Source organism: Thalassotalea sp. PP2-459 (assembly GCF_001913705.1).
Lineage (GTDB): Bacteria > Pseudomonadota > Gammaproteobacteria > Enterobacterales > Alteromonadaceae > Thalassotalea_C > Thalassotalea_C hakodatensis.
In genome coordinates, this window is record NZ_MKQD01000015.1 from 1 (window position 1) to 57671 (window position 57671).

49 protein-coding genes, 1 tRNA gene and 1 other RNA gene (1 of these 51 running past the window's edge) are annotated in these 57671 nt (G+C 37.8%); 20 read left to right on the forward strand and 31 right to left on the reverse strand.

Features of this window, described 5'->3' with window-relative positions:
- The first annotated feature begins 395 nt into the window (after positions 1–395).
- Positions 396–587 carry a hypothetical protein gene (locus BI291_RS01875; RefSeq protein ID WP_074495920.1) on the forward strand — a complete coding sequence of 64 codons (192 nt, stop codon included), beginning with the start codon at positions 396–398 and terminating at the stop codon, positions 585–587.
- A gap of 60 nt (positions 588–647) precedes the next feature.
- Here BI291_RS01875 and BI291_RS01880 read toward each other — a convergent pair whose 3' ends face one another.
- The 12 genes from BI291_RS01880 to smpB all read right to left on the reverse strand — a co-directional run bounded on the left by BI291_RS01880 (position 648) and on the right by smpB (position 10743).
- A complete protein-coding gene (locus tag BI291_RS01880; protein ID WP_074495922.1) occupies positions 648–2210 on the reverse strand; it encodes a site-specific integrase in 1563 nt (520 codons plus the stop codon).
- A 222-nt stretch (positions 2211–2432) separates the two neighbouring features.
- A complete protein-coding gene (locus BI291_RS01885; protein ID WP_074495924.1) occupies positions 2433–3062 on the reverse strand; it encodes a hypothetical protein in 630 nt (209 codons plus the stop codon).
- 494 nt (positions 3063–3556) lie between these two features.
- A complete protein-coding gene (locus tag BI291_RS01890; protein ID WP_074496085.1) occupies positions 3557–4045 on the reverse strand; it encodes a hypothetical protein in 489 nt (162 codons plus the stop codon).
- Between the two features lie 16 nt (positions 4046–4061).
- Complete coding sequence (locus BI291_RS01895) at positions 4062–4466, reverse strand: hypothetical protein (protein ID WP_074495926.1); 405 nt, start codon at positions 4464–4466, stop codon at positions 4062–4064.
- Positions 4467–4607: 141 nt separating this feature from the next.
- A complete protein-coding gene (locus BI291_RS01900) occupies positions 4608–5903 on the reverse strand; it encodes a VapE domain-containing protein (protein ID WP_083601835.1) in 1296 nt (431 codons plus the stop codon).
- Positions 5900–6931 carry a hypothetical protein gene (locus tag BI291_RS01905; protein ID WP_074495929.1) on the reverse strand — a complete coding sequence of 344 codons (1032 nt, stop codon included), beginning with the start codon at positions 6929–6931 and terminating at the stop codon, positions 5900–5902. Before BI291_RS01905 ends, BI291_RS01900 begins: the two co-directional genes overlap by 4 nt.
- 80 nt (positions 6932–7011) lie before the next feature.
- The gene (locus BI291_RS01910; protein ID WP_074495931.1) at positions 7012–7464 is read right to left on the reverse strand and encodes a hypothetical protein; all 453 of its coding nucleotides are present in this window, start codon (positions 7462–7464) and stop codon (positions 7012–7014) included.
- 10 nt (positions 7465–7474) lie between these two features.
- The gene (locus BI291_RS01915; RefSeq protein WP_074495933.1) at positions 7475–7729 is read right to left on the reverse strand and encodes an AlpA family transcriptional regulator; all 255 of its coding nucleotides are present in this window, start codon (positions 7727–7729) and stop codon (positions 7475–7477) included.
- A gap of 132 nt (positions 7730–7861) precedes the next feature.
- Positions 7862–8404 (reverse strand): hypothetical protein, encoded by a 543-nt coding sequence (locus BI291_RS01920; RefSeq protein ID WP_074495935.1) that lies wholly within the window; start codon positions 8402–8404, stop codon positions 7862–7864.
- Entirely contained in the window at positions 8401–9639 is a 1239-nt protein-coding gene (locus BI291_RS01925) for an integrase domain-containing protein (protein ID WP_074495938.1), read from the reverse strand. The genes BI291_RS01920 and BI291_RS01925 overlap by 4 nt, the downstream gene beginning before the upstream one ends.
- 176 nt (positions 9640–9815) lie before the next feature.
- Positions 9816–10167: a transfer-messenger RNA gene (gene ssrA, locus BI291_RS01930) on the reverse strand.
- Positions 10168–10254: 87 nt separating this feature from the next.
- Positions 10255–10743, reverse strand: coding sequence for an SsrA-binding protein SmpB (gene smpB, locus BI291_RS01935; RefSeq protein ID WP_074495940.1), 489 nt, complete (start codon positions 10741–10743; stop codon positions 10255–10257).
- Between the two features lie 99 nt (positions 10744–10842).
- Between smpB and BI291_RS01940 the strand changes: the two genes are divergently transcribed.
- Positions 10843–11286, forward strand: a complete 444-nt coding sequence (locus BI291_RS01940) for a type II toxin-antitoxin system RatA family toxin (RefSeq protein ID WP_074495942.1) — start codon at positions 10843–10845, stop codon at positions 11284–11286.
- Positions 11267–11641 (forward strand): RnfH family protein, encoded by a 375-nt coding sequence (locus tag BI291_RS01945; protein WP_074495944.1) that lies wholly within the window; start codon positions 11267–11269, stop codon positions 11639–11641. The genes BI291_RS01940 and BI291_RS01945 overlap by 20 nt, the downstream gene beginning before the upstream one ends.
- Before the next feature lie 82 nt (positions 11642–11723).
- Here the strand turns inward: BI291_RS01945 and BI291_RS01950 are convergent, their stop codons facing one another.
- The 6 genes from BI291_RS01950 to BI291_RS01975 are packed head-to-tail and all read right to left on the reverse strand — an operon-like array spanning position 11724 to position 16782.
- Positions 11724–13001, reverse strand: a complete 1278-nt coding sequence (locus BI291_RS01950; protein WP_139302532.1) for a tetratricopeptide repeat protein — start codon at positions 12999–13001, stop codon at positions 11724–11726.
- 22 nt (positions 13002–13023) lie between these two features.
- A complete protein-coding gene (locus BI291_RS01955; protein ID WP_074495947.1) occupies positions 13024–13644 on the reverse strand; it encodes an energy transducer TonB in 621 nt (206 codons plus the stop codon).
- Positions 13645–13646: 2 nt separating this feature from the next.
- A complete protein-coding gene (locus tag BI291_RS01960; RefSeq protein ID WP_074495949.1) occupies positions 13647–14060 on the reverse strand; it encodes a biopolymer transporter ExbD in 414 nt (137 codons plus the stop codon).
- A 23-nt stretch (positions 14061–14083) separates the two neighbouring features.
- On the reverse strand, positions 14084–14611 hold the full coding sequence (locus BI291_RS01965; protein WP_074495951.1) for a MotA/TolQ/ExbB proton channel family protein: 528 nt from the start codon (positions 14609–14611) through the stop codon (positions 14084–14086).
- Between the two features lie 3 nt (positions 14612–14614).
- Positions 14615–15994, reverse strand: coding sequence for a MotA/TolQ/ExbB proton channel family protein (locus BI291_RS01970; RefSeq protein ID WP_074495954.1), 1380 nt, complete (start codon positions 15992–15994; stop codon positions 14615–14617).
- A gap of 11 nt (positions 15995–16005) precedes the next feature.
- Entirely contained in the window at positions 16006–16782 is a 777-nt protein-coding gene (locus BI291_RS01975; RefSeq protein ID WP_074495956.1) for a DUF3450 domain-containing protein, read from the reverse strand.
- A 410-nt stretch (positions 16783–17192) separates the two neighbouring features.
- Here BI291_RS01975 and BI291_RS01980 point away from each other — a divergent pair, with 410 nt between their 5' ends.
- From BI291_RS01980 to BI291_RS01990, 3 genes are all read left to right on the forward strand, one after another.
- Positions 17193–18521, forward strand: coding sequence for a sodium:glutamate symporter (locus BI291_RS01980; protein WP_074495958.1), 1329 nt, complete (start codon positions 17193–17195; stop codon positions 18519–18521).
- A gap of 157 nt (positions 18522–18678) precedes the next feature.
- Positions 18679–19305: a sulfotransferase gene (locus BI291_RS01985; RefSeq protein ID WP_074496089.1), complete on the forward strand. Its 627-nt coding sequence runs from the start codon at positions 18679–18681 to the stop codon at positions 19303–19305.
- A gap of 22 nt (positions 19306–19327) precedes the next feature.
- Positions 19328–19690: a hypothetical protein gene (locus BI291_RS01990; RefSeq protein WP_074495960.1), complete on the forward strand. Its 363-nt coding sequence runs from the start codon at positions 19328–19330 to the stop codon at positions 19688–19690.
- 75 nt (positions 19691–19765) lie between these two features.
- Here the strand turns inward: BI291_RS01990 and BI291_RS01995 are convergent, their stop codons facing one another.
- Entirely contained in the window at positions 19766–22447 is a 2682-nt protein-coding gene (locus BI291_RS01995; protein ID WP_074495962.1) for an outer membrane beta-barrel protein, read from the reverse strand.
- A gap of 75 nt (positions 22448–22522) precedes the next feature.
- Positions 22523–24124, reverse strand: coding sequence for a hypothetical protein (locus BI291_RS02000; RefSeq protein ID WP_074495964.1), 1602 nt, complete (start codon positions 24122–24124; stop codon positions 22523–22525).
- 325 nt (positions 24125–24449) lie between these two features.
- Between BI291_RS02000 and BI291_RS02005 the strand changes: the two genes are divergently transcribed.
- The gene (locus BI291_RS02005) at positions 24450–25604 is read left to right on the forward strand and encodes an HD domain-containing phosphohydrolase (protein ID WP_074495966.1); all 1155 of its coding nucleotides are present in this window, start codon (positions 24450–24452) and stop codon (positions 25602–25604) included.
- A 78-nt stretch (positions 25605–25682) separates the two neighbouring features.
- Here the strand turns inward: BI291_RS02005 and BI291_RS02010 are convergent, their stop codons facing one another.
- The 9 genes from BI291_RS02010 to queA all read right to left on the reverse strand — a co-directional run bounded on the left by BI291_RS02010 (position 25683) and on the right by queA (position 39126).
- Complete coding sequence (locus BI291_RS02010) at positions 25683–26105, reverse strand: hypothetical protein (RefSeq protein WP_074495968.1); 423 nt, start codon at positions 26103–26105, stop codon at positions 25683–25685.
- A gap of 587 nt (positions 26106–26692) precedes the next feature.
- Entirely contained in the window at positions 26693–29425 is a 2733-nt protein-coding gene (locus BI291_RS02015) for a TonB-dependent receptor (protein WP_074495970.1), read from the reverse strand.
- Positions 29426–29897: 472 nt separating this feature from the next.
- Positions 29898–30752: a MurR/RpiR family transcriptional regulator gene (locus BI291_RS02020; protein ID WP_254849503.1), complete on the reverse strand. Its 855-nt coding sequence runs from the start codon at positions 30750–30752 to the stop codon at positions 29898–29900.
- 200 nt (positions 30753–30952) lie between these two features.
- Positions 30953–32914 carry a CHASE3 domain-containing protein gene (locus tag BI291_RS02025; protein WP_074495973.1) on the reverse strand — a complete coding sequence of 654 codons (1962 nt, stop codon included), beginning with the start codon at positions 32912–32914 and terminating at the stop codon, positions 30953–30955.
- Between the two features lie 734 nt (positions 32915–33648).
- A complete protein-coding gene (secF, locus tag BI291_RS02030) occupies positions 33649–34596 on the reverse strand; it encodes a protein translocase subunit SecF (RefSeq protein WP_074495975.1) in 948 nt (315 codons plus the stop codon).
- Between the two features lie 9 nt (positions 34597–34605).
- Positions 34606–36453 carry a protein translocase subunit SecD gene (gene secD / locus BI291_RS02035; protein WP_074495977.1) on the reverse strand — a complete coding sequence of 616 codons (1848 nt, stop codon included), beginning with the start codon at positions 36451–36453 and terminating at the stop codon, positions 34606–34608.
- 50 nt (positions 36454–36503) lie between these two features.
- A complete protein-coding gene (gene yajC / locus BI291_RS02040) occupies positions 36504–36839 on the reverse strand; it encodes a preprotein translocase subunit YajC (RefSeq protein WP_074495979.1) in 336 nt (111 codons plus the stop codon).
- Between the two features lie 33 nt (positions 36840–36872).
- Positions 36873–38006, reverse strand: coding sequence for a tRNA guanosine(34) transglycosylase Tgt (gene tgt / locus BI291_RS02045; protein WP_074496093.1), 1134 nt, complete (start codon positions 38004–38006; stop codon positions 36873–36875).
- A gap of 73 nt (positions 38007–38079) precedes the next feature.
- Positions 38080–39126, reverse strand: coding sequence for a tRNA preQ1(34) S-adenosylmethionine ribosyltransferase-isomerase QueA (queA, locus tag BI291_RS02050; RefSeq protein WP_074495981.1), 1047 nt, complete (start codon positions 39124–39126; stop codon positions 38080–38082).
- 200 nt (positions 39127–39326) lie between these two features.
- Here queA and aceK point away from each other — a divergent pair, with 200 nt between their 5' ends.
- The 9 genes from aceK to BI291_RS02095 all read left to right on the forward strand — a co-directional run bounded on the left by aceK (position 39327) and on the right by BI291_RS02095 (position 51066).
- Complete coding sequence (aceK, locus tag BI291_RS02055; RefSeq protein ID WP_074495984.1) at positions 39327–41036, forward strand: bifunctional isocitrate dehydrogenase kinase/phosphatase; 1710 nt, start codon at positions 39327–39329, stop codon at positions 41034–41036.
- Positions 41037–41137: 101 nt separating this feature from the next.
- Positions 41138–41214: transfer RNA gene (locus BI291_RS02060), tRNA-Trp, on the forward strand.
- 196 nt (positions 41215–41410) lie between these two features.
- Positions 41411–44566: an EAL domain-containing protein gene (locus tag BI291_RS02065; protein ID WP_074495986.1), complete on the forward strand. Its 3156-nt coding sequence runs from the start codon at positions 41411–41413 to the stop codon at positions 44564–44566.
- A gap of 72 nt (positions 44567–44638) precedes the next feature.
- Entirely contained in the window at positions 44639–45034 is a 396-nt protein-coding gene (locus BI291_RS02070; protein WP_074495988.1) for a DNA polymerase III subunit psi, read from the forward strand.
- A 55-nt stretch (positions 45035–45089) separates the two neighbouring features.
- Complete coding sequence (gene rimI / locus BI291_RS02075; RefSeq protein ID WP_074495990.1) at positions 45090–45551, forward strand: ribosomal protein S18-alanine N-acetyltransferase; 462 nt, start codon at positions 45090–45092, stop codon at positions 45549–45551.
- A gap of 156 nt (positions 45552–45707) precedes the next feature.
- Entirely contained in the window at positions 45708–47288 is a 1581-nt protein-coding gene (prfC, locus tag BI291_RS02080; RefSeq protein ID WP_074495992.1) for a peptide chain release factor 3, read from the forward strand.
- 94 nt (positions 47289–47382) lie between these two features.
- Complete coding sequence (argS, locus tag BI291_RS02085; RefSeq protein WP_074495994.1) at positions 47383–49122, forward strand: arginine--tRNA ligase; 1740 nt, start codon at positions 47383–47385, stop codon at positions 49120–49122.
- A 10-nt stretch (positions 49123–49132) separates the two neighbouring features.
- The gene (locus BI291_RS02090; protein ID WP_074495996.1) at positions 49133–50251 is read left to right on the forward strand and encodes an HDOD domain-containing protein; all 1119 of its coding nucleotides are present in this window, start codon (positions 49133–49135) and stop codon (positions 50249–50251) included.
- 29 nt (positions 50252–50280) lie between these two features.
- Positions 50281–51066 (forward strand): TatD family hydrolase, encoded by a 786-nt coding sequence (locus BI291_RS02095; protein WP_074495998.1) that lies wholly within the window; start codon positions 50281–50283, stop codon positions 51064–51066.
- A gap of 6 nt (positions 51067–51072) precedes the next feature.
- Here the strand turns inward: BI291_RS02095 and BI291_RS02100 are convergent, their stop codons facing one another.
- The gene (locus BI291_RS02100) at positions 51073–51672 is read right to left on the reverse strand and encodes an AhpA/YtjB family protein (RefSeq protein WP_074496000.1); all 600 of its coding nucleotides are present in this window, start codon (positions 51670–51672) and stop codon (positions 51073–51075) included.
- 111 nt (positions 51673–51783) lie between these two features.
- Between BI291_RS02100 and serB the strand changes: the two genes are divergently transcribed.
- A complete protein-coding gene (gene serB / locus BI291_RS02105; protein WP_254849504.1) occupies positions 51784–52812 on the forward strand; it encodes a phosphoserine phosphatase SerB in 1029 nt (342 codons plus the stop codon).
- A gap of 77 nt (positions 52813–52889) precedes the next feature.
- On the opposite strand, the gene BI291_RS02110 is transcribed toward serB, so the two are convergent.
- On the reverse strand, positions 52890–55355 hold the full coding sequence (locus BI291_RS02110) for a PilZ domain-containing protein (RefSeq protein ID WP_074496001.1): 2466 nt from the start codon (positions 55353–55355) through the stop codon (positions 52890–52892).
- Between the two features lie 146 nt (positions 55356–55501).
- On the opposite strand from BI291_RS02110, the gene radA reads away from it, so the two are divergent.
- From radA to BI291_RS02125, 3 genes are all read left to right on the forward strand, one after another.
- Positions 55502–56863, forward strand: a complete 1362-nt coding sequence (gene radA, locus BI291_RS02115; protein ID WP_074496003.1) for a DNA repair protein RadA — start codon at positions 55502–55504, stop codon at positions 56861–56863.
- A 37-nt stretch (positions 56864–56900) separates the two neighbouring features.
- The gene (locus BI291_RS02120) at positions 56901–57311 is read left to right on the forward strand and encodes a hypothetical protein (RefSeq protein ID WP_074496006.1); all 411 of its coding nucleotides are present in this window, start codon (positions 56901–56903) and stop codon (positions 57309–57311) included.
- Positions 57312–57521: 210 nt separating this feature from the next.
- Positions 57522–57671 carry the 5' end (the start) of a M13 family metallopeptidase gene (locus BI291_RS02125; protein WP_074496008.1) on the forward strand. 1938 nt of this gene lie beyond the right edge of the window, so the window shows 150 of its 2088 coding nt (coding positions 1–150); the start codon lies at positions 57522–57524; the stop codon falls past the right edge of the window.

Consider the following 57671-nt stretch of genomic DNA (forward strand, 5'->3'; position numbering starts at 1 on the left):
CACATGAGAGTCTGGGTAAGCTGCCGCCGGCAGCTTACCGAGAAAAACTGGAAAATTCTAATTTAGAACTGTGTCATTAATGGGGAAGTGGACAGGACTTCGTGATGCTAACTCAACAGAATTAGCTTTAGGTAGACAAACTGTTGTTAGCCTTATTGAGAGTTATCTTAAATATCTCGAGAAGTAATACCACTAATAAGCTGTTTAATCGGGACTTTTTACAGCCTGCTGAATTCCACTTCGCTACACAATTTTAGCAAAAAAATATCAGCTCCTTAAATGGGCGCTAGCTTTCTTTCACTTTCAACTATCACATATTGCATTTTTATAGTTAATTGCTGAATTAATTGATTTTTTATTATCCTTTTATAAACTCAAATAAAAAGGAGGATAAAATGAACTGGATCTCTTTAAAAAACTTCAATGACCTTCCCAAAAAAGCTTCATTTCTAATTTGGGAAAAGAAACAAGAAGAATGGTTAGAAGTCTCTGTTATAGAAGGCTCTATAATATGTCATTTCTTTAACGATGATATCGAAATACCATTGGAGAATGTTAGCCATTATTGCGTCCCAAGGAAGCCTTAACAAAGTTCATGAGAGACTTTAAATTGAAAAATATACTTCTCTCTAACAATTAATATATTGTCATTTGACTCTATTTTTAAACTTTTCATAATTTATATCGCTAAGAGGTAATTGAAAATCAACTGCATCGATTGCTTCTTTCAGAACTTCTAAACCAACTCCATGACCATAAACGTCAAAAGTGATTTCTCCTGTCTCGTGTCCAACAATATTTTTAATAATACGGCTTGGAATTAAATCTCCATTTAATTTAGTAGAAGACAATTTATTGATAAATGTATGTCTAAATGAATGAAAAACTACTTTAGATTTATCTGGAGCTTCTAAATTACATTTTACTTTAAAGTTCTCATTGAACCATTTTGATACTGCTCTTGCTACGCCATCTCTATGATCAGGCAATTCAAACAGTGGGATATTTTTTTCATCCACGTTAGTGGATTGACTTCTTTCAGATAAATATTCATCAAAACCCGCATTTGTAATCACATCAGGAATGGGAATTGTTCGTTTACTTGATTTAGTCTTAAGGCTTTTTCCATTGCCATCTTCGTTAAAGTCGAATGATTTAATGCCATTTATTGTAATGATATCACCAAGTGTTAATGTCGCTATTTCACTAATTCTAGCGCCGGTACATAAACCAATTAATGGTAACCAAAAATGAAATGGTTTAGGTTTTTCTCTTGCGAGCAACTTGTCACTGTATAAATAACTTGTAAACATTTTATTAAGGTGCTCTTTTGAAAAAGGTAACACATCAGTTTTTCTTTTTGCTTTTTCTTGTTTACCAATTTCTAGAATATGCTTGTAATCTTTATCTAAATAAGTTGATTTAACGCACCAAGCTAAAAACGGCTTGATCGTATTAAAGTGTGATTCTAGTCCTCTTGCGGATAGAGTTTCTAAAGTATTTGTTCTTGCGATATTTTTAAAGTGTTCTGGCCTATCAGAAGCAGATAGTGGTTTTATAAAGAGCTTATTTACGTTCTTAGGCAACTTACGTAAGGTACGCTGATAATTAGTAATAAGAGCCCCATTGAGCTCACTGATATGACGGCTGTGTCCTACAATGTCGGCAAACGCTAGAATGTACCCTTTACGTTGGCGTTTAACCTTTTCACTCCATGTGCCTTTATCATTGTGTTGTTCAATATACTCTTTAATTGCTTCATAAAGTGTAATAGTTGAGGTAATGGCAATGTTTGGTGAAGACATTGTACTCAACCTATTAATTGTTAATTCTTTTGACTTGATCACGTCTTCTTGCTGTTTCAATTTGGCATGAGCAGATATAAGTTCATATTTTAATTCATCGTTAGAATCTTCTAATTCAATTAACTTACTTTTGTTTTTATGTTGAGCAATTAAATTTTGTAAACAATTTTCTTTATTTTTGATATCGGAGTTCATAACACTACGCTGTATATTTATTTTTAGTTCTATCAGACTAGGAATATATTGATAATACCTTAACAAGGCTGTATCACGGCACTTTGTTTCTAGTGATCGCTTATATTCACGCTGAATATTAAAGCTCTTACAAATAGGCAGTGGAAAGCTGAAGCGAATAAAGTAAACACTATGTTTAGATTTGAAAAAATATGGAGGGTTTTTACGCATTTTGTACCACCTTTTCGTGATACTCCATGCGCTAACCGTATTATTTGCTAATAACAGTCTGATATTACTACTATTATTATAAAGTTGGTGGGCGGGGGACATCTGAATTTGTCTTTTAAGTAATTGTTATTATTTACTTAATGTTTTCTATTTTCGAATTAGACCCCCTAATCACTCCCCTAAACAGTTAAGCTACCATCTTTATTTCAATTATTTTTTATACTAACTATGTAATATTCGATTTAATTCATCTGGATCATTTAAAATAACCCCTAATTGCTTACCAGCCAGATTCCAATATTCTGTTTCAAGATTAATAAGCTCAAACTGCTTTTTAATAAAAGTCTTAAAGTGAAGCCCTTTAGGTTTAGGAAAATATTTTGAGCGTTCAAACAAGTCATTTACAAAGATATGGTCATTACTCCATAGCTTTCTTCGTTGCTTTCTAATTCGTCTTGCTAGCCTATCCATCTTGCTTTCGCTTTGGCTGGCGTAATGTACGTTTAAACATTCTCTGCAACTGTATGTCTTTTTTGTAGCAAGTAAATATTGCCGTTGATTAGTGCAGTAAGGACAAATTAAATATAGCTTGTTGCTGGCGCTACTATTGTCTAGTTGAAGTGGTACGGGGATTTGTTGATCGTTAATTGTGAATAACATCACGCGAGGCCATTTCTCATCATGTTCAATCAATTGGAAAAGCTGGTGCTGTTCGTCTAGCTCTGGTACTCGCAAGATATAATTTGCTGGTTCAGCATCAAGTAATTGTTTAAATGATCGAGCATAAATACGGTGATACTGTCCGATGTAACTTCGCTTTGTGATATGACCACAATGAAAACCTTTAGGCATAATTGACCTTTGTCATGCTGAGTAAGGTTTATTATACCAAGCTTTATTGTACGAAAAACAGGCGAAAATATCGGTTTTACAATTCAGATATGACAGCCGAAAATTATTTTAATGATTGTGAATATGACTTCCGAAAACTAACAAGCGGATTGCTTAACCACTCTCTTAACCATTTACTTAACCTCGCTGTGATGCTTATTTTATATGGGCTTAGCTGTTTTGGTTAAGTGGTTAAGTGATTTTCACTACTCTAGGCGATTTACTAGCCGTTTCTTTGTGTAGTCTATACCCTCAATACCACCACTAGTTATTCACGATTAAAATATCTTTATCCCTATTTTTACTTAACCACCTAACCAAAGTAGGGTAATACTATATAAATAAAGGGCTGTAGCATGGTTAAGTAATTTATGTTCACTTAACCATTGCTTAACCACTTAACCATCACTAAATAGAAACGGCTAGAGTATAAATGAATAGTAAATAGATTTTTTCTAGCTGCCTTTTCGAATAAAAATAGCGTCACCAATTTTGTTAAATGCGTTTTGATATACTTTAGGATCTTCAATTACTATATCGTGGGATGAATTTTGTCCGTAAGCAGAACTTGCGCTATTACTCACAACAAAATTTAATCTTATTTTTGTTGTTCCTTCCTTTAATAATTCAACAAAAGCTGTAGCATTTGTTTTAGTGTTCTGTGTTGCTCCACCCATTGCGGCTAAAAAGCTAGTGGTATTTTTTGTTGCGCTTTGAGCAGTTATAAAGCCAGTATCTTTGTCAGCACTTTTAACAATGTAACCAAGATCTTGAAATACTGAAAGAACTGATGCGAAAGCAATATTCTTATCACTTTCAAATTGCTGGGATTGAATTGCTTGAATTTCAAGGGCTGTTTTTTGCGGGGCTTTAGTACTAGCACACCCACCCAACAAAACAATAGATGATAAAAAAGTAGCAATAATTTTATTATTAATCTTCATAACTTTACCTTTCATATTAAAAACTCGTTGATCTACTTCTGAAATCAACAACTTTATCTGAGCTATCAAACTTTATTATTAGCGTAATTGTTTTGCTCGACTGCTCAAAACCCGATGTTTTACTCCCTCCGCCAAACAAAATCACTGTGCCATATGCTTCAGAAGAACTAGCATTTGCGACTGTGGCATGTTTTTGATAAGTCCATACTTCCCTCTCCGACGCGTCTATTGTCGTTATATTTGGCGCACCAAAAACTTCGAGCACTTCAGCTTTGGTGGTTTGGTTTTTTTTGAGGGTTAATTGGACTTGACCGTGTGTTAAATTTGAATTTTTAGTATTATTTATAGGCTGATTATTTGAAACGCAACCACAGAGCAGAGCGGCTAAGCCGACAATTGTAGCCAAGTATTTAGAAGTCATTTGAGTCCCTTTCATTATTTTTAATTGTACATTAATGTATAAAGCTTATTAATTCAATTGAATAGATATATAAAGGTTTATCACGTTAATAGCTTTTAGGTGCCAATTTTGCTTTTTAGACACCCAAAAAACAAGAAACGGCTATGTTTTAGACGGGAAACGATATTCTGTTTTATTACCGCGCGCTTTACGTTTTTTAATAAAGCTTTCTTCGGCTAGCTTCTTCAGTGCCTTACCAACTAAAGCGGTTTCTCTAGTAGTCAGGTTGTCATCATGATCTACCAACTCGCCAGCACTAAACCAACTTAACATATCATTACTAAAGTCATCATCTTTGACGTACTTGTCTTTGATATATTCGTACCAACTGCCTTTATCGTTGTATTGTTCATTTACTGACTGCGCTAGCTTGATTTCGTCGTCTGATAACATCCACCCATAGCCAGTTTCATACATGGTTTTAACTTCTAGCCAAAGCTGTTTTAAAAGCTCAGGGTTAGTCTGTTTTATTGAACCTGTACCGTCATAATACCAACCAAGTAGTTTATTCAATGTTGCCATATTAGCGGCCTTTGTCATTGCCAAAACAACAAAGCGACTTGATCCTGTTTCGTCTTTTAAGAAGTTGTCACCGTTCACCGTAGCAATAAAATGTGTTTGTCTTTGTTTTTTTATATCAGTTCTGGCGTATGGTGGGCGTATGGTATCAATAGATTTTGTAATAAACGCTTTTAGTGAACCTTGAGAATTTTTATTGGTACGCTCTAATTCACCTAGTTCGACAATTAAAGCTCTTATACACGCTAGTACACTGTCTTTATTGTCGGGGTTTAGTTCTGCTCCCTCTAAAAAAGCATTAGGTATAATGTTAGCTATTCGTTCAACAAAAGCGGTTTTTCTAAAAGATTGACTACCCTGTAATACTGGTACTAACTTACTTTTGAATATTGGCTCATATAATGATGCGACAACACCGACTAGCCAGCGTTTCATTGTTGCTTGTGCTAGTGCTTCATGTTCAGCATTTAAGCATGAAATAACTTTACTGACGCGCTCTATTCCATCCCATTCACCGTTATCAAGCCATTGTCTTACTGGGTGGTATTTGTTGTTTTCACATAATGCGACTAAATGATCTTCAATTGCTGCTTTTGGTAAACCCGAACGACTAGCAGCAGATATAAGTTCACTTTTTAATTGGTCATAAGACAAGGCTATTTTATCGCCTGTAATATCGTGCGTTTCTGGTTCAAACTCCATCATGTTAAAGCGAAAATCAACACCGCAATAATTAGCAAGCGCTTGTAAATTATCCGCTGTATTGGCAATTTTGGGCGAACCATTTGAACCAGTAACAATATCACTAAATTGTGGTCTATCTCTCTCGGTGTTTTCAGGTAATTCAATTTCAATAGGTTTTGTCGGTGCAGGGATCATGACAATACCCCCTGAAAAAACGCTGATTGAGCTTTTAAGTTTTGCTGGTTAATCGCATATTCTTTTTTATTGTGTTTATCTATAGCGCTAAAATGAGTCGCCGCAATATCTTTAATCGCTTGGCTGGTATTACCGCCATAACTGCGAATAGCGATAAAGTCGAACTGGTCGATACATTTACCAATAGCACAAGGATCGCTTTCATGGTGCGAGTAATAGCGCTCTCTGCCATCTGTATTACTTGTTAGTATATAAACGCCAGCTTTATTACTCGATGACTCAGGCGGTAAAAATGCTTTGCCTTGTCGCTTATAACCATACTGTAAAAGTAAGCTATCCCACTCATAATATGTGTTGATTGCGTCAATAATTGATACTTGATTGCCGACTAAGTTTTCTTTAAAGCAGGGTTTGATAATGGCTGATTTACTAGCCGTTTCTTGTTGTTGTTTTTGCTCGGCTATGAATGTTTTAGCATCACTTAATAACTTCGAACCTTGAGTATTAAAAGCGTCACCATAAACAATTTTATGTTGGTAATTATCACCTTTGAATCTAACGGGTAAGTACATAATTTGTTGCGGCCTGGTAGCGCAATCATCTGCCATGAATATATAGCTCAAATAGCTTTCTAAAGTCGCCCAATCGTTAAAACATAAAGCAGCGGCTAGTTGTATATAAACTCGGTATCTGTTGCCGTTATCGCCTTGCTGGTGGCTGGCTGTAGTATGAATGATAAAAGACGTAAAGCCCATATTAGCTAACGTGTCAGATATGCTTTCAATATCTAACTGGGTGTCGTCTAAGTCGAGTCTTAATAATGTAAAGTTATCATGTAATAAAACGGTTTCTTTTTGTTTGTTAGGCGCATCTGTAGCCGCTATTACTTCGGATTTATCCTTTGCTTGTTCTGGTGTAAAACTGCCAATATCAATAGGGTGTTTGATTCTATCGGTTAAGGTTTGCCAGTCAATATAGGTAAAGTTACTTGTAACCTTGTGACTTTTCGCTGTTAAAAATTTTGTCATGTTATATACTCTTAATGATAATTGACGGCTGTAGTTTGCCGACCGCACCGCCAGTTAGTTAATTGGAAAGTCTGCTTTGGTTAACCCTGAGTAGGCTTTTTTATTTCTGCATCGTTTGCAGCATCACCAAGCGATAACAGGTATTCCATTTGCGCCTCATTTAGCTCAACTAATGCTTTAGGAATACGCTTTTCTTCTTGCTGAGCTTTCCGTAGTGAAAATTTGGCTCTTTCTTTTCGCCTAATTTTTCTGGCTTCTGTATCAAGTGCCTGAGAACCTGCTAAATGCCGATAGTTTAATTTAAGACAACTATCACCATCATCGTCTTTGTAGCGGTCTATCAGCCAGTAACCAAACCTTTCTCCTTCTAGATCTTCAAGCGGAGCGCCATGATAACTTTCATTAATAGCTCTTATTGTTTTTCGTTTACTGCCATTGATTAACGAAATGAAAATAGGCCAAGATTTGCTGCATTGGGATGGTATGTTTTTTTGTTCTGCAGTTAATTGAATCGTTAAAAGTAAAGTTTCCATATCCCCCCCCTTATGCTACTTGCTTACGATGTTCGATAAGCTCTTGAACAAGAGCTTTGATTTGTTCGTTTGTCTTGCCCTCAATACGCGCTTGAATTACCGCTTCAATTTCATGTTGTAAATAAGCAACGGCACGATCACCGATCGATATGGCTGGCGGCATTAAACCTGATTGTTCATCAAGGAATAACGCTGACTTTGATCTGGCAGTTAATGCTAAAACGAGTGGACGACGGATGAGTTGGATCTGTGTATTAATTGTCATTTATGAATTCTCTCTAGTTGTGAATGATTCTAGAGAAACATAAATGTATTTAATTAATTAGCCAAAATGACATACACAATACAGGTAGTGGTTGTATTGTGTACGTGGCTTTATATCACTGATTTTAAATGATTATATTTCTGGATAATTATGTAATTTTGTTTTTAAATCTTTAACTAAATTTTTTAAGCTGGATACACTAATTCCAGCATTTTCAGCGGTATCTTTATCAAATTCTATTAAATTTTTTCTATAACTATTTAGTAACTCTATGGGCTCTTTTCTCATATTGTTAGCAATTTCAAAATAATCAGGAACGGTATTTTTTGACATTAGCTGTTCTATTATAGATCTTATATCTATTGTGTATAACGCTATATAGAGTCTTTCTTTAGGGTCTATTTTTAACTTACTTGCTGCTTTTTTATTTTGCTGCCTCCTTCCACTGATAATATCAGATACTATAGGTTTTAACTCTTCTGGGATGTTGTGTTCTGCGATCATTTCACTTAAGAGAGCTGGATCACAATAATCCCAAGCGTCAATAGCAGCAATCCAATTAAAGTTGTGAACAGCAATAGGATACCAATTTGTAACTTTGTTGGGGTCATAAATAAATTTATGCTCGGATTCGTGATGAACTTGTGTTCTTTTATGTCTTTGTATTTTCGTCACGCTACAACCTTGAAAATTTTCTTAGAATTACTTAATTCTCCAGTTTTAGCCTGTTCTATATGCTCAGACCACCAAGTCATCATTACCCGCCTACGTTCTAGGTACTCAGCGCGATTATAAGCTCGCCTTACTTCGTTTTTATCAACGTGTGCCAGTGCAGCTTCAATAACATCACCGTCAAAACCTTGTTCGTTTAAAGTAGTACTTGCTAACGCTCTCATACCATGAGCTACAAGTTTTTTATGAAAGCCCATACGTTTTAATGCTGCGTTGGCTGTTTGCTCGTTGGTATGTTTCCGAGGGTCTCTATCAGCAGGAAACAAATATTCTCTGTGTCCACTCATAGGTCTTAACCTTTCTAATATTTCTACCGCTTGGTCTGATAGCGGTATGGTGTGTTCGCGTTTTTTCTTCATGCGTTCGGCTGGAATAATCCATAACTTATTATCTAAGTCTATTTCTGACCATTTAGCGCCAGCTGCTTCACTTGGTCTAACCATCGTATGAAGTTGCCATTCAATTAAACAACGGGTCACAATTTTAATACTGGCGTAACTAATCGCCGTCATTAATTCAGGCAATTGATCAGGGGTAAGCGTTGGCATATTTTGTTTTTCAGGCTTTTTAAACGCTGCTTTGATCCCTGTTAACGGATTGGCATGAATAAGCCCTGTATTAACCGCATAGGTCATTATCTCGTTTAAACGCTGTGACAAGCGTTTAACGGTTTCAAGTGTGCCTTTTGCGGCAATTGGCTTTAGTTCTTCAATAACTAATGGCGCGGTAATATTACTAATAGGGTATGCGCCAAGCTTAGGTAACACATGAATTTCAAGTGAGCGCCAAATGTCATTGGCGTGATCTGCGCTGATTTCTATTTTTTTTACTTCGTACCAATTAGCCGCTACTTGTTGAAGTGTATTAATGAGCTTTCGCTTTTCTTCATTCACATTGGCTAGGCGATGATCTTTAGGGTCGATATCTTTGGCTAATAGTTCTATTGCGTTCTGTTTAAGTTTTCGCGCATCAGTCAAACTAAGATCAGGGTAATTACCTAAGCTTATTTCAGAACGTTTCTTAATAAATGGTTTGTTGTAAATGAATACCCAAGATTTTTTTCCATTTGGCTTAACTTTTAGCACTAACCCTGAACCGTCAAATAACTTATAAAGCTTATCTTTAGGCTTTGCTTGTTTAACTTCTGTAGGTGATAGTGGTTTAGTGATTCTAGCCATTTTAGGGGACTCAAAAGTTACTGATATTTACCTAGTCCCCTAAGATTACCCCTAAAATTATTAATTGTCACTGTTCGTTATTGAGTTTTATTGTCAGTACAATTTAGCTAAAGCCCAATTAAAACGTTTTTATAGACGAAAAAAAAGCCACTAAAAAGTGGCTTTAATATTGAAGGTGGTGGAGCGGGGGGGAGTTGAACCCCCGTCCGAAAAACCTACATCCTCGGTACTACATGCTTAGTCGATCATTTGTTTAACCAGTCAGACGCCGAACGACAGGCTTCTTTCTGGTGAGTCTGATACTGTTTCGCGGTTCACCCTCAGACAAGGTTCCCTCGCTAACCTAGTATTCTATGACCATCGCACCACTAGCCTACAGGTAAAGCTTTGTGGGGATGGCTAGCATTAAGCTGCTAGTGCGAACGTTTCGTCGTTTGCAACTATAGTTTTGCGGCTTTTTACCAGGCCAACCGCCCCTGGGCATGCACCTTGGGTTTCGCGAATCCCGTCGAATCCTAAATCCGCCCCAAAGTTTTGAGATTACTCTCAAGCGCTTATTGTACTGCGCTTTGATGAAATAAACAACGTGATAAATTTTAACCAATTGATTGTATGTTATTTATTCAAGTTTTTGTTTTTCATTAAGCGGCCTTTATCAATCTGCCACTCACGATCTTTAATATCAGCACGTTTATCGTGTGTTTTCTTACCTTTACCTAAGTAAAACTCTAATTTTACCCAGCATTGTTTCCAATACATCGCGGTCGCTATTAAAGAATAGCCATCTCGTTCTACAGCGCCTATCAGGCGATCTAGTTCGCGACGATTGAGTAATAGCTTTCGAGATCTTACCGGATCACATACCACATGGCTAGAGGCAGCATTTAACGGTAAAATTTCACCACCCACTAAAAATGCTTCGCCGTCTTTCACCATCACGTAACAGTCAGAAATATTGACCTTGCCGCTGCGGATACTTTTAATTTCCCAACCTTGAAGACTCATACCTGCTTCGAATTTGTCAGACAAATCGTAGTTGTGACGAGCTTTCTTATTGAGCGCAATTGTATTGCTATTTGATTGTTTTGATTTTTTCTTTCCCATAACGGCGCTCATTATACGCAGACTGCGGACGAATGAAATCATTTTCGACAATTATACCAAGCCTTTGCTATTATACTCGGCCAAATTCTAGGGGGAAAAATGCCAGTTATCAGTCGTAATGCGTTAGTGATGTTTAATTGTCAGCAAATGTATCAATTAATTAATGATATATCTGCATACCCCGAGTTTTTATCTGACTGCGGTGACAGTAAAATTATCGCGCAATCACCCGATAAAATGACCGCTTCTTTGCTAGTGTCAAAAGGTGGCTTAAAAAAATGGTTTACCACAGAAAATACGCTTGTTGAGAATGAACAGGTTCATATGTCGTTGCTTGATGGCCCCTTTAAATATCTTAATGGCAAGTGGCAGCTAACCCCTTTATCCGAAGAGGCTTGTAAAGTCAGTTTACATCTTGACTATGAGTTTTCGAGTAAAGTGCTTGATTTAGCCTTTGGCCGTGTGTTTAATAACATTGCAAACAACATGGTACAAGCGTTTACTGAGCGTGCTAAACACGTCTATGGAGCAAACATTGGATAATACCCCAAAGCCAAAAATTCAAATTGAAGTAGTTTATGGGACGCCTGAAAAGCAAGTGATCTTAACCATTACGGTACCGGATGATTACACCGTTGAACAAGCCATTGAGGCTTCAGATATAAAATCTACCTTTAAAGAAATTGATTTATCCGTCAATAAAGTGGGTATTTGGAACCGTACAGCGAAGTTAACAGATACTTTACAAGACTTTGATCGCATTGAAATATATCGCCCGCTTATTGCCGATCCTAAAGAAGTAAGAAAACGCCGAGCAGAAAAAGCAAAAAATGAAGGGCGCGCAGATAAAGTTACCGGCGGTAGAGTGAACCCTTTGCGAGGCAGTAACGAAAAATAGCCCAACAGGATTAACCTCCCGTTAGACTATTTCATTGCAAAGTACGTCTCGTACAAAACTTAATGTATATACCTGATAGTGATTAATTTAGCATAGCTAATTGGTCATGATGTAACTTTTCACGAGCAACATATTTAAGCCATTGACTTGCTGATTTTGCAGATGATTTAATTTGCTCTGCTTCTTCAAATGCTGACATTGATTCAGTGAAGTTTTTCAGATTAAAATGACTCATGCCTACGATTAAATGCATGTCACCAAGTCGTGTTACACCGCCCCGCTCAATGGCCTTTTCGGCAGATTCTATTGCTAATTGCCACTTTTCAGTATTCAAATAAGCTTGTGCTAATTGCGCATCAAACTTACCTGATTCTGCTATTTCAGCAGCTTTCACAAGCACTGGTATTGCTTTTTGATCTTCTTTTGCCGCCATTAACGATTGTGCTAGCATTTCTAAGTGCTTTTCATTAGCAATCACATTACCCTGTGCAATTTCTTTTTCTAACAACACAGCAGCTTTATAAGGCACATTATTGTAGCGATAAAGCTGTGCTAAGGTAATAATATCTTGCGCTTTGCTAATAAAGCCTGCTTGCCATGCCGATTCCATCGCTCCCATTTGTTTATCTTCGCGGCCAATTTCCCCGTACATCCCTGCAAGCTGCAACCAATATTCTGGTTTACTGTACAACTTAACCATGAGTTCCATCACTTCTGTGACCTTCTCTGGTTGTTTCAACTCATAATAGTTTGCACGTTGTAACACTAACCAATTTTCTTTGGGTATTTCACCATTGTGTTGCGCTAACGTAACTGCATTTTCAATAGCGACTAGTGATTTTTCATACTGCTTAGCTTGGTAATAGACCTGGGCAAATAATACATGCTGCTGCGACGTTAACGCTTTGGTATTGACATTTTTCCACTGAGTTAAATAAGAAAGCGTTTGCGTATAGTTTTGTTGTTGCATTGATAATTGCGCAAGCGAATAAAGCGTCGACATGCGTAAAGACTCTGGAATAGCTTGCTCAGCAATTACCTTGTTAAAACTCTCTATGGCTTTTGCAGTATTCTCATCAGCGTAATACATAAAACCGTAAAAATTCCACAACATCGCTTTTTCATAGCTGTTCATACTGTCGATACGCGTTTTTACTTCATCTAATACTGCTAATCCTGCGGGCCTATCACCATCGTCAGCAATTTGTTGAGCGCGGGCTAATTGTGTATAAACACGATTACGCATTGCGGGCACTCGCACTGACTCACGCTGTTCTTCTGCTTGAGCATCGCCAGTAATGAAAGTAGGTGCTGTATATAGAACAGATACACCGAGTAACATACCAATTATTGATTTCATTATCGTTCTCTCTTATTCGTGATTAACCGTCAATTTCGAAAGAAATTTTATTTTGAACACCTGCAACTTCCGTTGCTTCACCATCAACAACCCGTGGTTTGTACTTAAACTTTAAAGCCGCATCCTTTGCAGCAGCATCAAAAATACCTTCGGGTTTTGCTTCAAGTACGATTGGGTCTCGCACTGAGCCATTTTTCGTTACCGTAAACTCAACGATGACATAACCTTCTATCCCTCTTGACTGAGCTCGTCTTGGATAAATTGGCGCCACTTTAACGATCGGTAAATAGTCGCCATCTGCACTACTTAAATTTAAACCGCCAGATAAACCGGTATCTGCTTGAACATCAGCAGTAAAGTTGGTGCTTACGGCATTAGCATTAGGGTTTGCTTGCTGCATTTGCGGTTGCTGCATTTGTGGAGGTGGTGTTTTTGGCGTTGGCGGCTTTTGTGGCTTACGCTCTTTCTTTTGCACCGTTTCCTCTTGTTTTAATCGAATAAAATCAAGTACATTGCCTCGCGGTGGCTCAGACATAACATTGTTACCACCAGCAATAAGGCGTTGCATACTCCACAATAGTGCAATCGTCACCAATACCGCTAATGCGAAAGATATTGCATATCGAGTGACATTATCAAACATTACTAAGCCTCTTCCGCTGCAATTGATACATCGAATACACCTGCTGCTCTTGCTGAATCCATCACTTTGATCAATACGTCAGTCGTTGCTTTTTTATCCGCTTGAATAACAACTGTACCTTGTGGGTTTTCAGCCTTTAAACGTTCAATGTTCGCTTGTACTGCACGTACATCAACACGACGTTTATTGATCCAAATTTCACCTTTATCACTAATAGCCACAAGAATATTGGCACGCTCTTTTTTTACGGCAGTCGCTGCTTCAGGACGATTTACTTCAATGCCTGCCTCTTTAACAAAGGAAGCCGTAACAATAAAGAAAATAAGCAAGATGAACACAACATCAAGCATCGGTGTCATGTTAATTTCTTCAGCTTCTTCTTGTTCTTGTAAAACTTTTGATAATTGAGAACGCATGTTCTAACCTCTTAATCTCAAATTTAGTGCGCTAATGGCAGCGCATCTTCCATTTGCTCTGTACGACGCTTGGTTTTACGTTGTAACCAAGTGACAATAAATACGCCAGATAATGAACCAACCATACCAGCCATAGTAGGTATGGTTGCTTTTGATACCCCAGATGCCATTGAACGGGCATTACCACTGCCTGAAATAGCCATTACGTCGAATACTTCAATCATGCCGGTAACAGTTCCGAGTAAACCTAATAACGGACATAAAACAACTAAACTTTGAATTAATGCCACATTATGGTTTAGCGATTCTGTGACCCTAGATACATTGGCTATTCTAATTTGCTCAGCATTCCAAGAACTTCGTTCTCCCCTGCTTTGCCACGTTTGCATCATGTGTTTCTTCATTTTTTGATAACCTACAAAGAAAAAATACAAACGCTCGAATATGAGTAACCACATCAGGCATATAACACCGGCAATAACTGTAAGTACCTGACCACCGGTGTCCAAAAATTCGCGTATGCTATTCATCAACTCGATGAATATAACCATGAGCTAAGCTCCTTTCTTCGCCAATTCTTCGCTTTCAGCACGCTCAGCTATGATGCCTGCGCTTTGCTGTTGCAAAATATTAATAATGCCGCGACTACGCGTGTTTAATAACGTTGAGATAAATACCATTGGAATAGCAACAACCAAGCCTAATACTGTGGTAACAAGCGCTTGAGAGATACCACCAGCCATTAATTTAGGATCACCTGTACCAAATAATGTGATGGCTTGGAAGGTATTGATCATACCCGTTACCGTACCCAATAAACCGATAAGCGGTGCAACTACTGATACGATTTTTATTAACGTTAGTCGGCTCGTTATTTTGGGCACCTCGGCTAAAATACGTTCTGATAATTTCAATTCTAGCGTCTCAGTATCTGCATGTTTGTTCTCATCCTTAACCAGCATGACACGCCCTAATGGGTTATCGTTTGAGGCCACATCCGTTTTTAATTGACGATTAATTTTGCTACCCATTAAAAATAAGGTGATGAAACGTTCAAGGGCAATAAGTAATCCAACAGCACCGATGGCTAAGATGACATAACCTACCGCTCCACCTTGATCAACTCGCTCTTGTGTATCTGGCGCTTGAACAAGTAGACTTAAAATTGAACCGCCTGTTGGGTCTAACGCAAATGGCACTACATCACCATTACTTGACGTTAATGTTTGTGCTGACGATAAATAACGACTATTCGGTTGACGAATGAGTTCAGCCACAGAGCCTGTTTCATCGATATATTCAAGGTATTTACCCTTTGAAACTAAACTAAAACCACCAACTCGAATAACCTCTTGAGGCGACTTCGAGCCGTCTGCCGCGACAACTTCTCGGGTGAATTTGTGCACTTTACCGTTTTGCGTCATTTCACGTTGAAGCTCAAACCATAAACGTTCAATTTCTTCGATAGACGCCAGCTTTGATGTAGAGCCCATGCTTTGAGCGAATTCGTCTAAAAACTCCCCGCGGCCTGGAATTTGAGCAGAAACCACAGATGTTGTGAACTTACTGCGAGCATCACCTGCAACTTGTTGTAATACACCGAAAAGCTCTTTTAACTCACCCATTCGCTTATTTAGCGCTTCGATTCGATTGCCTAGTTCAATTTCGTTATTTTGAAAAGTTTCTTCAAGTTCTGTACTCAACTTGACAGCTTGATCACGAGTATTTTTCGCATCAGCTAACATTTGATCTTGCTGTGCTTTACGTGCGTTAAAGTCAGCTTCTCGCTGTTTATTTTCTTTACTTTGAGCAATCTGTCCTTGCTCTAACTGCTTTAACAGTTGGTCAAGTGATGCAGCTTGTTGTTGAGCAAATACACTTGTAGCCAACGTGCCAAGTAATAATGTGGTCAATAATTTGGTCATTTTCTTCATCGTTTTTCTCTTTACTCAGCAGATGTTTGTACAACAGGTGCCACGATTAAATCTGGGGCTAACTGTTTGCGTGCAATGCGTAAGGCTTTGTTGATATCGGTACGATAGCTAGCATCTAATGGTTGCCAACTTTCACTTTGCTGATCCCACATACCCATGTGCTGTCCATCACGGGTACGGTAAACTAAGCTCACGCGACCAATACGCAAAAAATCTACATCACGCTCTTCACCCGCAACGTTTTGTAAACCGGTATAAGCTTCTATGGTTCTTCCGTAATCAACTTCCACTTGGTAAGCTTCTAACACCTGTCTAAACTTTTCAGAAACAGATACGTCAGCACGAGTTAATGTTCGCTGTAATGCTTCAATACGGTTGTTGCGCTCTTCAGGTAAAAATGGCACATCAAGCGCCACAAACTGTGCAAGAGATTCGATCATACGTGCCATCAATGGTGAAACTTGACGTTCGATAACACTGACTTGTTCCATCGACACCGCTAATTGGGCTAATTCTGTTTGTTGGTTTTCAACCTGTGTTTGCATCTGTTGGTTATAAACATTCAAACCATCTATTTCTTTATTTAATGCTTTGAACTGTTGAAGTTTGGTTTGAATTTGTTCGCTAATACGATCAACACGCTTTTGTGATTTATTCGCAGAAGCGGTTATTTTCTTACCGGCTTCAACAACATCTTTTACGTCTGTCTGTTGAGCTGCTGCGCTTGACAAGGACAAGGTAATGGCGCCGAATAACAAACTTGTAGGAGCCAACTTGAACATTTTCATAGTTAAACCTTCATTATGTGTGAACTGCATAAAAGCAGCTGGAAAAACAAATTGTTTTTCCGAGTAAATAATGAAGCAAAGTGTAATAACTAATTGTGACAGTAAAGTTTCAGGAATATTGCAACTTTATTAAATGACAAATAAATGACAATTTTTTTACAAGGAATAAAGTACATCAATCACTTAGCCAACCGAAAAGAAATGATTCAATACATGATGTTTACTTTCTGTAGTATTTATACGTTTTCCTAGTAAAAAGTTCATACGGCTTAATCATTATTGCTCCCCACCGTAACAACAACAAAAATAAACACTTTAAATCAATAAGTTAAACAACAAAAAGAGTTGGAGTAGTTATTGCTTAATCACCTTAAATGTATTGTTTTAACATCAATAAGGATAAAAAGGTTATGGAATTAGCAGTGTTTTTTAAATCACTATTGTTATTAGCATTTCTATTAATGCTGGGAAACGCGATAAAACACACATTGCTTAAAAGATTTATTATTCCTTCTTCACTCATAGCAGGAGCTCTTGCTTTACTGTTAAGTCCGCAGCTACTTGGTCAATTCATTAACATTACCCTCAAAGAACAATCACTTTGGATTGATGATACCGTGATTGATATCTGGAAAAAGTTACCTGGGTATTTAATTGTTGTTGTATTTGCTGGTTTATTTTTAGGTAAAAAAATTCCGACAATAAAACAGTCTGTTAATAAAAGTTTACCCAACCTTAGCTTTGGTTATACTATCGCCATCGGCCAGTACATCGTAGGTATGATCGCAGCCTTACTCATTTTAGTGCCGTTATTTGATACTAAAGCGTTTGCAGGGGCCTTAATTGCCATAGGCTTTCAAGGCGGGCACGGTACGGTAGCTGGCTTACAATCAACCTTTGAAGGGCTTGATTTCGCTAAAGGTATAGATTTAGGCTTAGGTATCGCTACTATTGGACTCATCAGTGCAATTACTTTAGGCACAATTATGTCGAATAAAGTTGGCGGTTCAAACCAAGAACTTGAAATGACTGATGATGATAACAACCTTGAGGTAAAAGATAGGCCTTTCGGGTTGCAATTTGCCATTTTAGGCTCTGTGATCATGCTTGCTTGGTTAGCCTTATCTGGTTTGAAAGTTGCGGAAGAACAGCTTTTTCCTGAAACATCAATTTCAATTTTTAAATATATGCCGCTGTTCCCAGTTGCGATGCTTACAGGGTTATTAGTTCAGGTAATTTTAAATAAAACCGGTGCAGGTAACCTCATCAGTAATTATCAAATTAATTTATTATCTAATCTATCACTCGACTTACTAATAGTCGCGGCGTTAGGTGCATTAAATTTATCTGTACTTGCTGAATATTGGCAGAGCATTGTATTATTAGGCGTTGTTGGTGTGGTTTATAGTACCGCTATTTATTTTATTTTTGGCAGCTGGTTCTTTAACAAAGACTGGAAAGTGCGAGGCATTGGTGAGGTAGGTCAATCAATGGGGACGACTGCCGTTGGGTTATTAATGTTAAAACAAGCGACAACTTCGCCAGATAAGCATATCCGACCTTTTAGTTACAAGCAGCCTTTATACGAACCAATTGTAGGTGGCGGAATTGTTACTGCATTGGCAATCCCTACCATCGCTAACTTCGGGCCATGGGTATTCACTGCGATTATGACAACGATACTCATTGCCATCATTACTGGATTTACGCTATATAAAAAGCGTTATCTAAATAAGTAGTAGAAGGAGCAATCCAGCGTTTATAACCTCAGACACATTAAGGGCTGTGGCGCTTCATGTTTTCAGTAATCACATTCAGACTAATAAACGTATATGGTGTCTGTCATTAATAACGCTATGCATATAAATAGGTTTAATAATTTTGAACATTCCCGCAATTAATAAAGTGTTTATCATTGGGCTACCCCGTACCGGCACAACTAGCATTTGTAAAAAGTGTTTAGATTTTGGCTTTCATGTTGCACATACCGCGTATACCGATAAAACCTTTGAGTTTGCTACAGTGTTAGCCGATACCCCCATGTTTGCCGACTACAAAGCGCTTGATCTCGCCTACCCTAATAGTAAGTTTGTCTTACTTGAGCGCGAGCTTACTGACTGGCTACCGTCAATAAAGCAGTTATTACAACGGATGTATGAGAATGTAACACGCACAGATGGTGGTTTTAACCCAATAATCAAACGCTGTTATCAACAAACATTCTCACCATTTACCTTTGATAACATTAATGATGATGCTTTTTTATCGCAAGCCTATGTAAAACATCAACAAGAGGTTTTACATTATTTTAATCAGCAGCCAAGCAAGTTACTGTCTATTAATATTCAGCAAAGCAACGCGGTAGAAGAATTGAGCAAATTTTTATCCATTAAAACTGACACAACCCATTTTGAACATTTAAACAAAGGCGGTAAAGTTACCGCCTGGAAAGATATAGAACATCCCAAGAAAGTGGCATCAACAAGAAAGGGAAAAGCAACCGCCCTACCTTATTCACTTTAACAAGGATATAACGATTAACACATTGCTATCTATTATTCATACTATTCGCGTCGCGATAGGCGAAGGCATATGGAAATCACTCGCATTTATTATTGTCTTACTGCTTGCAGGACCTGAGCTAATAATAGGTATGGAGCTAATGGCACTAATAGAAGTGGTGGGTGCATCGACTTTTGTTATCGCTTACTTAACTGGCTTAAAATTGTTGATGATTAAAATAAAAAAACGCTATCTTACTTTTGAGAGATACAGTGTTTTATTTCTTCCTACTTGGCAATACTTCAAAGCAATGCCAAGTTTATGTTTACACGCAATTCCTCACCGTACCGTTATCATCTCTTTATTTGCTAATGTTTACCTTGGTATGTTTTTCATACTCATTTAACACCTTTAACCATTAAAAAAGCCCCTTACTTTTCAGTAAAGAGCTTTTTAGCAGATGTTAGGTTACGACAAAGAATTAAAATTCGTAGGTGTAACTTAAACTAACACTTGTACCTATTTCTTTTTCTCTTACCGCTATACCCGACTGAGTAACTTCTTGTGATTCGTCAAGCAAGTTTTGTACTTTCAGTTTCACTTTCGAGTTAAAATCGGGGTAATAGGTATAGACAAAATCTAACGCGTGAAAAGGTTGTTCAAGTGCATCTTCACGTCCACCAACACCAGAAGCAATAATGCGCTCACCAAACACGTTATAAACTAACGATCCTGTATGATTGCCATTTGCTGAATCGTAGTTTAACTGTAAGTTCACCACATATTCAGAATGCCCATTCATGCGTTTAGTTGGGTTTGTTAAGTTACCTGCAAGTGCTGGATCAATACTGACTTCTGAATCACTTAGCGTGATATTACCTGACGTAAAAAAGCCATTTGCGAGTTTGTACAAATCATACATCCACTCAAATTCGACCCCTTTAACTTCACCCGTTTCGCCGTTAACAAAAGTAGCGGAGTAATCTTCATCACCTACTTGTAATACAGTTTCTATCGGTGTTGCGATATCCTTATAAAATGCAGCAACGGTAAAATTGTCACCGTTATCAGCGTAATATTCATAACGTAAATCGTAGTTTTTAATCGGGCTAGACTGTAAGCCAACACGACCAAAGGTTCGAATATCAGTTAAAGGATCATAATAGGCTACTGGTACAACTTCACGAAGATCAGGTCTTACAACTGTTTCACCATAGCTAGCTCGTACCTGATATCTTTCCCCGCCTAAATAGGTAAAAGCTAACGAAGGGTAAGTATCGTCTTGGCTAATACTACCTGCTTCAATTTTTTCAGGGGCATAAAAAATATCAAGATCTTCTTTACCAAATATTAGACTTGATGTACCAATAGATGACTGTTTAAAATCTTCATATCTAAGACCACCACTAAAACGGAATGTTTTAAAAATAACGTCAAATGAACCATAGGCGGCATCAACTTTTTGAGCGGCAATGTAATCATCAGCATCTGGTGCTGTTGGCTCATTGAAGTCAACCAAAATACGCTGACCGTTAATAAAACTATCAGTTAAATAAGCACTATTATTTAATGGTGACTCACCATTGTCATTGACAACAACTCCTGCCCCTGACTTATTATGTATCGCAAAGCTTGATGTACTGTAATTACGCCCACGATCCGAAAAGTCATAGCCCGCTTTCAACTCAAGTTCGTAACCATCACCATAAATAGGTAATGTTACATTTCCACCGTATGACTTCACTCTATCTTCCATGTCAGTATACGAGTAAATCACGCGATTATCGTCACCAGTAATATTTGAGCTGACATAATTGCCGTTATCGAAATTGTCACGAAATTTGTATTCCGCGCTAAATGGAATATCAGTTTTAGCTTTTGATTCCGTGTATTGCCAATCAAAACCTACCCCCCAGTAATCCATAAATGTATGTTGACCAATTACTTGCGAGATATTTAGCGATCTTTCTTCGTAGTTAAAGTCGTGAACGCGATTAGCACGATCATCCGTTGCCACTGTAAAAACGGTACTACCTGCCGGACTCTCTTGACGAGCAAGCTCTAATTCATCTTCATTATCTTCAAGATAAATATTATTCCACGAAATTGAATGTTCACCTAAAGTATAACCAATATTTAACACACCTGTTATACGTTCATTTTCAGTGGTGACCGTCGAGTTTTTAACCGAGTTAAAACAAGAATTCGCGGCTTCATCAGCAGTCTTTAATGTTGTTGCACATGACTTTTCAACATCTTGAGCAATTACGGCCGTTTTCTTAGTCGCTGAATCCCATTCTGTGTCATAAGCAATAGATGCTAAAAACCCGATACGACCACCAAAAAGCTTTTCATCAAAGCTGTTGCCAACATGCCCTTTAAAGTCATAACCTAAGTCTAACGATTCTTTTTTAATCGCTAAATCCCGAGGTAAAGTTGATAACAAATCATTATTGATTGCTATTGCTTGTTCAGAAATTGACTGACTTCCATTATCCGTTAAATCTGAACGTTTAATAATATTATCAATAGAAAAATCGCCACGATATTGAACAATCGCTTCTTTTAATTGATTTGGCATATCACCGCTTGGGCGATCGTAAGTAAAGCCATCATTAGCACTCGAGTCATAACTAAGCCCGGCTTCAAAGCTTGCAGTAAAACTACTAGGTACCGATTTGGTACGGATATCAATAGCACCACCACCAAACGCTGCAGACATATCTGCAGAGAAGGCTTTTTGTACCGCCATACTCTCAATAATACTGGCAGGGAAAATATCCAACGGAACTACATTTCGTGTTAAATCTGGACTTGGAATGTTGGCACCATTTAAGCGTGCGCTTGAGTAACGTTCACCTAAACCACGTACGTAAATGAATTTGCCATCAACCAAGGTTAGACCTGTTACCCTTCTTAGCGCTGAAGCGGCATCACTATCACCAGTACGAGACATTTGTTCTGCCCCCAAAATATCGGCAACAAATGCTTGGTTTTTTCGTTCAGCGATGACTGCCGCTGCGCTACCTTGTAACCGCGTAGCTTTAGCAACAACCTCTTCCATCACAGGCTCATCTTCTTGAGCAATTGATGCATTAGTATAACTGAACAAACCTAGCCCCACTGCCACTGCTAGTTTTTGGAGTTTGTATGGATTTGTCATTTTTCGTTCCTAATTCAGTCTTCAATAAAAAGGCGCCAAAAGTGCATTGGCGCCTAATTGATTTGGTATCAATAATTAGTCGTTTTCTGCAGCAGTAACCGCCGCTTCAACCCACTTATACCATGCTGAACTTGTATCTTGATCCGATACTGCACCAATGTAATTTACAGTGTCGAAGAAGCTTGTATCTAAGCCTGATAAGTCATTTGCAGAAATAGTAACATCTGCTGAACTGGTGTTTGTTGCAAAACCATTATCAGCAAGCACATCAGCATTGCCACCTACACGCTCGTTCACTCCACCATTTTCATACCATGCTTCTACTGACATTCCAGCAGGCATTTGTGTTGCATCTTTAAATTCCGCTGCACAAGCAAGTACAGAGTTTTGGAAAGTTATTTCTGCAGCATTTTTCAAGCCATCGCCTGAAAATTCGATACAGTTTGTATTATTAGCTGCATCAGCTTTTATTGATAAAACATTGTAGTAGTTAGTTTTTATTCCATCATCAAATTTATGTGCTTGAGAAGGATCTTCATCACGTACAGATTCACCATCAGTAGTAATTACGGTTACGTTTGCAATTGTTGGAAATGATGCAGGTACTTCATCATACTCAGCTCCGCTGTTTTTCTCACCATCAGTTTCAAAGCCGTTGTTCCCCATATAAGCCGTCGCACCGTCACGCGTCGTTACCGTTCCATGCTTAATGAACAAGAATTGCGCGTTACCTTGCCAACCTGCATCAATATCTATCGCATCATCTTGTGTATCAGTTACCACAATGTGCTTGATATTTGCTGCACCACCAAAAAACTCGATGCCGTCGTCAAATCCTTGATGAATGTGAATGTAATCAAATGAAGAGCCTGAACCAACTGCATTTAAAGTAAGTGAGTTTAAGTCATCACCCTCCCCACCAACGCGAGGACCAGAACCTGCATACCAAATTTTTGCCCATTTGATGTTACCGCTACCATCGGCGTTATCATTACCACCAAAGTAACTTGTAATACCTTCCGAACCTACATTACATGTATCAGCAGCACGTTGTGCATTAGTACATTGGTTTGTTAAACCGTTACCGTTAATGATGATGCCGCCCCAATCCGCGTATTGGGCACCTTTACCCTCTAGGTCATGACGATCATAAGCGAACGCAGAGGTAAACGTGATTGGTTTTTCTGCTGTACCTACTGCCTGAATTTTTGCACCACGTGCGATTCGTATAATCGCTTCACCTGAACTAAACGCTAGCGTTGCACCAGGCTTTACGGTCATCGTTGGACCATTAGTTGGCACAACAAATCCTTCATCTGTACGTCCATCTTCACCAATTAAAAGCGCGTCTTCAAATACATGAACACCACCATCTGGCAATTCATCAAAAGTGATGTTTGCAGTTATAGAAATATTCTTACTTGCGAACGAATCGTTATATAAACAATCTTTACCATCAAATGTACCTTCAACAGTACCGACAGCTGATTCATAACTGGCACATTCAACAGCATCTTGCTGCCCACCGTTATCGGTGTTATTCGAATTGTTAACACTGTTATCTGTTGTTGTGCTGTTATCATTTACTGTTGGGTTAATTTTGATATCGCCACCACAACCTACTAATGCTAATGCACAAGCAACCGCACTGACTTTAAATAATGATTTCAATTGCATTTCATGTACTCCGAAGAATATTATTGTTAATTGTTCAAACTGATTAAGTGAAGCCTTCGTAGCGTCCTGCCATAAAAACTTCACTTAATCAGCTTGATTTAAGTTGAGCGTTATCCTACGGATGAAAAATGACAGAATTGTTTTAGAAATATGTAGTTTTTGTTTCGCTAAAATGACAAAAAGATGACAAAACACTACGCAAGCACCATATACACGGGTAAAGTTCTTTAGGAAGTGTAAAAAATAAAGTTGAAATACTCTTCAATGAATAACACTTTTAAAGCAATTATTACGATAATAACAATAATATTTAGAGCAATCGTAGATGTTAAAAACAATAAGTATCAATGAATTAAAAGTGGGTATGTATGTCGAAGATATCATACTCAAAAACAGCCTTCACAAAGTAAAGAATAAAGGCAAAGTTAATTCAGCACGTACCATTGAACTACTTAAAAAACAAGGTGTTGATAAAGTAACGGTAGACTTTCCAGATGAAGATCTTATTAATAATAGCGCAATATATAATGCTCAAGAGCAATCATCCGTCACGCAAGAATTAGCAATATCATGTCAGTTATACGACGATGCTACAGCGCATGTAAAACAGTTATTTCTAGCAACCGCTAAAGATAAACCGATCAATCCTACAGCGCTTCAAGCATTAGCAGATGAAATTACTGCGTCTGTCATGCGCAATGAGCATGCTATGACAATATTAACGCACATACGAAATAAATCTTACTATCATTATGAACATGCTATTAACTGCGCAGTACTTATCTGCGGGTTTTCCTTGCATTTAGGGTTTAAAGAAAAAACCGTTAAAGAAATTACCCTTGGTGCATTATTACATGATATTGGCAGTGCGAAAGTGCCACTGCCCATTTTAGAAAAACCAGGTGAACTGAACAACAATGAACGTTCTGTCGTTCAAAAACACGTCTATTGGGGGGTTGAGCTAGCTAAAAAAGACAATTTTGCTAGCCCGCTCATTATTGACATGTTAGTTAACCACCATGAACGACTTGACGGAAGTGGTTACCCACGGGGTATTGATAAAAATAAACTGTCTAAGTTGTCATGTATCACTGCAATAGTCGACGTGTATGATGCCATGACCGGAAAGCGCCATCATAAAGAAGGCGAATTACCATTAAGTGTGTTGCGTTATTTATTAAAACATACCGATAAATTTGAGCAAACACTAGTTGAGCAATTTGTTAAATATTTAGGGGTTTACCCAGTAGGTTCTTTAGTAAGGTTAAGCAATGATAAGTTAGCGGTAGTGCTTGAAGCAAATCGATTATCACCGCTTAAACCTAAAATTAGCATTGTTTATAGTGTAGTATTGAATAAGCTGATCAAACCGATAGAAAAGGATTTAACGACAGAATCTTTTTGTATTGTTTCTGCTGTGAACCCTGAAAAATATAAAATCAACATGAATAAAGTGATACGAAATATAGCCGCGCAATAGTACCTTGTAATAAACAAAAAAAAACCACGCTAAAAAGCGTGGTTAAAAACGTATATAAAGGTTGGGGATTATTAACGTTTATATTCCTTTTGCGAACTGTTGAATGCTTTTTCCATTACAAACAATACCGCGTAATGATGTATTTTGTTCCGCCGCAACTAAGTCATAGCCTTTTGTTGCCGCTTCCACACATAACTTAGTTTCTGCAGTTTGATCACCAGCGACAATTTTCACAAGTTTTGCTTTTGCATCTGAATTTTTTGGTAATGAAAATTGCTTGATAGCCACACCGTTACAAGTATTAAGATATAACGATTTAGCATATTCTTTACTTATTTTTTCTGCTTCTTGGTAAGCCGCTTTAAAACCTTTCGTTGCAGCTGTTACACATAATGTTGTTTCAAATGAACTGTCAATCGCAACAAATTTTGCATTATCACTTATTGCATTGGCGGCAGTTGCTGTTAACAGTAAAGACAAACTTAATAATAACTTTTTCATAACGACTCCAGTTAAACGATTGTAGGGGTGCTGATTCATAAAACTAGAGTAATTATACTAATAAAAAACCATTAAGCAAGCACTTTATGAAATTAAATTACACTTAAGGCTAATATACATTAATTTAAATATGATTTCTTTGTTTGTTTTGGTAATTAAATTACATTTTAGATATTAATTTTCACAAGTATATACAAGGTAACAATGGTGGGACTTATGCCAATTCGCATAAAGATTAAGTCAGTTCAGAGCGATGTCAGCGGTGGGAGAATAAGCGAAACGTGTGCAGATATAGTTGTTTATCGCGCTAATGAAGTACTAAGTTGGCTAAATATTTAATAGAATTGGTATTATTAGAGAACGCAGGAGCACGTTCTCCTGAATAACCATTCTCTGCAATCAACGCCGTGCCTCTAAAGCGTTTAATTCTCGCTGAATGACCGAATATTTATGCGAATTGGTATTACACTTAACGCGATTAATATCGCGCATTTTGTATAAACGATAAAGTCAGAAAGGTTTAGTAAGGGAAGAATTAAAAAAAGAGCGCCTAATTGGCGCTCTCTTTACGCGTATGATGTTTCTATTTAAAATGAATAACGAACGCCTAAGAGTACTCTTCGACTTAAATCTGTTACCCCATAAGGTAAATATCCCGTTTTATGAACGAACGTTTTTGCTACCATATTCTCATCAGTCAGATTTAACACTTGAAACTGCACTTGCAAATTATCATTCACACTGTAGTTTGCTGAAAAATCTAATTGACCATAATCATCCATAAAACGAGGTTCGCCAAAATCATCAGAAGTTTGCGCTAAATAGCGCTCACGCCACGCATAAGAAAGCTTAGCATCTAGTGTACCGTCATCATAATATAGCGACGCGTTGAAGCTCGTTGGTGATAAACCGGGTAGCCCTGCACTTCTTACATCATTTTCAATACCAAAATCAGCATCACTTGAAGTCTTAGTATAATTAGCTAAGAAGCCAAAGTTCTGTAGTATACCTTCTGGCGCGAAGCTAAAAGGTTGCTGGTATGATAATTCAAACCCTTTAATGGAAGCTGACGCGCCATTAGACGGCTGCGTAAAAAATACATCGCCGTTGAATACTTCAGGGCTAAGTTGTGTGACAAAGTCTCTATTAGCAGTGAACGTGGTTGTATCTATCAAACCATCTAAGTCTTTTCTAAAAACATTAGCAGCCAATAGCGCCTCATCTGAAAAGTACCACTCAATACTCAAATCTAAGTTATCTGAGGTAAAAGGTTTTAATTCTGGGTTACCGCGTTGCCCTGTCGCTGAGTTTACATCAGGTGCAAATATGCGTTCCGACGGCGCTAAGTCAGGTAAGTTAGGACGCGTTAGCGTTTTGGAATAAGCCGCTCTTAATAATACCCCTTCAGAAAGTTCATATCGTAAGCTAGCGCTAGGCAATACTTCAGAATAGTCACTTTCAAAAGCTATCGCATCTATGCCACCTAGTGCTGTTGTATAACCATCGATATTTTGTGTGGTTTTTACATAGCGTACGCCAACATTAGCGGTTAGCTCTTCCCAATCAAAGTCTGCTTTAACATAAGCATTTAAGGTTTTTTCTTCAACTTGATAAGAATTTAATGCCGCAGAGCTTGCTCTGTTTTGAACTGATGTACCAGGAACAAGTGAACTTCCAGTTGGTGAAACATTACCCCCTTGAAACCAAACATCTTGGAAACCATTTGGATCAACTGAAAACATTTTATGGGTAAAGCTAGGGTCAGCACCGTCAACATCATAGTCAAGCATAATCATTGAGTCTGCAAGGCTTGGGCCCATGTTAGGGTTCCACCCCGATTCACGCCCTATGCGATAATCTTGTTCAACCACTTCTTTATCTTGCACTGTATAACGAAAACCAAAGTCGACTTTATTCATAAATTCATGATCAAAAAAGCGCGTAAAATCAATTTTCGATGTCACTTCTTTTGCATCATCTTCACTTGGTCGAAAAATTAACACGTTTAACGAGAAGTCTTCAGGATTTGAAGAAAAGTCAGTTAATGTGCTGTTAAAGTCTACGTAATCACCACGCACTTTGTATGAAAGAATACCGGGCACATTTCCGCCAATTTCATTATTAAGCTTGAATGATAAAAGTGATTGTTTTCGGTTAGCTTCTCGGCTTGAAGCACCGATATAAGGAGTGATTTCCCAGTAATCGTTTGGTTTCCAGGTTGCCGTTAAAGAGGTTTGAAAAAACGTATCGTCAATATCAGTAATTCTTGGCCCAACCCTATGTTGAACATTATCAAAACTTCCTTCAACGATAACTCCATTTTCAATCACTAAACTATCTTGCAACGCTTTAACACCTAAATGTTCCAAGGGAATATCATTTCGGTGAGCCGCTTTTTCATTGGTTAGTTCTGCATAAATACTATTAAAGGTAAAGGCTAATTCATCTGAAGGGCTGTATTGAAGTGCGAGTGTACCTGCTGTATTTTCACGATCTTCTAAAAAAGTATATAATCGCGTGCCATTTGCCACTAAGGCACTCCCCATAGGAGAATTAGGATCTACATCAGGATCAATCACAGATAATGGACGCCATACACCGTTTTCTGCACCATCAGATCTAAATTCACTGTTTGAATGGAATAAACCAATTGAAAAGCCGAAGGTATCATCAATATTATTACTTACGGTAACAAAAGCTCGCGGATCAATACTGTCGGTAGTATCGCTATAGTTCCCTTGTAGAGAGGAAGAAAATTTCAAACCTCTATGCTGAAATGGTTGAGGCGTTTCTAACGTCACTAAACCTGCCAAGCCACCTTCACTTTGACTAGCGTCTGATGACTTAGTTACGGTAGCATTACTAAATAATTCAGATGGCAGTAATTCAAAACTAAAGCCTCGGCCACCGCCATTTGTGCCTAACCTGCCAGCACTTCCGCCGCCTGGTGCTGTCATGCCATTTATTTCAACACGCGTAAATTGCGGCCCTAAACCTCGCACATTGATTTGTGAACCTTCACCATTCTGATTTCTATTAATCGTAACACCCGGGATCCGCTGTAACGACTCTGATAAATTCATGTCTGGAAATTTACCTAAATCTTCAGAACTTATTGAATCGGATACATTGCTGTCATTATATTTATTATTCAGAGAACGTACGATACTGCCCCTAACACCCTTTACCGTAATAACTTCGACATTGTCTTCTGCGCCAGAACTTTCTTCCGAACTTGCAGCATGTACCAGACCTACTTGACTGGCTGAGATAGCCAAACAGCAGGCTAAATATGATTTTTTAAACTTGTTTGAATGCATTTACTTTCCCCCTAGCTACTATATTTACTGTTATTTTCCACAGCTTTTTTTGATTTTATTACCTATATTTACTTGAGTAGCTTTCAACGAATGTTCAAAAGTAACAAGAAAATACATAATAATATGTTATTAATATACATATAAAGAATGATAATTCAACACAAATTTGAACAAATGTAACATAAAAAATAAAAATAAAATGTTACTAAATAACAAAAGAGTTAAGCATGAGAGAAATAATCAATGAAGGATTAATCGAAAAGGTAATTAAAATAGGGTGATAAAAAGTTATAAACAGTGAAGACTTAACATTCCTACCGGCACTGTTAGAGCAATCAGTAGATTAACCGTTCATGGATAAAAAACTCTGAGAGATAGAAAGTCTCTAACACAATAAGAAAGTTGTATCATGTAGTCATTTAAATCAATTTTGTATCTTAAAAAAAATGAAGTATAGGATTGAATAGTAAAGTTAATCTCCTAACGGTAGCCACTGAGAGCTGCCTCTGTGTTGATCTAATTGAACTTTCAACCTTCTTAGTTTTTCTCGTGATTTTCGTTGATTTTTGACCGCTAATTCACTCGCTAATATATCAATTGCAGCTAGCATTACATAGCGTGAAGCACTTGGCTTAAAAATATAATCTGCCTCATGTGTTTCAATAGGTAAATGAATATCAGCGATGTCAGCTAATGGACCCTTTGGACAAATAGCAATTACATTCGCCCCATACTCTTTTGCAACGTTAGCAGAAGCCTGAACATCTGGGCTAACACCACCTAATGATAAGCATATTACCGCATCACTTTTATCAACAGTTGCTGCTGTCATTCTCATCAGCATAGGATCTGAATAAGCATTACTGCTAAGTGCGAGTCTAAACAATCTATTATGGCACTCTTGCGCCATCACCGAGCTGCCGCCGCCAACACCGAAAATCAGCGTATGTCCTGCATCGGTAATTGTTTGACTAGCCTGGTGAATAACATCATCGGTAATTAACCCTGCATTAAGCGCTAAAATATCGTTAATACCTTGATATATTGCAGGAATATCTTTTTTCACAACATGTTTGTTACTGGTAAACCTTTCCCCTACTGCTGCTGACTGAGCAAGACGGAGTTTTAGTTCTCTCACATCCTTACAATCTAATGCCTTGGCTAGACGAGAAATGCTCGCATGACTAGTTTTGGCTTTAGCAGCTAGCTCATGGGTTGATACCGTTGCAGCATAACTGAGATCCGCTAAAATAATAGTTGCTACTTTTTGCTCTGAGGGGCGTAAATGTGAAAATCTATCGCGTATTGCTGACACTATATCCATCATAATTTATTACCCTCGGTTGTTTTGTTTATGTGTTAAACAACCATTACAGTAATCAGTTGTTTCTACTAGCTTATACTGCCATTTATTCATCGTTAGTAACAGAAGAGAAGTAGTTGTTATACCTATTTTTTCTACTCCATTGTACAAGTCAATAACAAAAAATAACTAATCGCATGTTTTCTTGGTCTGTTGCTCTTTCTTTAAAACTTCGGATATTGATGTAGTACTTTAATCACTTCATTTGCATCGATGGGTTTGGCAATAAATCCAACCATACCAGCTTGAAAGCACTTTTCTTTATCGTCTTCTAATACGTTTGCTGTCATAGCAACAATGGCTGGGTGATTATCAGGCATAGATTCAATTATTTTTTTGGTGGCTGTTACGCCATCCATGGTAGGCATTTGCATATCCATAAAGATAATGTCATAGGACTTTTTCATTGCGGCTTTTAACGCCTCTACACCATCATTAGCTAAATCGACCTTGTAGCCTAGTTTATCAAATAACTTATCAGCAATTACTTGATTTATTTTATTATCTTCTGCAATTAGTATCTTTAAAGGCTTTTGTTCAGCTAACTGACTATTTTCTAATACTACTTGTTGCTGTCCATATTGCTTACTATCAACATTTTCGGAAGTTTCCACTAATGGAACGGTAAACGTAAAAGTTGAGCCCTGATTCAATTTACTCGAAACGCTGATACTGCCATTCATCTGCTTGATTAATTGAGAACAAATAGTTAACCCCAAACCTGTACCACCATATTTTCTGCTGATTGATGTGTCAACTTGCGAGAATGGCTTAAAGAGTTTTTCTTGATCTTGCTGCGAAATACCAATACCAGAATCTTTAACAATAACGGTTAATAAATGATGGTGAGGGTTTTCTCGTTTTTTTTCTGATTTAACGGTCAGTTCAATCTCACCATGGTTAGAGAATTTAATGGCATTACTCATTAAATTTAACATAATTTGTTTAAGGCGAAGCGAATCCCCCAAAAAAGTAGAGGGCATATTTTCTGCTATCACTGATGTTATGACTAAACCTTTACTTGACGTTTGCGGATCCAATAAAAAACAAACCTCGTTAATTAAATCTTTCATCTTAAATGCATGACTATCGATTGATAACTTTCCAGCTTCTAGTTTTGATAAATCTAAGATGTCATTAATCACTAATAAAAGACCGTTACCACTTGAACGAATGCTTTTTACATAACTCTCTTGTTCCTTACTAAGTTTGGTATCTTCTAATAATAAAAGCATGCCCAAAATTCCATTCATAGGCGTTCTTATTTCATGAGACATATTCGCTAAAAAATCACTTTTTGCCTGCGCTGCACTTATCATTTCACGGTTAGAAATGGCTAACGATTCCGCCATATAGTTATAAGATTTAGCTAAGGTATAAAACTCATCCTTTGAGTCAATGTTAATCTCTGACTCAAAATCACCCCCTGCTATTCTTTCAGTACCTGTGATTAATGTTTCTAAATTATGCGATATTTTTCGCTGAATTGAGACACCAAAGATTAAGGCTACTAAAGCCGCAAATAAGCAGCCGACAACGATGATGAGTTTGGTAAAAAAATTATCGTTTTGTTTTGATAACTTCCTCTGTGCCATTAAAACATGTTCTTCTTGAATAAAAGCATTAATAATTTCACGTATATCATCTCCGATTACTTTACCTGCATGACCTTCAAGAAAACTAACAATGTCGGAAAAATCCCTAGAAGTATCGACAAGGTTTCGTCTCTTAGTCGTGGCAACTTCTTTAGCTGCTTTTAGCCATTGCTTCTCTAATACGTTTATTGCCTCTAGACGCTCTACTTGCTTAGGATTATCACTAACTAATTTTTTTAATTGAGCAAATTTTGTATCCCAGACTTTTTTCGCTTCAAAGTAAGGAGTAAGAAGGTCATCATTACCGGTAATTAAAAAGCCCCGTTTTCCTGACTCTAAATCAAGCAGCAATTTATTCAGCTCATGACCTTTTGCAATAACAGAGTAAGTATGTTCAACCCAACGGGTTGACTCTTCATTTTTTGATATGTTTACATAGTTAACAACGGATAAGAGAAAAATAAAGACGAGTGGAATAGTAAAGCCAATAGTAATCTTACGGCGTATTGATAAATCATTTAATTGAAACAATGTTCACAACTCCACATATTATTTTTCTAAAAAAACTTATTTGCGAATGACTAAACTAAACGTTAAGGTAGAGTAATTGGGTTAAACAACGCTAAAATCACTTGAATTATAGCTCTTAATAGTTAATTAACGAAAAAAATCACTTCAAAACCAAATCAATCAACTGAATTAACTGGCTTTATCTATAAACATTATATTAATAAAGCTAAACAGTGCTTTAAAATTTTTTGAAGACCGATGCTTATCATTTATACACTCATTTCCGAGCTGATTAATACATTAACAAGCTTTTTATGATTTTTTATAGTAATTATAGCCTTACTACCATGCTTAAAACTTGTAAGCATTCTCTACAAAATACGTATACGAATATCAGTATATATTAGCGCTTACTGTCATGCACTTCCGAATTGTCGACTTATAAACATGAATTAAATAACAGTGATTTACCGCTAAATATCCTTAGCTGGATTTATCTAAACCAGATTCACTTATTTCAATGCGCGATACCAATACTGCCATTAATAAATGCTCCATTCCCTCTAGGGTTCAGCATAAAACTGTTAAAAGTAATAGTAATACCATAATCAAACCATAGAGTGACTATGTTTAAATTATTTAGCTTGTTTTAAGCGCGCTAATGAAGAGCTAAGTTGATCAAATCTTTAATTCAATTGGTATAAGGCATAAAAAAAGCTGAGACAAGCTCAGCTTTTTAATACATTCAATAGTGATTATGGCAAGATGACGTCTTGATCAGCACCTTCTTTTTCAATCACCTCAGGTATTAAGTCTTCTTTTGAAATACCTAACGCTAACGCAATTGAACTTGCTACATAGATAGAAGAGTATGTACCAATGAATACACCGAATAACAATGCAGTAGCAAAACCATGGATTAATGCTCCACCTTGGAAAAACAAAGCTGCTAATACCAGTAACGTTGTAATCGAGGTAATAAAAGTACGACTTAACGTTTGTGTCAATGAAAGGTTAATCACATCTTCTGGTCCACCATCACGCACTTTTCTGAAGTTTTCGCGAATTCTATCAGATACCACGATAGTATCATTCAACGAGTAACCAATAACGGCTAATATTGCAGCAAGAATCGTTAAATCAAACTCTAACCCTAATATTGAAAACAAACCTAAGGTTAAAACCACATCGTGAAATAGCGCAAGTACTGAACCTAATGCAAAGCGCCACTCAAAGCGAAATGCAACGTAAATCAGAATACAAATAAGCGCTGTTAACATCGCAAGGCCACCTTGCTCTGTCAATTCATCACCTACACTTGAGCCAACAAATTCAATACGGCGCATTTCAAGTGTTTGGTTTGTTCCTTCTTTTAGCAATGCTAACACTTGGTTGCCTAACATCTCTGCTTTTACATCGTCTTGCACCGCTAAGCGAATAACAACATCGCGAGAACTGCCATAATGTTGAACAACAGCGCCCTCATAACCAGCACCTTCCATGATTTCACGGATTTGATTAAGGTCAGCTGCTTTTTCAAAGCCAACCTCAATTAACGTTCCGCCAGTAAAATCTAAACCAAAATTTAATTTATTAATCGCCAAGGAAGCGCACGCCGCGATCATAAGTAACGCACTAAATATTACAGCTACTTTGCGAAAACGCATAAACTCGATGGTTTCTTTCAATTTTAATAGTTGCATGTATAACTCCTAGATTGAAAGCTTATCGAGACGTTTACCGCCCCAAACGCTATTAACTATTGTGCGTGTACCAATAATTGCAGTAAACATTGAAGTAATGATACCTATTGATAATGTAACTGCGAAACCTTTGATCGGCCCAGTACCTACTGCAAACAAAATAATTGCCGCAATTAGCGTAGTAATGTTCGCATCTAAAATCGTTGAAAATGCGGCATCGTACCCTTGATGTATTGATTGCTGAACAGACTTACCGCTACGCAACTCTTCCCGTATTCGCTCAAAGATAAGTACATTGGCATCTACTGCCATACCCACAGTTAATACGATACCGGCCATGCCAGGAAGCGTTAACGTAGCGCCAGGTATCATTGACATTACGCCAACAATTAACACCAAGTTTGCCGTTAATGCCAAGTTGGCAACAATACCGAATGCGCGGTAATAAATCAGCATAAAAAGAACCACTAATGCGAAGCCGCCTACAATAGCTTGTAAGCCTAGTTTCACGTTTTCAGCGCCTAATGATGGCCCAACAGTACGTTCTTCAACGATTTGAATGGGCGCGATTAAGGCACCTGCTCGTAGTAATAGCGCTAAGTTATGCGCTTCAGCCTGACTGTCAATACCTGTGATACGGAAGCTTTTACCCAAACGCCCTTGAATAGTCGCGATTTGAATAATCTCTTCGTTCTTTTCGAAGATAGTATTACCTTCTTTGTCTGTACGCTCGGTAGGTTTGTATTCAATGAATACCGTCACCATCGGCTTACCAACGTTTTCTTTTGTCGCATTTGACCACTTACTCGCACCAGGCGAATCTAGTGTTATGTTTACTTGTGGACGCGAATACTCATCAAAACTCGAACCGGCATCAACAATATGATCACCCGTTAGCATGACACGTTTTTTAACTAAAGAAGGTCTGCCGTTGCGATCTTGTAGTAATTGAGAATTTGCTGGTACTCGGCCATTTAACGCACTGTTAATGTCTCCTTCAGAGTCTAACATGCGAAATTCAATGGTCGCCGTAGCATTTAAGATTTCTTTAGCTTTTGCTGTATCTTGTACACCGGGCAATTCAATTATGATGTTTTTCTGCCCTTGACGCTGCACTAAAGGTTCAGCAACACCTAATTCGTTAACGCGGTTACGAATAATAGTGATGTTTTGTTGGAGTGCATATTCACGAATTTCTTTTAACTTTTGTTCAGACATGGTGACTGATAAGGTTAAATCATCACTGTTATCTGAAAATAATAAATCACGATAACGTTTTTTCAATAATGATTCGGCAGTATCAATATCATCTACGTTACGGAAGGTAATAATCACGCCATTATCTTGTTCTTTCACACTACGATAACGAATGTTTTCTTTGCGTAGATCAGTACGAAAATCTCCCACCATGCCTTCTTTTGCTTTAAGTTCAGCTTCATTCATGTTGACTTCCATGGTGAAACTAACGCCACCACGTAAATCTAAACCAAACTTCATTGGCACACCGCCAATACTTGCGAGCCAGTCAGGTGTCGCTGGAGTAAGGTTTAATGCTACAGAGTAATCGTCACCTAATGCTGAGTCTAATTCATCACGGGCTTTAAGTTGTTGCTCTGTATCGCTAAATTTTACTAATACTTGACCATCTTCAAGAGACATACTTGAATAGTTTATTTGCTGTTCCGTTAATGTAGCTTTAACAGAGTCTAGTGTTGACGCTGTTGTTTCTACACCACGTAATCCAGAAATTTGTACTGCCGGATCTTCACCGTATAAATTGGGCATCGCATATAATGCACCAATACATACAACAAAAAGCACCAGTAGTTTTTTCCACAATGGTGAATGGTTTAACACAATATCATCCTAATGTTCTTAAGTTAGTAGACAAACCGTCTTGAAAAGCCTTAAAGGCTTTTCATTGTGCCTTTTGGTAATACTGCAGAAATCGCTGATTTTTGTACAGTTACTTCAGTATTATCAGCGATAGTAATCGCGATAAAGTCTTTTTCATCAGACACTTTAATGATTTTACCTACTAAGCCGCCTTGCGTTAGCACTTCATCACCTTTAGATAAAGCAGACATTAAACTTTTATGCTCTTTTACACGTTTTGCTTGCGGGCGGTAGATCATGAAATAAAACACTAACCCGAATACAAGCAACATAATAATCATTTCCATGCCACCGCCTGGCTGTGCTGAACCTGTTGCTGCGTGTGCAGTACCGATAAATAAACTCATAATATCCTCTTACTTCTAATTGTTATTAATAAACTAAACTTGTTCGCTGCCTTTCGCCAACGGTGGAACCGGTAACGAACGAAGCGCATAAAATTCACTCACATATTCTTCTAATTTGCCTTGCTCAATCGCATCACGTAATTCTTTCATAATGCGTTGGTAAAAACGTAAGTTATGAATAGTATTTAATTGAGAGCCCAATATTTCATTGCACTTATCTAAATGATGTAAATATGCACGCGAATAATTCTTACAGGTATAACAGTCACATTGTTCATCTAATGGCCCTGTATCTACTTTATTCTTAGCATTTCTTATTTTTACCACACCTGTGGTAACAAACAAATGACCATTTCGTGCATTTCGGGTAGGCATCACACAATCAAACATATCGATACCGCGCCTAACGCCTTCTACTAAATCTTCTGGCTTTCCTACTCCCATCAGATATCGGGGTTTATTTTCAGGGATCAAGGGGGCTGTATGATCTAAAATTCTGACCATATCTTCTTTAGGTTCACCCACTGATAAACCACCAATGGCGTAACCATCAAAATCAATTGCTTTTAAACCATTAATAGAGACTTCGCGCAAATCTTCATACATGCCACCTTGTACAATGCCAAACAAGGCATTTGGGTTTTCTTTGTGAGCATCTTTACTACGTTGCGCCCAGCGCAGTGAAAGCTCCATAGACTCTTTTGCTTCAACATGCGTTGCAGGGTAAGGCGTACATTCATCAAATATCATGACAATATCTGAACCCAATTTACGCTGAACTTCCATCGAACGTTCAGGAGTTAACATGATTTTCTCACCATTTACCGGTGAGCTAAATTTAACCCCTTCTTCGGTAATTTTTCGCATTGCACCTAAACTAAACACTTGAAAGCCACCGGAATCAGTAAGAATCGGCTTGTCCCAGTGAATAAAGTCATGTAAATCACCGTGCTGTTCGATAATATCAGTACCTGGGCGCAGCATTAAATGGAAGGTGTTTCCTAAAATGATTTCAGCGCCTATTTCTTCTATTTCCTCACTTTTCATACCCTTTACGGTACCGTATGTACCAACAGGCATAAAAGCAGGCGTTTCTACCGTACCACGCGCAAAGGTTAATCTGCCTCTACGTGCTTTACCATCTTTAGTAATAAGCTCATAGCTCATTGCTTTTTTTTGTGTTTTTTCAGTCATATGATTTCCTGCCTACTAGCGAAACAGGCCAGCGGCGTAATTAACATTATGATTGACGACGAGTTAAAAACATCGCGTCACCATAACTAAAAAAGCGATATCGTTCAGATATCGCATGATTATATGCTGCCATAATATTATCATAGCCAGCAAACGCACTGACTAACATCAGTAACGTTGATTCTGATAAATGAAAATTGGTTATTAAGGCATCAATGATTTCAAATTCATAACCAGGCGTAATAAAAATGTCGGTATCGCCATAAAAAGGTGTTAACGTTTGCCCTTTTTCTTTTGCTGCTTTTGCCGCACTTTCTAGCGAACGTACCGAGGTAGTTCCAACAGCGATAACCCTGCCACCGTTTGCTTTTGTTTGCTGGATAAGTTCAACAACGTCTTGCGGCACTTCAGCATATTCAGCATGCATTATATGGTCTTCAATTTGCTCTACGCGTACAGGTTGAAATGTGCCAGCACCAACATGCAAAGTAACGAAGGCAGTGTTAACGCCTTTTTCTTTAATACGTTTTAATAACGTATCATCAAAATGTAAGCCCGCAGTTGGCGCAGCAACCGCACCTGGTTTTTCATTGTAAACTGTTTGATAACGCTCTTTATCGCTTTCTTCGTCAGGGCGATCAATATAAGGCGGTAAAGGCATGTGGCCAATATCTTCTAATACCGTTAATACGTTGTCTTGGTGTGAAATTTCAATTTCAAACAGTGCGTCATGCCGTGCCACCATGATAGCTGACACTTTATTTTCTAATACCAGTTCTGTACCAGGCTTAGGAGATTTACTCGCACGTACATGCGCTAGAAAGCGTTTATCATCAAGAATACGTTCGACCAGTACTTCTAATTTCCCACCGGTTTTTTTCTGGCCAAACATTCGTGCTGGAATAACACGAGTATTATTAAAAACTAATAAATCGCCAGTGTTCAACTGCTCAATGACATTAACAAAATGGGCATCTTGCAACGCCCCGCTACAACCGTCCAGCACCATTAACCTGCTAGCCGTACGATCAGCTTTAGGATAGCGAGCAATAAGCTCTTCAGGTAAATCAAAGGAAAAATCTGCGACACGCATAGAATTAATAAGACTTCTTTATGACAAAATAAACCGCGTAATTTTAGAGCCCTAGCCTTGTAAATTCAAGTAAAACTAAGTGATAACGCCACATTATCACTATTGTTTATAATGACTATTTAGCAGAATGAATCAGTAAAATGCTGTTAATTATCGTATTCTGTTAAGTATCCACTTTGCTCATTCGACACTTATTGACTATGTTTGATCCGCACACTAAAGCCATTGCTAGAACAATATTGAATGGTTTTGAACGCCATATTTATTTATTTAGTCAAATAACGAAGTCTGCACAAACGCGATTTGAGCAGGGTCAATGGTTAGCGATTCAAGCCGCGTCAAGAGATCGCAACGACTACTTCGATCTACGGGTTCAAGAAACTTTAGCAGCACTACGTGATGATTTTCGTATTGAAACACTCGATGATACGCTTTGGCGCCAAGTAAAGCAGTTTTACATTGCATTATTACAAACACATCCACAAGCAGAATTAGCAGAGAGCTTTTATAACTCCGTTTTTTGTCACCTATTTGATCGCCGATATTACTTTAATGACTTTATTTTTGTTGAATCTTGTTTAGCGATAGATCGAAGCAATGAAACCATATACACCCGATATTCCATTAGTGAAAAAGGCTTATGCCACACCATTACGCATATTATAGAACAAGCCGGGTTTAAACGATCTTTTGCGCACATTAAAAAAGATGTAAAAGCGCTGATCAAGCTGTTTATTAAACACCCTGTTTTATCAACATTTGCATTATCTACGATTGAAATAGACATACTAAATTTTGTCTTTTACCGCAACAAAGGTGCATACATTATTGGCAGAGTGCTCACACCCGAAGGTAACACCCCTTTCATTGTACCGATTGTGAATAACCTAAACACAGGCTTAAAAATTGATGCGTTATTGACAGACGAAGAAAATATGGCGGTTGTTTTTGGTTTTGCACGTTCCTATTTCTTTGTTGATTGTTTGCATCCAACGGCATTGGTTAATTTTTTACAAACTTTGATCCCACATAAAACCAGGGCTGATCTATATTCAGCCATCGGCTTTCATAAACAAGGAAAAACACAGTTTTATCGAGACTTCTTAACGCACCTTAACGAAAGTGACGACCAGTTTAAACTCGCAGATGGTATTAAAGGCATGGTGATGTCTGTTTTTACACTGCCTTCTTACCCTTATGTTTTCAAAATCATAAAAGATCATTTTTCACCGAGTAAGAGTGTGACGAAAAAAGAAGTCAAAGAAAAATATCGCCTAGTCAAACTGCATGATCGTGTCGGTCGCATGGCCGATACCATGGAATATTCACAAGTTGCCTTTCCAAAGCATCGTTTTTCACAGGCACTTATTGATGAATTACTTAATGTTGCGCCTAGTATAATCACTATAGATGAACAACTTATTATTATAAAACATGTTTATATCGAACGGCGTATGACCCCGCTGAACCTGTATTTAGCAAAAGCTAATGATGAACAAATAGCACAGGCAATGTTTGGTTATGGAGAAGCAATAAAGCAGTTAATTGCCGCGAATATATTCCCTGGAGATATGTTGTTAAAAAATTTCGGTGTTACACGACATGGTCGCGTTATCTTTTACGACTACGATGAAATAACCTATATGAATGAAGTCAATTTTCGACAGAAACCCATGCCAGTAACCGAAGCACAAATTTATGCCTCCGAACCTTGGTATACAGTAGAAAAAGGCGATGTTTTTCCAGAGGAGATTGCTACCTTTGCCTTAGCGAATCCAAAATATCGGAACGCTTTTTTAATTCATCACGCCGACTTATTAACTGCAACCTATTGGCAACACCAACAACAAGAGGTCGCACGAGGCGAGGTTGCTGATGTATTTCCCTACCCAGAACAGTTAAAAATATAACCAAATACCCCCTGTGTTGAGTAATTAATGAGCGAACAATACAAAAGTATAAATTTCCGCTTTACCTTTGCTCATCCATGAGTATAATTCTCGTCCGTTGCAGGGGTATAGTTCCAATTGGTAGAACAGCGGTCTCCAAAACCGACGGTTGGGAGTTCGAATCTCTCTACCCCTGCCATTCTTTTTACGTAATGAGTTACACGACTCTTACTCTCTCCATTTCACTCAAACACAATATCTATACACCAGTCTGGTTTATCATCGCGACTTCATTGCTTAATAGCTGAAAGCAAGATAACCTTTGTTGTTTGTTTTTCATGCAAACCTTAAGTGATGGCTAACGTTAACTTACAATTATGAAACGAATCTTGCTTATGAAACGTTTTAACTTCAATCTTGTGATGATCGCCCTCTTGTTGTTTATGTTCAAGACTGGGGCGTTTCAAATTGATAATGATCAGTCTGACGAGCAACTTTACCAGACACTAATCGCAATTTCTGATGATAGTAAAATAAACAATCAACAAAAATTAAAGCAACTGCAGCAGTTTATCACGCGTGTAAGTATAAAAATGCACCCAAAAATATCTGCGCTGGCTCGAACAAAAGCAATGGCGATTGCGGCTATGGAAAATCAAACAGAAACATTAGTCGACTATCAACAAGAATTAAAAAACATTCCACTTGCAAACGATGAACAACAAATAATAAACCTACTTAGCGAGACCGCAGAAACAAACTTATACCGAATACAAGATAAGCATGTTTTGGTTATTGCAAAAGCTAAAGCGTTATTAGATCAGCTTTCGGTATTACCTATTTCTAAGCAAGATAACTACCTAGATTCAACATTAACGCTTTCAGTCAATGATCAAGCATTTCTTAATTATATAATTGCTAACAGTTATTTTGTCACCACCAATTACGAAGCTGCTCAACAGCACTTTCTCAGTGCGATGCAACTTTACCAATCAACCAAGAACCTTCAAGGGCAAGCGACGATTTACACCAACTTAGCCATGCTCAGTTGGGCACAACGTAACTATGAAAAAGCGCTAGCGCAAAATGAAAAGGCTTTCAATATCGCGCTTGTGCTTTCAAATGAGTTTATGTGGGTAAACACCATGCTAAATAAAGGTGTTTATTTCCAACATTTACGTCAATTTGATAATGCGTTAGCAACCTTTCAAAAGTTACTTGAACACCCCAGGATTGACGAATATCCCGAACAAAAAATTAAAGCATTGATCGCTAAAGCTGATGCCCTTCAAAAGATAGGCCTATTTGAAAAAAGTGAAACCTTTATTCAACAAGCATTACTGATTGCTACGGCTAACCATGATAACGTTAACCTTTACACAGGAAAAATAGCGTTGGGTAACCTACTCACTCAGCAAAAAAAATATGATGAAGCCCTTAAATTATACATTTCAGCTGAGAAATATTTCAAAAATAATCAACAACCTAGGCTACATTCTGCAGCATTGAAGTCTCTCAGTATCTTATTTGAGGTGAAAAAAGATTTTCAACAAGCGCTGTCGTATCATCAACAATACGCCACATTAAGCATTAATAGCCTTCGCAACGCACAGAAGGCGTCAATAATACGTTTAAATGAGCAATTTCAAGCCGACAATAAAGAAAAACAAATTCAATTATTGCAACAAGAAACGGCTCTACACCAATCAAATACTCAACAAGCCGAAGACCAAAAACGCTTTTTATTAATTTTGGTCATATCTAGCGCCATCATTATCATTTTATTAATCAGTCGACGTTACAGTAAAAAAGAAGCAGCAAAGCTACAACAAATGAATAGTGATATTGCAGCAAATGAAAAACAATTAATGTTGCTATCTTATGCTTTTAAAAGTACATCTGACGCAGTGTTTATTACCGATAATCAATTCAACATTGAAGCGGTCAATAATGCCTTTGTACAAATTACCCATAAAACAATGCATCAAGTTATCGGGAAAAAAGTCAATTTCGCGACAATAAACGGTCAAGATAAAAACTTAGCTGACAATATCATGCTGCAAGCAAAAATAGCAGATACCTGGCAAGGTGAGTTATATGAGCAACGCTCAAATAATGAAATATATCCGATAGAATTAGAAGTTGAAGCCATTAAAAACGAACAACTTGAGGTTATTCATTATCTTGGCGTTTTTCGTGATATTACTGCGCGTAAAAAAGCACAAGAACAACTTACTAGGCTTGCCACTCACGATGATTTAACGGGTTTACCCAACAGAGCACTATTTGAAAGTTTGATACAGCAATCATGTTTAAACGCAAAACATGTCAACAAGCTTCCGACATTACTACTCTTTGACATCAATGGCTTTAAAAAAATCAACGACTCTTATGGTCATCAATTTGGTGATACGATTATATGTGAAATAGCCAAACGTTTAAAACGGGTACTGTTCACAAAAGATGTCATCGCCCGCATTAACGGAGCTGAGTTTGGTATTTTAGTCGAGTTAAACAACCCAAAACATAGCGCAGTGAGAGTATCAAAAAAAATATTTTCGATATTCGAACAACCTTTCATGCACAATGAGGTGTCATTAACAATCAATGCAAGCATGGGCATAGCCCTATACCCTCAAGATAGTGACGATGCCCAAGAGTTATTACGAAAAGCTGCTGTTGCTATGCTTGATGCGAAAAAAACTGAAGGTTTATATTATCGTTTTTATGAAAGTAAAATGAACACTTCAGTGATGAAGCAACTTGAGCGCGAGCAAAAATTACTCAATGCAATTAACAATCAATATTTTGACTTTTATTATCAGCCTGTCGTTGATTTAGAAACTGACTTGATCATAGGTGCTGAAGCTTTGATTCGTTGGGTTGAGCCAGACGGCACCATTATTTCACCTGCTGAATTTATACCGTTAGCAGAGCAATCAGAAGTTATCGCTCAAATTGATCGCATCGCGATAAAACAAGTCTTTGATCAAGTAGCTGCGTGGCAGTTAGCAAACGTTCAGTTCGGGTCAATTGCCATCAACTTATCAGCGCAAATATTTTCTTCTCCCGATGAATTATTAACCATGTTACAGGCTAAAATAAGCCAAACTGGTGTTTCACCTGCTTGTATTAAATTCGAAATTACAGAAGGAATGCTGTTAACGGATGTGCAAACAGCCATTAAAACGATGCGAAAATTAAAAGCATTAGGCTTTAAACTATCATTAGACGACTTTGGTATCGGTTTTTCATCGCTAAATTATTTAAAAAAGTTTCCCGTTGATTGCATTAAAGTAGATAAAAGCTTCATTTTTAATTTACATAAGAGCGATATAGATCACAGTATCGTCAAAGCAATTATCTCTCTCGCTGAAACACTTCACTTACAAGTCATTGCAGAAGGTGTAGAACAGCAAACTCATGTTGACTTACTCAAAGACATGCAGTGTCACCAATATCAAGGATTCCATTTCAGTAAACCACTACCTGTTGAATTATTTGAAATAAAGTTAAAAAATAATACATCCTCCGATCTTACAAAGAGATAATGTTGAAATCACCTTAACAATTATCAGCAAGCAATTTATACTAGCCCCATTATTTTTCACGCTAAGTTAAGTATGGCTATCAACGAAAAACAATTTGTTTATTTACAAGAGATGGGCATCGAGCTATGGCAAAGAAAGTCGTTTGCGACACAAAGTGCCAACGTGGAAAAGTCATCACAAACAGATATTTCAGCACCTTCTGTTGAAATTGATCAGTTATTAACTGAACGTTTTTTTCTAGACACCATTCTTGCAATGGCTTTAAAACCATCAAGCTTTACTCAAGTTTCTCCCAATAAACTACAATGCGATGATTTTATTTGGCAATTTGTCAATGAAGCAACCATTGACTTTGAAAACAATGTATTAACAACGCCACCAATCACTGATATTTTTCAGCAACCAGCGTTAAAAAAACGTTTGTATCAACAACTTTTACCCGTGATTAACACTAATACTGTTGGCTAATGGCTACTAATTGCTAAAAAACATCTTATTTTACCTCTAAATACACTGCGAACCTATGACAACAAACACCACTGAACTGCAATTTACCTCAATTAATGAAGGGCACGTTCCTACTTTATTACCCATTGAAAATACTTGCCATAGCCATCCTTGGAGTGAGAAAGTTTTTCGCTCATGCATTGGTGGTCGATATTTTGGATTTCTAGCACAGCACCAAAAAGAAGTGGTTGGCTTTTATATCGCTGACCTTGTCGCCGATGAAGTCACACTTATGGATATTTGTATTGACCCCAAGCATCAAGGTAAAGGTTACGGTAAAGCACTAATGTTGCATTTGAATCAACAGTCGACCAATAAAGGTGCCACTACGCTTTTGCTCGAAGTTCGAGCAAAAAACATTTCAGCTTTAATGATGTATATTAATCAGGGGTTTATAGAAGTCGCTAGAAGAACAGGTTATTACCCAAGTAAAATCGGCTATGAAGACGCCATAGTAATGAAAAAAGAAATCTCATAACATGTTGAACGAAAAGCACCTGATGCATTTTAGCTGATAGCAATTAAATTGAAAAATCATAGAGTTTTTACTGCTCTTAACAGGCCTTTTAGGTATAATGCCGCGCGATAAATTTCTTATATTTCGAATCAACTACATCACTAACAGGTAATTTGCATGTCTGTACAACAGCAGGAAGTCGATATTCGTAGAACGTTTGCGATAATTTCTCACCCTGACGCCGGTAAAACTACGATCACCGAAAAGGTCTTACTTTTCGGACAAGCCTTGCAAAAAGCAGGTACCGTTAAAGGTAAAAAATCAGGACAACATGCAAAGTCTGACTGGATGGAAATGGAAAAAGACCGCGGTATATCAATTACTACCTCGGTAATGCAGTTCCCGTACAATGACTGCTTAGTTAATTTACTTGATACTCCTGGCCACGAAGATTTCTCGGAAGATACTTACCGCACATTAACCGCTGTTGATTCATGCTTGATGGTTATAGACACCGCTAAAGGTGTGGAAGATCGCACCATAAAGTTAATGGAAGTAACACGATTACGCGACACCCCCATCATCACCTTTATGAACAAAATGGACCGAGATGTACGTGATCCGATGGAAGTGATGGATGAAGTTGAAGACGTCTTAAAAATAAAATGTTCACCTGTAACTTGGCCTATCGGCATGGGTAAAGAGTTTAAAGGTGTTTACAATATTTTAGCCGATGAAACCATTCTTTATCAATCAGGCCAAGGCCATACTATTCAAGAAAAGCGTGTAATAAAAGGGCTAGATAACCCGGAACTTGATGCAGCCGTTGGCAACTATGCTGACGATCTACGTGAAGAACTTGAACTTGTTATTGGTGCTTCACATGAGTTTAATCTTGAAGAATTTTTAAATGGTGAATTAACACCAGTATTTTTCGGTACTGCTCTTGGTAACTTTGGCGTTGACCATATGTTAGATGGCCTAACTAAATGGGCACCAACACCTATGCCTAGAGCAACAAATACGCGAGATGTTAAAGCAACAGAAGATAAGTTTTCAGGCTTCGTGTTTAAAATACAAGCAAACATGGACCCTAAACACCGTGACCGTATTGCTTTTATGCGTATTGTCTCAGGTAAATATGAAAAAGGTATGAAAATGCGTCAGGTACGCATTGGTAAAGATGTAAAAATTGCTGATGCTGTTACTTTTATGGCAGGTGATCGCGCTAACGTTGAACAAGCCTTTGCCGGCGATATTATCGGTTTACATAATCACGGTAGCATACAAATTGGTGATTCATTTACCGCAGGTGAAGACATGAAATTCACCGGAATTCCTAATTTTGCACCGGAATTATTTAGACGTATTCGTTTACGGGATCCATTAAAAGCCAAACAACTACAAAAAGGGTTAATACAGCTTTCTGAAGAAGGTGCTGTTCAAGTTTTCCGGCCTTTTAGTTCTAATGACATGATTGTTGGTGCTGTTGGTGTGCTTCAGTTTGAGGTTGTTGTTCAGCGCTTGAAGTCAGAATACAACGTTGATGCTATTTATGAACCTATCAGTGTTGCAACAGCTCGTTGGTGTAGCTGTGACGATGAACGAATTCTTGAGCAATTCCAGAAAAAAGCCTATGACAATTTAGCGCTTGATGGTGGTGATAACCTTACCTATATTGCGCCAACGATGGTAAACCTTAATTTAGCACAAGAACGTCATCCTGATATTACATTCCATCACACGCGCGAACATTAAGTGTGGGTATTGACGTTAAACAAGTAACAATCATTCAATAATTGCTTTAGGGTTTCCTTTAGCGTGCGAATTAGCAGATAGATAGAGATAACAGATGAATATTAAACAACTACTTGCTGAAAGAGTCACTACAGCGATGGTAGCAGCAGGCTTACCTGAAGATACAAATCCAGCAGTAAGTGTCTCCACAAAACCACAATTTGGCGATTATCAAGCAAATGGCGTAATGGGAGCAGCTAAAAAGCTGAAAACAAACCCTCGTGAATTGGCGACAAAAGTTGTTGAAAACTTAGATCTTAACGGCATAGCAAGTAAAGTTGAATTAGCAGGTCCTGGCTTTATTAATATTCATTTAGCTGACACCTGGTTAACTAAGCAGTTAATCAATACTGCTAGCGATAAACATTTAGGCGTGACACAACGTGCTGAACCACAAAATGTTGTGGTTGATTATTCTGCACCAAATTTAGCCAAAGAAATGCATGTTGGCCACTTACGCTCTACGATTATTGGTGATGCTGTCGTTAGGGCGCTAGAATTTCGTGGTGACAATGTCATTCGTCAAAACCACATGGGTGACTGGGGCACACAGTTTGGCATGTTGCTCGCTCACCTTAACGATAAATTACAAGCGAATGAAGTCGCTGAAACGGCACTGGCTGATTTAGAAACGTTCTATCGTGAAGCTAAAATTCGCTTTGATAATGAAGAAGGTTTTGCCGATCGTGCCCGAGATTATGTTGTTAAACTACAAGGTGGCGACAGTAAATGCGCTACACTTTGGCAACAATTTATTGATATTTCTATCACCCATAGCGAAGAGATTTATCAAAAACTTAATGTCACGTTAACCCGCCAAGATATTATGGGCGAAAGTGCATATAATGATGACTTATCAGCCGTTATCGATGAATTAATGGCACAACATATTGCCGTTGAAGATCAAGGGGCAAAAGTTGTCTTCATTGATGAAATGGCAAATAAAGATGGTGAACCTTCCGTATTTATCGTGCAAAAGTCAGGCGGTGGTTATTTATATGCAACAACAGATTTATCCGCCTGCCGCTATCGTAGCAAGACACTAAACGCTGATCGTATTATTATCTTCACTGATGCTCGTCAATCATTACATTTCAAGCAAGTAGAAGTCGTAGCACGCAAAGCTGGTTTCTTACCTGACCATGTTCGTTATGATCATTGCCCTTTTGGTATGATGATGGGTGATGATGGTAAACCTTTTAAAACCAGAACAGGTGGCACGATCAAGCTTGCAGAATTACTTGATGAAGCGGTTATTCGTGCGCAGAGTGTGATTAAAGAAAAGAACCCTGATTACAACGACGAACAATTAGCTACCATTGCTAAAAAAGTTGGCATTGGCGCGGTTAAATTTGCCGACCTTTCAAAAAACCGCACCAGCGATTACATCTTTAACTGGCAAACCATGCTAAGTTTTGAAGGTGCTACAGCACCTTATTTACAATATGCATATTCTCGTATTCAAAGTATTTTTTCTAAAGCAGCTATTTCGCCACAATCACTGAATACAGCGTTTAAAGTAATTGAACCACAAGAAAAAGCACTAGCACTAAAAGTCTTACAATTAGAAGATGTAATAGATGCAGTGATCAACGATTGTACACCTAACCTTTTATGTAATTACCTTTACGAATTAGCCAGTCTTTACATGAGTTTTTATGAGGCTTGCCCTATTTTAAAAGATGGTATTGCACCTGAGGTTAAAACTGCACGCTTGGCACTTTGCGCACAAGTTTCCAATGTATTAAAGCAAGGCTTAGAAATTCTTGGTATTGATATAATGGAAAGAATGTAAGGAAAGTGACATGAAAGTGTTGCTAATAGATAATGGTGAGCAATCACTTTCTCCCATTAATACCTTATTAAAACAGCGCCGGTGTAAAACGGCTTACATTACAGACGCGGTAATGGGCATAAAGCTGCTGCAAAAGCATGCTTTTGATGTGGTTATTATCGCTGATAAGCCTATACGTACTACCCTAGCGAATTTGTTAAAAGCAATTGCGCTTAAATTTCCACAGGTAGTACGCTTTGCCGTTATTGCAGAGGGTAACATTAACGAAGACTTATCAGCTCATTATTTGTATCACCATCCTATTGATGCGCCTAAAATCATCAAAACGATTATTGCTCTTGGCTCTGCACATCAACAAATCACAAAAGCAGTCGTTGTAAAAACAGTAGCACAAGTAAAAACGTTACCTAGCCCGCCCAAAGTTTACTTACAATTAAATCGCCTACTCAAGCAAGCGAATGTTGATTCAAATAAAATCGCAGAAATAGTGTCGCAAGACCCAGCCTTAGCTGCCAAAGTCATTCAGTTTACAAACAACACTTTTGCACAAAGCGATAAGCCTATAACCAATATTAGCGAAGCGATCACTAAAATGGGAGTTGATACTCTTAGCTGTATTGTCATGACTGCCGAGCTTTTTTCTTATCAGCCCGATATTCCCAATTACTCAATTATTGATGAGCAATTAAAAGCGCTTAATACAGCAAAATTAGCAGCATCATTGGTCCCAGTAACACTCAAACAGGATGCGCTATTAGCAGGCCTTTTACATAGCATAGGTAAGTTAGTGTTATTTGAAATGGATAAAAAACTTACGCTAACATTTTTTAATCATCATGCAAAAATGACCGATGATATTGCCCTTGAACAACGAATATTTTCTACAGACCATTGCCAAGTTGGTGCCTATTTATTACATATTTGGGGATTTCCTTACAACTTGATTGAAGCGGTATTATATCAATATACACCTGAAAATCTTCTAGGTAACACCCTTGGCATTTCACAAGCAACCTATTTAGCGAATGCATTACTGAGTAAAAAAGAAATTGATCAAACATTTGTCACGCACTACCAACTTGAGCCACAATTAGAAAAACTACAAAATAACGCTGCAAAATTCATGTAACAAAGGTTAACAGCCCTTAGGTCACGCTTATGTTATTTACCGACAGTCATTGCCATTTAGACTTTCAGCCGCTTAATGAAGATCCAAATGCATTATTTACCCAATGCATTAAGGCCAATATTCACCGCATTATAGTGCCTGCAGTATCTCCTAAAAACTGGCAGCAAGTATTAACATTGAAGCGAGAAAGCAGAAAAAATCTTACTATATTACCCTGTTTAGGTATTCACCCTTGGTACCTAAAAGGTTTAACATTTCAAGTATTAGAACAGTTAGCAGCGATGATTGAAAAACACCAAGAACATCTTATTGCGATTGGTGAATGCGGCATTGATGGAAAAATAGCAAAAGAACAAAATAACCTCGTACAACAACAACAGTTTTTTCGTCAGCAGGTTTTACTTGCAAAGCAATATCATAAACCTCTCATTATTCATCATCGGCGTTCTCATAACGAGCTCATAGAAATTTTAAAGCAAGAAAAGCCTCAAACAGGTGGTTTTTTACATGGTTTTTCTGGTAGTTACCAACAAGGAAAAACCTATATTGACATGGGTTTTAAACTTGGTATTGGTGGCACAATTACTTACGAAAGAGCCGAAAAAACTCGTAAAGCTGTTAAACGCTTCCCATTAGACACATTAGTGTTAGAAACTGACGCACCTGCAATGCCTTTATCGGGGGAGCAAGGTCAACCAAACTCGCCACTGAATATCATTAAAGTTTTTGAGCAATTATGTTTATTGCGTGTTGAAACACCAGAAGATATTGCCACGCAACTTGAAGTTAATGTTGATAACATTGTACATGTTTAAGAACGATTACTTGGCTAGACGAAAACTTTGACGGCTAAAACGATTTAATCCGCGGGTTAGTAAAAAACCAACCACACCTGCCAGCATTATCATCAGACGGAAATCAGCAAACTGTTCATCACTTGCAGCTTCTAATGAACGCGTAAACGGCTCTTTAAGTAACGTTACCCGTAAATACCCTTTTAACGTTGCATCACGTACTTCATGAACTACTGGTAAATATTGAGACTCATTAGGTGCTAGGTAATCCCCTAACCCATATAGCGCAAGGACTGACTGTTGTTCAACATTAGACAGTATTAACTGGCCGGTTTCATCATAGATAGAAATATCTTTGATCCAAGGAGTGTTAGTCGTTTGATCAATATATTGCTGTAATTTTTCTGGGTTTTCATGCCATAGTGTTAAACTAGTGATCGCCATTTGGCTGACAACTTCATCTGAAAGCTCAATAAAGTGCTCATTAATTGCTGATTGTTGATCACCGTAGCTAAACACCCAAATGTTCATCACCAGCACAATAAGTATTATCGCTATAGCTAATTGCGTTATTTTATTATAAATAGATGACAATCTAGGGTATAAATGCGGTTGATTTTGTTTCATATAGCAAATCTCGTCACGCGTTAACCACACTATAAAGTGTTATACTCGACAATGAAATATACGCAAGACAATATTTTCAACTAAATATAACTAAACTTAAAAGGCAGAGCCGTGGCTAGTATAGTAACTCACTTCCCGCTAAATAATTTTTCCAAACAACAATTATCACAAGTTTTTATAGAAGATGAACTAAATCTTCCTCAGTCGTTAACATTAAATGAACATGCCTTAGCATTGCTTGTTACGGATGATGAAAAAGCATCATTCATTGCCGATCACAATATAGAACTCGTGGTATTTTCCACATTAACCTTATCTGATTTATTAGCACTTACACACGAATGTGACATTACCTTGATTGCTCTCACAGCTATTAATCATAGATCTTCATTAACAAGTTATCGATTTGCGATTAACTGCCACTCACTGGAGAAAAGCGTCAATTCACTTGCCGACTTTACACGCAATCAAGCCATTGAAGCTGCCATTATTCAACATGCGCCTTTGTTATCTCAACCTGGCTTATTAGTCATGGATATGGACTCAACCACTATAGAAATTGAGTGCATTGATGAAATAGCCGTATTAGCTGGTGTTGGTGAACAAGTAGCGGAAGTCACCGAGCGCGCAATGCAAGGAGAATTAGATTTTGCTCAAAGCTTACATCAACGTGTAGCCACTTTAGCGAATGCTCCTGAGTCAATTTTAGCAGAGGTAGTGAAAAATCTACCATTAATGGCAGGCTTAACGACCCTAGTCGATACCCTAAAAGCACATAAATGGCGAATCGCCATAGCCTCAGGAGGGTTTACCTATTTTGCCGACCATTTACAGCAGCTACTTGAATTAGATGCAGCACACGCAAACATACTTGAAATCGTAGACAAAAAATTAACAGGTAACGTCATTGGTGATGTTGTCGATGCGCAAGCAAAAGCCGAGTGTTTAATACAATTAGCAAATACATTTAATATTGAGGCAACGCAAACAGTTGCAATGGGTGATGGCGCCAACGATTTAATTATGATGAAAGCTGCGCATCTAGGAGTAGCCTTTCATGCTAAACCTATTGTGGTGAAACAAGCGGACACGACCATCAATAATGCAGGTTTAGATTTAATGCTTCACTGGTTGGCATAAGTTTTTAGACAGATCGTTCGTTGAGTTTGTATTAAGCACATTCAACGAACAAATTACATTAGGACAGGAGTGAACTATCACATATCATTGGCCATTAATTGATAGCGATTAAGCGCTTCGTGCGTCACATCAATAAGTTGTACTACCCCAACAACACTCCATATATCTTGTTCGATTTGTTTTCCGCGGTGTATTGCATATGCACTGATATAACTAAGTTCAGGGTTTAAATATTTCATATCAGGATCATCAGTACGAGATAACTTCATTTGAATACAATAAAACTCTCCGCGTTTTAATGCATTTTTAATAAACATTTTTTTAAACATATCTGACTGCAGATCAGAACCAAGCTTTGTATTCACCGCTTGTTCAACAATATCATTTTCTGGATTGATAGAAATATATAAAGTTTCATCAATCGATGTATCTTCCGGTTGCATCTTCTTCAGCGACTCATTAAAGAAATTCGTCGCTTTCAAATGGCTTAGCACAGGGTATAAATTAAAATGATGAACCCTGTCGCTAATCCGTTTGCATTGACGTAATAATGGGCTTTCGTCATCATTGGTTGCAATGGTCTCATATTTATAACGGCTACCACTAGTTTGCACCACGACTGAAATAGTTTGTAAACTGCGACTATAAATATTACGTAATGCTTTTGCCAACCCAGGGCTAAACATCGCGTATTCATCGGGAGTGAGCTTATCACGGTTTTTTTCAATTAACGCTTTAAAAAAGGAGCGCCCTATGTGTTTATGCTTTTCAACATAAACACGTAAATGTAAAACCGTTTTATCTTTACTAACTCGCATGACCTCGTAAGGCAACTCATTTAAATCAAATGACGAGGTAATCTTTTGCAGCTGCATAAAAGAAACATTAATGATGTTGCCGCGAGTTAATACACAAGGCTTTTCTAGTTCAACTTTCAAACCAGAGGTTGAAAAATCTTCAGATATCCCCTGCCACTGAACCCCCTCTGAGGAGACAGCAAGAGGTGTTTTGTACTTAAACCTAGGCTCTTGTCGTTGATTATTAAAGTTAATACCAACGTCATCTATCGCCAAAGGTTCTGCTAATCTTTTATGGCCAAAATTTTTCAGTTTATTTGTATTGATATCATCAAAATTGAACCCTTTATAAAAGTCAATAATTTCTGGAGAGTCAATACGTTGTGCAATCACCAGCATCGACAAATTAGATATCGATAACAAAACATCTTCAGTAATAGGCTGATTCAAGTGTTGATCACGTTTAGCAAGACTATTCGCCAACGTTAACGGAGATTCAGCGTATGATTCATCTAATGGTAACGTATAAAGTTGATGAACAGCAAAACTTGCTTTATTGGCTGCAAACCCAAAAAAATGCATTCTAAAAACATCGTCATCTTCAAGCTGAATAGAATCTGCAGTGTAAAAATATGCTTTGCCATTACTGTCATGCACAAAACTATACACGAGTAATGGTGAATGCTTTGAAGCGTGCTTTTTAATGCGTAATAAACGTTCAGGGGTAACAAGATAGTTTAATGTACTGTGGCGAGACTCATCTTGCCAATATTGAAAGGTGCCTTGGTTGTTATGACAAGTCAACACGTACCTTGGCAAAATGCCATCATCGGTATCTTCAATAAAAATAGGCAACTCATTCGATTTAGGTAACACAAATTGTTCAATACATCTAGAATGTAGGGCAGAAATTGTGTTATCTAAATTGATCTTATATCGACGTTTATTGCCTTGAATAAAGCCGGCAAGAAATTGCCGAAAACCATCCCGTTTTACATCGCTATCAGGTACTCGTTCAAGCCCTACTAATTGTACGTTATCAACTAGTTGAATATTTTTAACTTGATAACGATAATGACTATTTTTACCAAACTGAAAATCATTCTCAAGCCCTGTAAAGCGTACTATGAGTACATGACGCATGGTAATTTTATGTTTACCACTATAACGGAATTTACAACCATGCACGCTTATATCTGAACTGGAAACTTCGATTTCTTTACCATCAGGAAGCTCAACGATTAATGGAATAGCGAAATTCATCCGCTCTTCTTTGCGGTTAAAGTAAGGTCCAAATCGCAGTAACTCTGCAGGATATTGCGTTTTCTCAAACACTTTAGCTTTAGGAGCAGGGCTAGGAGGTACAGTACCAGAAAGCTGATCTTTTTCACGATGGTACATCACTCTAAAATTGTTTTCAGTGTTCATCACCGCTTCATAAACAGCTAGCGTATAACCACCGTACAATTCGAGGGTATCTTCAAAAGCCCTAATTGCAATATCATCAAGATAATGCGTTCTATTTTCATGTACATATGGGCGGCACTCACCATCAACATGCCCACGTAAGTCAATTAAACGCGTACACGGTGTTGCAAGGCGCTTAACTTCCATTTTAACTAAAAAGCGATCAGACTTTGGTAACTTTACTGTTGCTTCGTTAAAACGAGATTCAAAATCCTCAGCCGTGACAGTACCGGAAAATTCATCGATTATCGCTTGATATTTTGAAAAATCTTTAGTCATTTGCTCATCAAAGTTAGTACAATTACGTTAAGGCTATACCTATAGTCGAAATCATTATAATGTGAATCAGTTAAATGTCATACACTAAGTTGACTTTTAATACACTTAATCTAATTTTTTAAAGCAATAAGCGTACCTTTTATACAATGGCAAAAAATAAACCCTCTTACGTCTGCACAGAATGTGGCGCTGATTACTCTCGCTGGCTTGGACAATGTAATGAATGCAAATCATGGAATACCATTTCAGAATTTAGACAACCAAAGGTTTCAAATAAACAGCAGCGCTATGTCGGTTATGCTGGCCAAACTGAAGCACAAGTTCAAACACTTGATACCATTGATTTAGCAGAACTACCGAGATTTTCTGCTGGTTTTGCAGAGTTTGACCGTGTATTAGGTGGCGGTATTGTACCTGGTAGCGCTATCCTTATTGGCGGTGAACCAGGTGCAGGTAAATCAACACTATTATTGCAAACCATGTGTACCCTCTCAGAACATATGTCTACTTTATATGTTACCGGTGAAGAATCATTACAACAGGTTGCAATGCGCGCTAAAAGGCTTGGTTTAACCGCAGACAAGCTAAAATTGTTATCAGAGACAAGCGTAGAAAATATTTGTCATATTGCTGAAAAAGAACAACCTAAAATCATGGTAATTGATTCTATTCAAGTGATGCATATGGCTGATATTCAATCAGCGCCTGGTAGTGTATCGCAAGTACGGGAAGCGGCGGCTTTTCTCACTCGTTTTGCTAAACAAAACCATGTAGCCATGATTTTAGTGGGCCATGTGACAAAAGACGGTGCATTAGCAGGGCCAAAAGTATTAGAACACTGTATTGATTGCTCTATTATGCTAGAAGGCAGTACCGACTCCCGTTATCGCACCTTACGTGGTAATAAAAACCGCTTTGGCGCAGTGAATGAATTAGGCGTGTTTGCCATGACAGGTACAGGCCTAAAAGAAGTTAAAAACCCATCTGCAATCTTTCTCACCCGAAGTGAAGAACAAACACCAGGCAGTATCGTCATGGTACTTTGGGAGGGAACAAGGCCGTTATTAGTTGAAATTCAAGCGCTTGTTGACCATTCAGCCTTAGGTAACCCACGAAGGGTTGCCGTTGGTGCTGAACAAAATCGCCTCGCCATGTTATTGGCTATTTTAAACCGTCATGGCGGCTTACAAATGAATGATCAAGATGTTTTTGTCAATGTTGTGGGTGGTGTAAAAGTATCTGAAACCAGTGTTGATTTAGCACTCATGTTAGCGTTAGTGTCAAGCTTTCGGGATAAAGCCTTGCCACAAGATTTAGTGGTATTTGGCGAAGTAGGTTTATCTGGAGAAATTAGGCCAGTACCCAGTGGCCAAGAGCGAATTAACGAGGCGGCAAAACATGGTTTTAAACGCGCCATTGTACCTTTTGCTAATATGCCAAAAGATCGTATTGAAGGGATGGAAGTCATCGGCGTAAAAAAAATCAGCGACGCATTAGAAGTCATTTAACGCATATTAAAAAGCTCTAAATAACCAGGAAACTACAATGAAAGTAAACCACGTAATACTCATCCTAAGCCTAAGCTGTATATCTCTGTGTGGCTGGGCAAGCAACAATCCGTTTATCGGCACTTGGCAATTAGTTTCAGGTGAATATGTTAATAATAAAAATGAAACCATTACATATAAATCAATTGGAATACGTTCTCAAAAGGTCATTGGTGAAAAACATTTTAGTTTCGTTACTTTTTCACAAGATAAATTTTGGGCCGCAGGCACAGGTAGTTATCAATTTACCAACACCACCTATAGCGAAAAACCAAGTATGGCGTCATACCCTTTAGAGGGTAATGGTGTATACACCTTTCACTATGAGATGAAAAATGACCAATGGCATAACTCACGCTGGCATGATGGCAAACGCGTTGAGTATGAAATTTGGCAAAAAGTACAATAAAGATTACAAAACCAGCTATTCTTCACTGTGCTTCAACGAAGAAGGTAGATCATAAAGTAGATATTTACTTGTTTTAATTTATTTTATCATTCAAAAATTGGTTATTAATCTTATCAATTAGGTTACTTAGCGGTTCATGGTTGACTTTATTGGGCTAGTCGCCATTATAAGTAGCGTAAAAATGACTTATAAAAACGATAAGAGACATCTATGAAAAAATCACTTTTAGCCATTTCTATCGCTACAATCTTGCTAAGCGCATGTAGCGAACAAACGACCTCAACGACCGTTAGCCAAGAAGCTAACGTTGAAAATACCGCAGAAACTAGCACAACAGCCAAAGCTGAACTAGGTTCATTC

Excerpts from the sequence above, each read along its gene's own strand:
- BI291_RS01970 (WP_074495954.1), bottom strand. The coding sequence starts at position 15,994 with ATGAAGAAAATGACCAAATTATTGACCACATTATTACTTGGCACGTTG.
- BI291_RS01885 (WP_074495924.1), bottom strand. The coding sequence starts at position 3,062 with ATGCCTAAAGGTTTTCATTGTGGTCATATCACAAAGCGAAGTTACATC.
- BI291_RS01910 (WP_074495931.1), bottom strand. The coding sequence starts at position 7,464 with ATGGAAACTTTACTTTTAACGATTCAATTAACTGCAGAACAAAAAAAC.
- BI291_RS02090 (WP_074495996.1), top strand. The coding sequence starts at position 49,133 with ATGAAAGTGTTGCTAATAGATAATGGTGAGCAATCACTTTCTCCCATT.
- BI291_RS01995 (WP_074495962.1), bottom strand. The coding sequence starts at position 22,447 with ATGACAAATCCATACAAACTCCAAAAACTAGCAGTGGCAGTGGGGCTA.
- BI291_RS01915 (WP_074495933.1), bottom strand. The coding sequence starts at position 7,729 with ATGACAATTAATACACAGATCCAACTCATCCGTCGTCCACTCGTTTTA.
- smpB (WP_074495940.1), bottom strand. The coding sequence starts at position 10,743 with ATGGGAAAGAAAAAATCAAAACAATCAAATAGCAATACAATTGCGCTC.
- argS (WP_074495994.1), top strand. The coding sequence starts at position 47,383 with ATGAATATTAAACAACTACTTGCTGAAAGAGTCACTACAGCGATGGTA.
- yajC (WP_074495979.1), bottom strand. The coding sequence starts at position 36,839 with ATGAGTTTATTTATCGGTACTGCACACGCAGCAACAGGTTCAGCACAG.
- queA (WP_074495981.1), bottom strand. The coding sequence starts at position 39,126 with ATGCGTGTCGCAGATTTTTCCTTTGATTTACCTGAAGAGCTTATTGCT.
- BI291_RS02065 (WP_074495986.1), top strand. The coding sequence starts at position 41,411 with ATGAAACGTTTTAACTTCAATCTTGTGATGATCGCCCTCTTGTTGTTT.
- BI291_RS01975 (WP_074495956.1), bottom strand. The coding sequence starts at position 16,782 with ATGAAAATGTTCAAGTTGGCTCCTACAAGTTTGTTATTCGGCGCCATT.
- rimI (WP_074495990.1), top strand. The coding sequence starts at position 45,090 with ATGACAACAAACACCACTGAACTGCAATTTACCTCAATTAATGAAGGG.
- BI291_RS01905 (WP_074495929.1), bottom strand. The coding sequence starts at position 6,931 with ATGACAAAATTTTTAACAGCGAAAAGTCACAAGGTTACAAGTAACTTT.
- BI291_RS02110 (WP_074496001.1), bottom strand. The coding sequence starts at position 55,355 with ATGACTAAAGATTTTTCAAAATATCAAGCGATAATCGATGAATTTTCC.
- aceK (WP_074495984.1), top strand. The coding sequence starts at position 39,327 with ATGTTTGATCCGCACACTAAAGCCATTGCTAGAACAATATTGAATGGT.
- BI291_RS01880 (WP_074495922.1), bottom strand. The coding sequence starts at position 2,210 with ATGCGTAAAAACCCTCCATATTTTTTCAAATCTAAACATAGTGTTTAC.
- BI291_RS01890 (WP_074496085.1), bottom strand. The coding sequence starts at position 4,045 with ATGAAGATTAATAATAAAATTATTGCTACTTTTTTATCATCTATTGTT.
- BI291_RS01895 (WP_074495926.1), bottom strand. The coding sequence starts at position 4,466 with ATGACTTCTAAATACTTGGCTACAATTGTCGGCTTAGCCGCTCTGCTC.
- BI291_RS02010 (WP_074495968.1), bottom strand. The coding sequence starts at position 26,105 with ATGAAAAAGTTATTATTAAGTTTGTCTTTACTGTTAACAGCAACTGCC.
- BI291_RS01945 (WP_074495944.1), top strand. The coding sequence starts at position 11,267 with ATGGAGCAAACATTGGATAATACCCCAAAGCCAAAAATTCAAATTGAA.
- BI291_RS01950 (WP_139302532.1), bottom strand. The coding sequence starts at position 13,001 with ATGAAATCAATAATTGGTATGTTACTCGGTGTATCTGTTCTATATACA.
- BI291_RS01960 (WP_074495949.1), bottom strand. The coding sequence starts at position 14,060 with ATGCGTTCTCAATTATCAAAAGTTTTACAAGAACAAGAAGAAGCTGAA.
- tgt (WP_074496093.1), bottom strand. The coding sequence starts at position 38,006 with ATGAGCTATGAGCTTATTACTAAAGATGGTAAAGCACGTAGAGGCAGA.
- BI291_RS02100 (WP_074496000.1), bottom strand. The coding sequence starts at position 51,672 with ATGAAACAAAATCAACCGCATTTATACCCTAGATTGTCATCTATTTAT.
- radA (WP_074496003.1), top strand. The coding sequence starts at position 55,502 with ATGGCAAAAAATAAACCCTCTTACGTCTGCACAGAATGTGGCGCTGAT.
- BI291_RS01955 (WP_074495947.1), bottom strand. The coding sequence starts at position 13,644 with ATGTTTGATAATGTCACTCGATATGCAATATCTTTCGCATTAGCGGTA.
- BI291_RS02020 (WP_254849503.1), bottom strand. The coding sequence starts at position 30,752 with ATGATGGATATAGTGTCAGCAATACGCGATAGATTTTCACATTTACGC.
- BI291_RS01925 (WP_074495938.1), bottom strand. The coding sequence starts at position 9,639 with ATGGCTAGAATCACTAAACCACTATCACCTACAGAAGTTAAACAAGCA.
- BI291_RS01900 (WP_083601835.1), bottom strand. The coding sequence starts at position 5,903 with ATGATCCCTGCACCGACAAAACCTATTGAAATTGAATTACCTGAAAAC.
- secF (WP_074495975.1), bottom strand. The coding sequence starts at position 34,596 with ATGCAACTATTAAAATTGAAAGAAACCATCGAGTTTATGCGTTTTCGC.
- BI291_RS02005 (WP_074495966.1), top strand. The coding sequence starts at position 24,450 with ATGTTAAAAACAATAAGTATCAATGAATTAAAAGTGGGTATGTATGTC.
- BI291_RS02070 (WP_074495988.1), top strand. The coding sequence starts at position 44,639 with ATGGCTATCAACGAAAAACAATTTGTTTATTTACAAGAGATGGGCATC.
- BI291_RS01980 (WP_074495958.1), top strand. The coding sequence starts at position 17,193 with ATGGAATTAGCAGTGTTTTTTAAATCACTATTGTTATTAGCATTTCTA.
- BI291_RS02120 (WP_074496006.1), top strand. The coding sequence starts at position 56,901 with ATGAAAGTAAACCACGTAATACTCATCCTAAGCCTAAGCTGTATATCT.
- BI291_RS02095 (WP_074495998.1), top strand. The coding sequence starts at position 50,281 with ATGTTATTTACCGACAGTCATTGCCATTTAGACTTTCAGCCGCTTAAT.
- BI291_RS02015 (WP_074495970.1), bottom strand. The coding sequence starts at position 29,425 with ATGCATTCAAACAAGTTTAAAAAATCATATTTAGCCTGCTGTTTGGCT.
- BI291_RS01875 (WP_074495920.1), top strand. The coding sequence starts at position 396 with ATGAACTGGATCTCTTTAAAAAACTTCAATGACCTTCCCAAAAAAGCT.
- BI291_RS01965 (WP_074495951.1), bottom strand. The coding sequence starts at position 14,611 with ATGGTTATATTCATCGAGTTGATGAATAGCATACGCGAATTTTTGGAC.
- BI291_RS02000 (WP_074495964.1), bottom strand. The coding sequence starts at position 24,124 with ATGCAATTGAAATCATTATTTAAAGTCAGTGCGGTTGCTTGTGCATTA.
- BI291_RS01940 (WP_074495942.1), top strand. The coding sequence starts at position 10,843 with ATGCCAGTTATCAGTCGTAATGCGTTAGTGATGTTTAATTGTCAGCAA.
- prfC (WP_074495992.1), top strand. The coding sequence starts at position 45,708 with ATGTCTGTACAACAGCAGGAAGTCGATATTCGTAGAACGTTTGCGATA.